Genomic DNA, 55,914 nt, shown 5'->3' on the forward strand with positions numbered 1-55,914 from the left:
CCGGGGGCGGTGCGGGCTCCGGAGTGAAGATATGTCGTAAATACTGGGATATGCGGGTTACCGTTCCCGCATGCTGAACGAGACTCCGCGACGGAGCACGATCCGACTCACGCGCAGAGGGCGCGTCGTCCTGCTGGCGACCGGGGCCGTCGCGGCGGCCACGGCGGTGGTGGTGCCGCTGGCGCTGTCCGGTGACGACCAGGGCGGACCCGAGGTCCTGACCATCCCCGAGGGCTGGCGTTCGGGCCAGATCTACGCCGCCGTCGACACCGCGCTCGGCGTACCGGCCGGCACCACGAAGAAGGCCGTGCCGCAGGCGGGCCTCAAGCTGCCGAGCGACGCGGCGGGCAACCCCGAGGGGTATCTCTTCCCGGCGACCTATCCGCTGGGCGGCAAGGCGACACCGCAGTCCCTGCTCGCATACATGGTCGACACGGCGAACAAGAAGTTCCACGGGCCGAACGCGACGGCGGGCGCCCAGCAGGGCACGGCCAGCCAGTACCAGACCGTCACCATCGCGAGCATCGTCGAAGCCGAGGCGGACAACAGGGAGGACATGGGCAAGGTGGCCCGCGTCATCTACAACCGGCTGAACCACGGCATGCCGTTGCAGATGGACTCCACCCTCAACTACGGCCTCGGCCGCTCCACGCTGACGACCACCGAGAAGGACACCAGGAGCGACAGCCCGTACAACACGTACGCACGCATGGGCCTGCCGCCCTCGCCGATCGGCAACCCCGGCGAGCAGGCGCTGAAGGCCGCCGCCGCTCCGCCCAAGGGCGACTGGCTGTACTTCGTCACCGTCAAACCCGGGGACACCCGCTTCACCGCGGACTACGCGGAGCAGCAGCGCAACGTCGCGGAATTCAACAAGAACAAGGCCGCCGCCGAGGCCGCCAAGACAGGAGAGGCCGACAAGAAGGACGGCTGAGGCCCGTGCGGCCCTCACCCGGGCGGGGCCGCCACCGTCGGCGCGCCCTCAGACCTGCGTGCCGACGCCCCCCGGGACGACGCCCTGCATCCCCCACTCCTCCTGCACCCCCGGCTCCTCCCGCTCCTCGTGGTCGAGCAGCCGCTGGATGTCGCGTACGGCGGCCCGGCCGGCGCGGTTCGCGCCGATGGTGCTGGCCGACGGCCCGTACCCCACGAGATGTACCCGCGGGTCGAGCGCCGCACGGGTCCCCGCCAGCCGGATCCCGCCACCGGGTTCGCGCAGCCGTAGGGGAGCCAGATGGTCGATCGCCGCACGGAAGCCGGTGGCCCAGAGGATCACGTCGGCCGCCACCTCGCGCCCGTCGTCCCAGGCCACACCGGTCGGTGTGATCCGGTCGAACATCGGCAGCCGGTCCAGGACCCCGCTCGCCCGTGCCGCGCGGACCGCGTCGTTCACCGGAAGCCCGGTCACCGACACCACGCTCAGCGGCGCGAGCCCCTGCCGCACCCGTTCCTCGACCAGGGCGACCGCGGCGCGGCCGCGCTCCTCGTCGAAGGGGCCCTCGCGGAAGACGGGCGGCCGCCGCGTCACCCACGTCGTCGCCGCGGCGTACGGCGCTATCTCCATCAGGTGCTGGGTGCCGGAGGCGCCCCCGCCGACCACGACGACCCGCTGCCCGGCGAACGCCTCCGGCCCCGGGTACCGCGCGGTGTGCAGCTGTCGTCCGAGGAAGGAGTCCTGGCCCGGATAGCGCGGCCAGAACGGCCGGTCCCAGGTGCCCGTCGCGTTGATCAGGGCGCGTGTCGCCCACACGCCCCGGGAGGACTCGACGAGCAGCCGCCCGTCCTCGCCCTCGCGCACCCGCCGCACGTCGACGGGCCGCCGCACGCGCAGCCCGAAGGTCCGCTCGTAGCGGTCGAAGTACTCGGCGACGACCTCCGCCGAGGGCCGCGCCGGATCGGCGCCGGTCAGCTCCATGCCGGGCAGCGCGTGCATGCCGTGCACCTTGCCCCACGTGAGGGAGGGCCAGCGGAACTGCCAGGCGCCGCCCGGCCGGGGCGCGTGGTCGAGGACCACGAAGTCCCGGTCCGGGACGAAGCCGACCCGCCGCAGATGGAAGGCGGCGGAGAGCCCCGCCTGTCCGGCGCCGATGACGACCACGTCGACCTGTCGCGCCCCGCCGCCGCCGGAGGCCTCGCCCGTCCCCATTTCGTTCACGTTTCTACCAACGGTGCCGGGGTCCAGGATCTTCCCGCGCCCCGGCACCGTCGCGCGCCGCGGGCTCAGCGCCCGCCGGCCACCAGGAGCGGTGCGCCGGCGCCGGCCGTGACCGGCGCCACCAGCCCGCGCGCCACCAGCTCGGGAATGACGCCCTCCCCGAACCAGTACGCCTCCTCCAGATGCGGATAGCCGGAGAGCACGAAGTGCTCGATGCCGAGCGCGTGATACTCCTCGATCCGGTCGGCGACCTCGGCATGGCTGCCGACGAGCGCCGTTCCCGCGCCGCCGCGCACGAGGCCGACCCCGGCCCACAGGTTGGGCGAGATCTCCAGGCCCTCCCGCTTGCCGCCGTGCAGCGCGAGCATCCGCTGCTGGCCCACCGACTCGCTGCGCCCGAGCGCGGCCTGCGCCGCCGCGACCGTCTCCGGCGAGAGGTCGTCGAGCAGCCGGTCCGCGGTGGTCCACGCGTCGCGCGCCGAGTCACGCGTGATCGTGTGCAGCCGGATCCCGAACCGCACCGTCCGCCCCTCCTTCTCGGCGAGGGAGCGGATCCAGTCGACCTTCTCCTTCACCTGCTCCGGCGGCTCGCCCCACGTCAGGTACACGTCCGTGTGCCGCGCGGCGACCGGCCCGGCCGCGGCCGAGGAACCGCCGAAGAAGATCTGCGGCACGGGCTCGGGCGGCAGCGCCGAGTAGCCCCCGTCGATCCGGTAGTGCTCGCCCGCGAAGTCGTACGGGGCCTGCGCGTTCCCGCCCCACACGCCGCGCACGACGGACAGGAACTCGTCCGTGCGGGCGTACCGGTGGTCGTGGTCGAGGTGATCGCCGTAGCGTCGCTGCTCGGCCGAGTCGCCACCGGTGACGACGTTCAGCAACAGCCGCCCCTGCGTGAGGCGTTGGTAGGTGGACGCCATCTGCGCGGCGAGCACCGGGGAGATCACGCCGGGCCGGAACGCGACGAGGAACTTCAGCCGCCGCGTGTGCTGCGCGAGTGCCACCGTCGTCAGCCAGGCGTCCTCGCACCAGGTGCCGGTGGGGGTGAGAACCGCCTCGAAGCCCAACTGCTCGGCGGCCTTGGCGATCTGGATCAGGTAGTCGAGGCTGGGCGCCCGTACCCCGGCGACCGCCCCTCGCGGAGCGCCGCCGAGCGCGCCGGCGCTGAAGGCGTGCCGGTCGACCAGGGTCCGGCCGTCGCCGCCGGTCGGCAGGAACCAGTGCAGGGACACGGTCATGGTCAGGACTCCTTGCCGTAGGTGCGCGGGGCGGTGGTGGAGGCGGGCAGGTCGCCGTTGAACCGTGTGTCGACGAACTGCGAGAAGTCCACCTGGCGCGGAATCAGCTTCAACTTCGTGAAGGTGTCGGCTATTTGCTGTTCCGAGGCGATGACGCCCTTGTCGATGGCGACGCTCACGCGCGTGCCGTTCGTCCGCTTCACCGCGTCGAGCGCGACGTCGTAGGGCAGTCCGGTGTCCTTCGACCAGACCTTCGCCCACGCGTCGGGGTGCTTGTAGACCCAGTCCTGGGCGCGCCGCAGACGCTCCAGGAAGTCCTTGATGGCGGCGGACTTCTTCTTGTCCGCGAGGGCGGTGGGGGAGGCGACCTGGAAGGCGAGACCGTTGGTCACCCCGTCGCCGTCGGTGAGCACCCGGCCCTGCTTCGCGCGCAGCACCTGTGAGGTGTACGGGTCCCAGACCGCCCACGCGTCGACCTTGCCGCCGGTGAACGCGGCCAGCGCGTCCGCCGGTTGCAGGTACTTGACCTTGACGTCCCCGAGCCCGAGCCCGGCCTTCTTCAGGGAGGCGACCAGCTGGTAGTGCGCGGACGACCCCTGCGCGACCGCGATCGACCTGCCCTTCAGCTCCGACGGCTTCCGCAGCGCGGAGTTCTTCGGTACGAGGATGGTGTCGCCGGTCGCGGTGCCGTGGCTGGCCGACACCACCTTGATCTTCGAGCCGGCGCCCGCCGCGAAGACGGGCGGGGTGTTGCCGACGCCGCCGATGTCGACGGCTTTGGCGTTGACGGCTTCGAGCAGTGGCGGACCGGAGGTGAAGGTGGACCAGCGGATCTTGTAGTCCAGGCCGTCGAGTTCACCGGCGGCCCGCAGCACGGCCTCCGAACCGCCCTTCTGGTCACCGACGTTGAGCGTGAGCGACCCCTTGCCGTCGGTGCCGCCACCGCCCGCGCCGGCGGTGGACGTGGTGGCCGATGAGGCGCCGGAGCAGGCGGCGAGGAGGAGCGCGAGCGGGGTGAGCAGGGCGGGGAGCGGCAGAAGGCGTCGCATGGTGGAAATCCGTTCGGGGAAGAGGGCGTCGGGTGGTGACAGGGCGGGGCGGGGCGGATGGAGAGGGAAAGGTGAAAAGGGGAGGGCTGGGAGGGGCGGGCGGTGGTGGGCGGGCGACGGTGGGCGGTCAGCTCACCGGCTGCTTCACGGCCGCCTGCTGCGCGGATGCCTGCTGCGCAGCTTCCTGCCGGACGGCTTTCCGCTCCGAGGCTTCCTGCTGGACGGCTTCCTGCTCCGGGGCTTCCTGCTGGACGGCTTCCTGCTCCGGGGCTTCCTGCGTCTCGGCCCGCTGCGCGGCCTGCTCGGAGGGAGTGCGCTGGTGGGACCGTGTCCCGCCCTCCCCGCCGTGACCGCCGCCCGGACGGGTGTCGTCCTCGTCGCCGTCGACGCCGAGCCGCCGCAGGAGTTCGGTGCGCAGTTCGGCGAAGCGGGGGTCGGCGATGTCGCGCGGCCGGTCCAGGCCGATCCGGGTCTCGTACGCGATGACGCCGTCGTCCATCACGAGCACCCGGTCGGCGAGGAGCACCGCCTCCTCGACGTCGTGGGTGACCAGCAGGACGGCGCAGCCGCGCCGTTGCCACAGCTCGCCGACCAGGCGCTGTGCGGTGATCCGGGTGAGCGCGTCGAGCGCGCCGAACGGCTCGTCCAGGAGCAGCAGTTCGGGTTCGCGCACCAGCGCGCGGGCGAGTGAGGCGCGCTGGGCCTCGCCGCCGGAGAGGGTCTTCGGCCAGGCGTTCGTGCGATGGGCGAGACCGACCTCCTCCAGGGCTCGCTCGGCGACCTCCCGGCCCGGGGAGCCGGGCAGCCCGAGCAGGACGTTGCGCCACACCCGCTTCCAGGGCATCAGGCGGGGCGCCTGGAAGGCCACGGCCTTGCGGCGCGGCACCAGGACCGTGCCCTCGATGTCGCGGTCGAGCCCGGCCAGGATGCGCAGCAGCGTCGACTTGCCGCACCCGCTCCGTCCGAGCAGGACGACGAACTCCCCTTCCTTGACGTCGAGGTGCAGGTCGTCGATGACGGCGCGGCCGTCGAAGGCGCGGGTGAGCCCCGCGACACGCACCGCCGAGCGGGCGGCCGCGGTGCTGGAGGCGGTGGTGGGGGAGGGGGTCACCGGCCGGTGAACGTCGGTCGCCATTGCAGCAACAGCCTTTCGAGGGTTCGGACGACGAAATCGGCGAGCAGGCCGAGGAACGCGTAGACGATCAGGCAGACGACGATGACGTCGGTCCGCAGGAAGTCCCGCGCCTGCACCATCAGGAAGCCGATGCCGGCGTCGGCGTTGATCTGCTCCGCGAACACGAGCGCGAGCCAGGCGATGCCGAGCGAGTAGCGCAGCCCGGTCATGGCACCGGGGAGCGCCCCCGGCAGCACGACATGACGCACGAGACCCCACCGGCTCAGCCCCAACGACTCGCCCGCCTCGACGAGTTGGGAGTCGACGCCGCGGATCCCCGCGTAGACGTTGAGGTACAGCGGGAACGAGACGCCCAGCGTGATGATGGCGATCTTCGGGGCCTCGCCGATCCCGAACCAGATGATGAACAGCGGGATGAGCCCCACGAAGGGGACCGTACGCAGCATCTGCACGCTCGCGTCGACCAGGTCCTCGCCGATCCGGAACAGCCCCGACACCAGGGCGAGTCCGACGCCGACGACGACGCCGAGGAGCAGCCCGAACGCGACGCGTTGCAGTGAGACGCCCATGGCCGTGGTCAGGGAACCGTCCGCGAACAGGTCCCGGGCGACCCCCGCGATGGTGCCGGGCGAGGCCAGCACCTCCGGCGTCAACACGCCGGTGGCGCTGAGCAGTTGCCACAGTGCGAGCAGGAGCAGGGGGCCCGACGTGCGGCGCAGCCACCGGGGGACGCGGGTGCGGCGGGTGGACGAGGGGACGATCGGCACCAGTTCCAGCTCGGACGCGGCGTCCACAGGGTGGGACGCGGGGGCGGGGGCGGGTGCGCCGGGTGCGCCGGAAGTGTCGCTGGACGGTTTCTGGGGCGGGGCATGACTGATGCTCATGGCACTCCAGGGCAGGGGAGGGCGCCCGCCGGGGGCGGTCGCGGCAGCGTGAGGCGTGCCTCAGCGGCGCGACGGCGCACGTGGGCGCCGCGGCGGGACGTGAGGAGAAAAGCGGGGAGGAGCGGGGAAAAGGGCGTCAGCAGCCGCGGCGACACGCGGCGGAGGCCACCCGCAGCAGGTCGATGTGACCGCGCGTGGTGAGCAGGGCTGAACGCAACATGGGCCAGAACGTAGCCACCTGTCGACGTACCGTCAATGCCGTCTCGCTGGTTGGACCTCTGGTACCAGAGATCGGGACGAGGGGGTCGGCGTGCCGCCCCCGGGGGCCGTCGGTGGGCGACAATGGTGCGTATGTCCGATGCCTTCACGACCCATGTCCTCGACGTCACCACCGGCTCCGCCGAGCGGATCGTCGACCTCACCCGCGACTGCGAGTCCTTCCTGCGCGACGTCGCCCGAGGTCGCGACGGGCTCCTCAACATCTTCGTTCCGCACGCCACCGCGGGGATCGCCGTCATCGAGACGGGTGCGGGCAGCGACGACGACCTCCTCGCCGCCCTGCACTCCCTGCTGCCCGCCGACGACCGCTGGCAGCACCGCCACGGCAGCCCGGGGCACGGCCGCGACCACGTCCTCCCGGCCCTGGTCCCGCCGCACGCGACGCTGCCGGTGATCGGGGGCGGGCTGGAGCTGGGGACCTGGCAGTCGGTGTGCCTGGTGGACACCAACAAGGACAATCCCGACCGTCGGGTCCGGCTGAGTTTCCTGGGCTGAGCCCGGCTTTCCCGGACGGGAACGGACGAGTACGGACGGGAACGGATGGCAACGGACGCGCGGCACACGGTGCGCTCACCGTGTGCCGCGCGTCCGCGTCGCTCAGAAGGTCAGTTTCCAGCTGTCGATGTAGCCGGTGTCCTGGGCCGCGACGTCCTGGACCCGTAGCTTCCACGTCCCGTTGGCGACCTCGCTCGACGCGTTGACCGTGTAGGTGGCGATCACGTTGTCCGCGGAGTCGCTGGAGCTGGAGCTCTTCAGCCGGTACGCGGAGCCGTCGGGTGCGAGGAGGTCGACGACCAGGTCGCCGCGGTAGGTGTGCTTGATGTCGACGCTCGCCTTGAGCGTGGCGGGCGCGTTGCCGGTGCGGCCGGTGACGGAGACCGGCGACGTCACGGCCGCCCCGTTGTCCGGCACGGCCACGTCCGCGGTGTTCTCGAAGACCGTGCCGGAGGGCGGCGGAGTGGTCGCGGCGGACAGGCCCCAGACCGCGTAGGCGATCGCGTCGCTGTTCCGGTCGAGCGCCGTGTCGTTGATGTTGGCCGAGGTGTCGCAGGACGCGTGGTAGCACCGGTCGAAGGCCAGGCCGGACGTGCCGCCCCACTTCTGGGCCTGGGCCGCGGTCTTGATGTAGTCGGCGCCGGAGAAGAGGCCGCCGACGGGTATGCCGGCGTTCTTGAACGGCGCGTGGTCGGAGCGGCCGTCGCCCTCCGTCTCGATCTCGGTCGGCACCGAGATGCCGGCGTAGTAGTCCTTGAACGTCTGCTCGATCGTCGGGTCGTCGTCGTACACGAAGTAGCCGGGGTTCGGCGAGCCGATCATGTCGAAGTTCAGATATCCGGTGATCTTCGCGCGGTCGGCCGCGGCGAGGTGGTTGACGTAGTACGTCGATCCGACCATGCCGAGCTCCTCCGCCCCCCACCAGGCGAAGCGCAGGTGCTTCGACGGCTGGTAGCCGGCCCGCGAGACGGCGAGGGCGGTCTCCAGGGTCGCGGCCGAACCGGAGCCGTTGTCGTTGATCCCCGGACCGGCCGTGACGGAGTCGAGGTGCGCGCCGGTCATCAGGACCTGGCTCGCGTCGCCGCCCGGCCAGTCGGCGATCAGGTTGTAGCCGGTGGCTCCGCCGGAGGTGAACGTCTGGAGCGTGGTGGTGAATCCGGCGGCGTCCAGCTTGGCCTTCACGTAGTCGATGGAGGCCTTGTAACCGGCCCTGCCGTGGGCGCGGTTGCCGCCGTTGGCGGTCGCGATGGACTGGAGCTGCGTGAGGTGCGCCTTGACGTTGGCGAGCGGGATGTCCGGGGCCGCGAGGACGGCGGCGGGCGACGGGGTGGCCGACGACGGGGTGGTGGACGGGGTCGCGGATGCGGGGACGGCGGGGGCGAGGAGGGCGGCGAGTGCGAAGGAGGCCGCTGCTGCCACGGTCGTGCGTCTGGGGAAGGAGAGAGTCATGTGAGGGCTCCGGGTTCCGTACGCGCGAAGGGATCGGGTGGGGAACTGGCCGTGCGCCCCTCCCCGCGGCGGGCGGGAAGGGGCGCGGTGCGTGCCCGATCGTGGACTCTTGACGGCACACCGTCAAGATGGCATGCGGTCAGCCGTGTCCGCTCACCGGACGCGGCCGATATCAGCCCACCAGGGCGTCGGCCGGGGCGATCGAGCCGAGCTTGTCGACCGCCTGGTAGTACGTCCAGGCCAGGGACTTGCAGGAGGCGGCGCTCGCGCCGGAGTAGTTGGCACAGACCCGCTTGAGGTCCTCGTACAGCATGGTGTCGAGACGCGCCTTGTTGGCGGAGAAGGTGCCCGCGGCCTTGTAGTTGCGGTAGCCGAAGTCGTGGCGCGCGCAGGCCGTCTTGAACGGGAAACCGAAGGGGTTGTCCGGCGAGGTGGAGCAGTAGTCCGTGGACCAGTCGAATCCGTAGGCGCTCCAGGCGCCCTGATTCTGGCGCGCGGCGTTCCAGCTGTTGTAGCTGGACGCGCTGGTCTGCGTCCAGGAGCTGAGGACCTGCGGTTTGTCCGCCGGGGCCGCCGAGGCGGGCGAGACGGCCAGGATCGCGGCGGTGAGAGCGGCGGCGGGAACGGCCATCAGGCCGAGGAGTCTGGAGCGCATGACAGTGACCTCCGTGGACGACACGAATGCGAGTGCCCGGGGCGGGCGTTCAGCCCGGGCAGGGACATGATGTCCCGTCAACAGCCGCCCCACTAGAGGGCGTTGGCGTCATGCGCCCCATGCGAACCGGCCGTACCGGTAGGTGGGTGTCCGCAGCCGTCCGCTCCGCGCGCGCAGGGTCCGCCGGACGGCCGGCGGGCCGTGCGCACGGGAATCCGTCCGACCCCTGGTGGGCAATTTCTAACACGTGGTAAATATCTGTGCGTGCCTGCCGCGCGCCATCACCGAGAGGAACGAGTGTGGAGAGCATCACCAAGAACAGGCAGTCGCCCGACGTGCTGCGCGCCATGATCGAGCGCGCTTACGGAGCCGGGCAGGTGCCCGCCGGCGACGGCTGGGCGAGCGAGCTGGGGCACGGCTGGTTCAACGTGGCCTACCGCATCCGCCTGCGCGAGGGCGCCGAGGTCGTCCTGAAGATCGCCCCGCCGCCCGCGGTGGAGGTGATGACCTACGAGCGCGGCGCCATGTCGATCGAGCTGGCCACGCTCGACCTGCTGCGCACCCGCACCACCGTGCCCGTGCCCGCCGTCCACTTCGCCGACCGCAGCCGCGAGCTGTGCGACGCCGACTACTTCTTCATGCCGTACGTCGACGCCGACAACCTCGGCATCGTCTCCGACACCCTTCCCGCGGCCGGGCGCGACGCCCTGATGGAGCAACTGGGCGCGCTCAACCGGGAGATCAACTCCGTCCGGGGCGGGCACTTCGGCCCGCTGGCCGGCCCCGGCCACGCCACCTGGCGGCAGGCGTTCACCACGATGATCGAGGACGTGCTCGTCGACGGCGAGCGCCGTGGCGTCGACATCGGCCGGGCGTACGACACCGTGCGCGCGACCGTCGCCGAACACGCCGACAGCCTCGACGAGGTCACCGAGGCCCGGCTGGTCGAGTGGGACCTGTGGGCCTCCAACGTCATGGTCCGCGACGGCAGGATCGTCTGCGTCATCGACCACGAACGCGCCTTCTACGGAGACCCGTTGATGGAGGCCGGCTTCACCGCCACCCAGCTGGCGGCCTTCGGCGACCCGGCACCGTTCGTGCGCGGCTACGGCCACGGCGCGCTCACGGACACCGAGCGGACACGTCGCCGCCTGTACTGCCTCCACCTGCTGCTGATCATGGTCATCGAGACCGTGTACCGCGGGCACACCGACACCGGGCAGTACGACTGGGCGCGCCTCCGCCTCGACGAGGCCATGGCCCTGCTCGGCCGCCCCGGCGGCCGGTGACCTCCGCGCGGGCCGTCCCCGTCGCCGACCACACGACCCGGCTCGGCACGGACCCGGTGGGCCGGCTGCTGTGGCGCGCCTGCACCCAGACCACCGCCGCGGTCGGCGTGTACGGCGTCTACGCCCTCACCAACGCCTGGTTCGTCGGCCGCGGCGTGGGCGACACGGCCATGGCCGCGGTCAACCTGGCCGCCCCGCTCCTGCTGCTCCTCGGCGCGGTGTCCACCACCGTCGGTGCGGGCGGCGCCTCCCTCATCTCCCGGGCCCTGGGCGCGGGGGACCACCGGGCCGCCGCCCGCGCGGCGGGCACCTGCTTCGCCCTGTTCTGGGCCTGCGCCGCGGCCACCACCGCACTCGGCCTGGTCTTCCTGGACCCGCTGCTCACCCTGCTCGGCGCCACCGGCGAACTGGGCGCGACCGCCCGCCCCTACGCCGTGGTGCTGCTGTGCGGGGCCCTGGTGTCCACCGGTTTCTCCAGCCTGGTGCGGGCCGAGGGCCGGATGGGCTTCTCGACCCTGCTGTGGCTGGTGCCCGTCGCGGTGCAGATCACCCTGGACCCGCTGCTCATCCTCGGATGCGGCATGGGCGTGCGGGGCGCCGCGTTCGGCACGGTCGGCGGCCAGGCGGTGTCCGCGGCGATGAGCCTGTGGTTCTTCTTCGGGCAAAGACGCCGCCCCTACCGCGTCGGCCCGCGCGACCTGCTGCCCCACGGCCCGACCCTGCGGGCGCTGCTGGGCATCGGGCTGCCCTCCTTCCTGGCCGGCACCGGCGTCACCCTCCTGGCCGTCCTCGTCAACGCCACCCTCGCCGCCACCGGATCGGCCACCGCGCTCGCCGCCTACGCCGTCTGCGCCCGCCTCCAGACCTTCGTCCTGATGCCGCACACCGGCATCAGCCAGGGACTCCAGCCCCTCGTCGGCTACAACAGCGCCCGCGGCCTGACCGACCGTGCGCGCAGGGCCCGCGACTACGCGCTCGGCGCGTCCGCGCTGTACGGCCTGCTCACCGCCGCCGTCCTCGCGGTCCTCGCCCGGCCCCTCGCCGGCCTCTTCCTCGACGACGCCGACACCGTCACCGCCGCCGCGCACGCGCTGCCGGTCATCGCGATCGGGCTCACCGTCGCCGGGATCGGCCCACTGGCGGCGGCCTACGCCCAGTCACTGGGCCGCCCGGCGCCCGCGTACCTCCTCACCGTCGGCACCCTGCTGCTGATCAAGGTCCCCCTGATCGCCGCCGTCGGCCGCCTGGGCACCACCGGGGTCTGGGCCGCCCTGGCCGCCGGGGAAGTGGCCACCGCGGTCGTCGCCCTCCTGGTGCTGCGACACCTGCACCGTGCTACGCCGAAGGCTCCTTGAGGAGCTGCTCCAGGTAGGAGCGCAGCACTGCGGCCATGTCCACCTCGTCCGGGCTCGTCAGCCACTGCACCTGCAACCCGTCCATCAGGGCCACGAACCCGGCCGCCGCCACCCGGGGATCCACCCCCGCCCGCAACGCCCCCTGCTCCGCCAGCTCCCCCAGCGCACGGTGCACGTACGCCCGCGTCGTGCGGTAGTGGTCCGTGAAGTACTGGTGCGCCGGATGGTCCCCGGCGAACGCCTCCGCCGCGAGACGCGCGTACAACTCCACGATCCCCGGATGCCGGGCGTTGTGATCGGCCAGATCGACCAGGTGCCGCACCGCCGACCTGGGCGAGTACTCCTTCGGCGCGAGCCGCGCGGTGTCCTCCCGGTCCCGGCGCTCCAGCACCGCCGCCAACAGCGCTTCACGGCTGGGGAAGTAGTAGTGGAGGCCCACGTGGCTGATGCCGGCCCGCTTCGCGATCTCCCGGAGCGAGGCGCCGTGGTAGCCCACATCCGCGTACACCTCGGCAGCCGTCGTCACGATCTGCTCACGGCGAGCGCGCCCCTTCGCGTACCCGCGCGCGGACGCAGGCACGGTGACTTCCGCATCAGACATACCCCCATCATCGCAGCGGCGCCGATGACCGGACGAGCGCGCACGACCGGGCCCGCCCTGCCCGCTCCGGCGGCGCCCGGACGCCTTCGCTACCGTTCCGGTCAGCCGCCACGGGCGCCGCCGCACTCCGGTCGTCCGCCGCCGTCGTCGGCCGGCGCGCCCTGCCCCGCACGACCGAGAGGAACCCGCCATGGACCTTCCGCGCATCTTCACCATCCGCGAGAGCGGCCACCGGATCCACAACCCGCTGACCGCGGCCAAACTCGCCTCCCTCGGGGAGTCGTTGCGCCTCGCCCCCGGCACCCGCGTGCTCGACCTCGCCAGCGGCTCCGGCGAGATGCTGTGCACCTGGGCGCGCGACCTGGGCTTCACCGGCACCGGGGTCGACATCAGCAGCGTCTTCACCGAGCAGGCCCGGGCGCGCGCCGTCGCCCTCGGGGTCGCCGACCGGGTCGCGTTCCTGCACGCGGACGCCGCCGGTCACGTCGCCGAGGAGCCGGTCGACCTGGCCGCCTGCGTCGGCGCCACCTGGATCGGCGACGGCATCGCCGGGACGGTCGAGCTGCTGGAGCGCAGCCTGCGGCCCGGCGGCCTCATGCTGATCGGCGAGCCGTACTGGCGGCGGCTCCCGCCGGACGAGCGGACCGCCCAGGACTGCCACGCCACGTCCGTCGCCGACTTCCGCGAACTCCCGGACCTCATCGAGCGGTTCCAGGAACTCGGGTACGACGTCGTGGAGATGACCCTGTCCGACCAGGACAGCTGGGACCGGTACGCCGCGGCCCAGTGGCTCTCCATGCGCCGCTGGCTCGACGCCCACCCGGACGACGAGACGGCCCCCCGGGTGCGGCAGGAACTCACCGAGGAACCGGCCCGCTACGCGCGCGCCACGCGGGAACATCTCGGCTGGGGCGTCTTCGCCCTCATGAAGCGCTGACCGGCCCGCCCTGCGCTGACCGGCCCGTCCCGCGCGTGCCGGGCCGCCCGCGACCGATCGCCCGGGCCCGCGCCGCCTACTATGGATCGGTTCGGCCGATCCGGTCCCACCTGCGACGCGCGCGCCTCGCCGGGCCGGGGGAGGGACGGACAGGGGAATCGGGTACATGAGGGGGAAGCGTGGCTGAGTGGTCACCCGGGGCGGTGCCGCCCGGGCCGATGCAGATCTCGTCCTGGCAGCAGGCCGAGCTGAACGCGGCCCGCTGGATGCGGCACTGGGGCTACGCGGACGCCACCGCGAGCCCCGGCGGCCCCGACGCCGGCATCGACGTCCGCTCGGCCCGCGCGCTGGGCCAGGTCAAGTACCAGGCCGCCCAGGTCGGGCGCCCGGAGTTGCAGCGCTTCGTCGGGGCGCGGCCCTACGGATCGACCGCACAGCTGATCTTCTTCACCGGCAGCGACTACGCGCCCACCGCCATGGCCTACGCCAAGGAGTGGAACATCGCGCTCTTCCGGTACCGGCTCGACGGGGCGATGACGCCCGCCAACGAGCCGGCCCGCCGCGTGCTGCGCTCCGCCCGCTCCTCCGGCCCCTCCCCGGCCGCCCCCTCCCCGGCCGCGCGGCCCGCGGCCCCGCAGGGCGCGGCCCCGACGTTCTGGGGGCGGAACTGGCGGGTGATCGTGGGGGTCTCGCTGCTGCTGGCGCCCATCGGATCGATCGGGGACGAGAAGACCTACACCGGGCCGCTGATCGTGGACGTCCTCAAGTTCCTCGGGATCCTCGTGGCCCTCTGGGCGATCGGCGGGTATCTGATCGCCACCCGGTTCGGCGTCCGGGTCGCACTGCGGACCCGGCCGCTCCGGGTGGCACTCGACCGTCCGGCGGCGCCCGCGACGGCTCCGCCCGCGCCCGTGCCGCGCCCCCGGCGCGAGTCGGCCGCGTCGGGGGCCCTGGTCGCCGAGGCCGCCGCGCTGCTCCGCGGCGGCAGCAAGCAGCACCACGTGGACAGGATCCTCAAGGAGCGCGGGGTCGGCTTCATGGAGCGGGGCCACGTGCTCACCGAGGCCCGCAAGCTCAACAAGCGGCCCTGAGGGACAGCCGCCCCGGCGCGGGCCGAGCGGGCGAGGTCGGATGCGGCGGGTGGCCGGTCAGTGGGCGAAGCCCCAGTCGAGGATCTTCGCCGCGTCGCCGAAGACCTCCCGGTCCGCGCCGACGATCGCGCCGACCAGCGTGCGGTCGTCCCGCTCGGCGGCGAAGACGAGGGAGTAGCCGGCCTCCGCGCCGCTGCCCGTCTTGATGCCCAGCGCCCCGTCGTAGGTGCTCAGCAGGTCGTTGGTGGTGACCCAGGTGTAGTACCGGGTGCGGCCGTTGGCCGCGGTGGCCTCGGTCTCGAACTTCTCGGTCCCGACGATGTCGGCGAACACGGGTTGCAGCATCGCGCGCTGGCCGAGCTTCGCCAGGTCCCGGGCGGTGCTGCGGTTGTCGCCCTGCGAGATGCCGTCGAACGAGTCGAAGTGCGTGCCGTCCATGCCCAGTTGGCGCGCCTCGGCGTTCATCCGGTTCTCGAAGTCGGCGATCCGCGCGTCGACGGTGTCCCCGGCGCCGAAGCTGTCGGCCAGGGCCATCGCGGCGTCCCCGCCGGACGGGATCAGCATCGCGTACAGCAGCTGACGGGCGGTCAGGGTGTCGCCGGTCTGGAGGTCGGCGGTGCTGGCGCCGTTCTGCTGGACGTAGTCGCGGTACTCCTGCTTCACCGTGATCTGCCGGTCGAGCCACTCGGGGTGCCGGAGCACGACGAGCGCGGTCATGATCTTGGTGGTGCTGGCCATCGACACGCTCTGGTCGGCCTGGGCGCCGGCCCACAGCTCGCGCTCCTGGCTGCCGTCACGGGCGTCCAGCAGATAGGCGCGGGTGAGCGCGGTGTCGGGCACGTCCGGGGTGGCGGCTCTCGTCTCCGGAGCGCTCCGGACCTGTCCGGCGGAGGCGGGCGCGTCGGCGGTCGACCGGTCGTGCTCACCGGCGGCGTGCGTGACGGACGGGGTGTCCGCCTGCGCGAGGCCGCCGGCGGAGATCGGCAGGACCGCGCCGAACAGCGCGACGGTCGCGACCCGGGCTCCGGTGCGGTGCGGCCGGTGGGGGCGGGCGTGGCTGCCCATAGGCATCCCTTCTCCCGGCGCGGGACGCCGGTGCTTCACGAGGAAGATCAGTGCATACCGAACCTACTTGTGGCCCGGTGGGCGGTGTCAAGATCGTCGTGTCGGCACCGGGCCACGGGCCGGACGGTTCTGACGCCCCGTGGAGAAGACGCGCGCGACCCCGGGCGGACCCCGTGCCGCCGCGCCTCCCGAAGGGATCCTGAGAGGATGCGCCTATGAAGACGATCTCCTTCCCCCGGACCGAACTGCGCGCCTCGAACGTCGTTCTGGGGCTGATGCGCATCGCGAACCTCCCCGACGAGGACATCCGCACGCTGTACGGCAGCGCCCGGGACGCGGGCATCAACACCTTCGACCACGCCGACATCTACGGCCCCACGCGCCACGCCTGCGAGGAGCGCTTCGGGCAGGCGGTCAAGCTCACCGCCGCCGAGCGCGAGTCCATCGTCATCCAGAGCAAGGTCGGCATCCGGTCCGGCTACTTCGACTTCTCCAAGGAGCACATCCTGCGGACCGTCGACGAGTCGCTGGCGGCGCTGCGCACCGACTACCTCGACCTGCTCCTGCTGCACCGGCCCGACACCCTCGTGGAGCCCGAGGAGGTCGCCGCGGCCTTCGACGAGCTGCACGCGGCGGGCAAGGTGGTGAACTTCGGCGTCTCCAACCACACGCCCGGCCAGGTCGACCTGCTCAAGACGGCCGTCCGCCAGCCCCTGGTCGCCAACCAGGTCCAGCTGAGCATCACCCACTGCCCGATGATCGCCTCCGGGGTCGCCGCGAACATGGGCGGGCTCGACCAGTCCGTCAGCCGGGACAACGGGCTGCTCGACTACTCCCGGCTGAACGGGATGACCCTCCAGGCCTGGTCGCCGTTCCAGAAGGGCTTCTTCGACGGCGTCTTCATCGGCGACCTCGACGACCACGCCGAACTCAACTCCGTGCTCGACGAGCTGGCCGCCGCGTACGGGGTGACGCCGACCGGGATCGCCGTCGCCTGGATCACCCGGCACCCGGCGAACATGCAGGTGGTCCTCGGCACCACCAACCCGGGCCGGGTGGCCGAGTCGGCGGCCGGCTCCGAGCTGCCGCTCACCCGCGAGGAGTGGTACCGCCTCTTCCGCGCGGCCGGGCACACCCTCCCGTAACCGCGCGGCCGGGCGCGCCCCACCGTCCCGGGCGACCGGTCCGGGCCCGGACCGGGCCCGCTCAGGCCAGGCCGGGCGCGTCCCAGACGGGGAACCACCGGCCGAGGTCCTGCTCGACGCGCAGATCGTCGGTGAGGGCGGCCCGCACCTCCAGTTCCAGGGGGTTGTCCCGCTTCTGCCCCTCCTTCGGGGCGAACGGGTAGAACGTGCCGCGCTTGTAGAGGTAGACGAGCGCGACGGAGCGGCCCTGACCGTCGGTGAAGCCGACCAGCGAGCACAGCAGGTGCGGGCCGAACCCGCTCTCCTCCAGCGACGTGTTCACCGCGTGCAGGTCGTTGACCAGGCCCGCCACGTCGTCCGGCGCGTGCCGCACCGCGAGCCAGGTGTAGCCCATGCCGTCCTGGGTGAACGTCACCGGCCCGTCGAGCAGGTCCGCCATGTCCGCCTGGATGCGGGCGAAGGCCCCGCCCTCGACGGTCGCGAAGCACACGGACCCCGCCCCGGTCGGGGCGAGCGACACCGCCGCCTGCAAGGTGACGGCGGCGGAGGGGAGCGCGAAGAGCTGGTCGAGGTCGGGGCGGACCGGTCGGCTCCGGCCGAGGATGGCGTCGAGGAATCCCATGCGGCGTCCTGGTTCCTTCCCGTGCTGCGGTGGTCGGTGGGCTCCGGCGGCTACGGGCGGCCGAGCTGCGCGGAGATGCGGCCCAGCTGGTCCAGGCGCTGTTCGAGCGTGGGGTGCGAGGCCAGCAGCCGGCTCACGCTCTCCTTGGTGAAGGCGGGGGCGAAGAAGAACGCGTTGAACGGCTCGGCCTTGCGCAGGTCCCGGGTCGGGATCCGCGCCATCTGACCGGTCACCTTGGTCAGCGCCGAGGCGAGGGCGGACGGCCGGCCCGTCAGCAGCGCGGCCGCCCGGTCGGCGGACAGCTCGCGGTAGCGCGACAGCAGCCGGGTGAGCAGGAAGCTGAGGGCGTAGACGACGGCGCTGACCGCGGTGACGATCAGCACGGCGGCGGCCGCGTTGTTGTCGCGGTTGCTGCGGCCCATGCCGCTCCACAGCGCGGACCGGGTGATCAGCCCGGCCAGCACGCCCAGGAACGAGGCGATCGTCATGACCGCCACGTCGCGGTGCGCCACGTGGGACAGCTCGTGCGCCAGGACCCCCTCCAGCTCCTCCGGCTCCAGCCGGCGCAGCAGGCCGGTCGTGGCGCACACCATCGAGTTCTTCCGGTTCCGGCCGGTGGCGAACGCGTTCGGCACGTCGGATTCGGCGATGGCCACGCGGGGCTTCGGCATGTCCGCGAGCGCGCACAGCCGGTCCACCGCGGCGTGCAGCTCCGGCGCCTGCTCGGCGGTGACCTCGCGGGCGCCCATGCTGAAGGCGGCGATGCGGTCGCTGAACCAGAACTGGGCGACGAACAGCGCCCCGGCGAACAGCATGATCACCACCCACGCGCCCTTGAGCAGGACGACCAGCACTCCGACGATCACGACATACAGCAGTCCGATCAGGAACATCGTCGTGACCATGCGCGAGGTCAGCCCACGGTCGGGGGCGAAGCGGGTCTGCGCCATGGTTCCTCCAGGTCTCCGGACCCAATTCTCCCTCTTCGTCGCTGTTGGCGGCATAAACGCGCGGGGGAACCGGGCCCGTGTCGGAGCCGGGCTCGGCCGGGCCCCGGCGCGGCGCCCCGTGCTAGCGTGATCTGTTTCCCGCCGCGCCCTCCTCGGTACGGTCCCCTCAGAGAAAGGCTCCCCGTGAGCGATCCAGCACCCGCCGACTCCACCCCCACGCCCGCGCTGCCGCCCGCGGCGACCTTCGCGGAGCTGGGGCTGCCGGCCGAAGTGCTGCGCACGCTCGACGGACTCGGCGTCAGCGAGCCGTTCCCCATCCAGGCCGCCGCCCTCCCGAACGCGCTCGCGGGCCGTGACGTGCTCGGCCGAGGCCGCACCGGATCGGGCAAGACCCTCGCCTTCGGCCTGGGACTGCTCGCCCGGACCGCGGGCCGCCGGGCCCAGCCCAAGCAGCCGCTCGCGCTCGTCCTGGTGCCCACCAGGGAGCTGGCGCAGCAGGTCGGCGAGGCGCTCACCCCGTACGCCGAGGCGCTGCGGCTGCGCCTGGCCACCGTCGTCGGCGGGGTCTCCATCGGCCGCCAGTCCGCCGCGCTGCGCGAGGGCGCCGAGGTCGTCATCGCGACGCCCGGCCGGCTGCACGACCTGATCCAGCGCAAGGACTGCCGTCTGGACCGGGTGCGCATCACCGTCCTGGACGAGGCCGACCAGATGTGCGACATGGGGTTCCTGCCCCAGGTCACCGAGATCCTGGACCTGGTGCGGCCCGACGGGCAGCGGATGCTGTTCTCGGCGACCCTCGACCGCGACGTCGACCAGCTGGTCAGCCGCTACCTGCACGATCCCGCCGTCCACGAGGTCGACCCGTCGGCCGGGGCGGGGAGCGCGATCGCGCACCACGTCCTGCTCGTGCACGGCCCGGACCGGTACGCCGTCGCCACCGAGATCGCCGCCCGTGACGGCCGGGTCCTGCTCTTCCTCGACACCAGGCATCAGGTCGACCTGCTCACCCGCCACCTGCGGGCCAGCGGGGTGGCCGCCGCCGCCCTGCACAGCGGCAAGGCGCAGCCGCAGCGCACCCGGACCCTGGCACAGTTCAAGGACGGGCAGGTCACCGCCCTGGTCGCGACGAACGTCGCGGCCCGCGGCCTGCACATCGACGACCTCGACCTGGTGGTCAACGTGTCGCCGGCCACCGACCCCAAGGACTATCTGCACCGCGCGGGCCGCACCGCCCGGGCCGGCCGCACCGGTACGGTCGTCAGCCTGGTCCTCTCCGGCGAGCGCCGGGAGACGGGGAAGGTCATCGCGGAGGCCGGGATCCACCCCACGACCACCAAGGTGCGCTCCGGCGAGGCCGAGCTGAGCCGGATCACCGGCGCCCGCAAGCCCTCCGGCGTCCCGCTCGACGGCGGGCCCGCCGCGGCCCGGCCCAAGAACCACAACGCTCCGTTCCGGGGCCTGGGCAGCAGCAAGGACCAGAGCGCCACCGGGTCCGGTGCGGGGTCCGGCTCCGGCGGCAGGTCCCGCAGGTCCGGTGAGGCCCGCAAGCTCGCGGAGGCCCGCCGGGCGGCCCGGGTGCGGCGCGGCGGCTGACCCCGCGATCGCGCGGGCCGGGGCCTCAGCCCAGGCGCTTGAGCAGTTCCGTGGCGAGCGGCGCCGACGAGGCCGGGTTCTGGCCCGTCACGAGGGTGCGGTCGGTGACCACCTTCGGCGCCCACGCGTCGCCCGCGAGGACCCGCACGCCGGCCTCGGTGAGCCGGTCCTGGAGGAGCCACTTCGCCCGGTCGGCGAGACCGGCCTGCGTCTCCTCCTCGTTGGTGAACGCGGCGACCTCGTAGCCGGCGAACGCGTTCGAGCCGTCCTCCCGCGTCGCCGCGAGCAGCGCCGCCGGGCCGTGGCAGACGACGCCGAGCGGCTTGCCGGAGTCGAGGGCGCGGGTCAGCAGCGCCCCGGACGCGGCGTCGACGGCGAGGTCCTCCATGGGGCCGTGGCCCCCCGGGTAGAACACGGCGGCGTAGTCGTCGAGGTCGACCTCCTCCAGCTTCAGCGGGGAGCGCAGCTCCGTCATCGATTCGAGCGTGTGCGCGATCCGGTCGGCGTTCTCCTGGCCGCCGTTCATCTCCGGCGCCAGGCTGCCCTGGTCGACGGTGGGCACGACGCCGCCCGGCGTGGCGACGACGACCTCGTGGCCTGCGGCGCGGAACGCCTCGTAGGGGGCGGCGGCCTCCTCGGCCCAGAAGCCGGTGGGGTGCAGGGTGCCGTCGGCGAGGGTCCAGTGGTCGGCGCCGGTGACGACGAAAAGAATCTTCGACATGGGGGGTCAGCTCCGTGTTCCGCGAGGGGGCGAGCAGGGTCCTCCCGACCGTAGGTCCGACCGGCCTCCCGAAGCCACTCGGGCGCGCGGACGGAACGGCCCGCAGCGGTGCGGACAGGCCGTCCTAGGGGCGCGCCACGGCCCCGGCCCCCAGCAGCCGGGCGAGCACCAGCATCGTCTCCAGGCGGCCCTGGCCGCTCGGCTGGGCGTCGCGGGTGACGGCGGCGATCTGCCGCAGGCGGTAGCGGACCGTCTGTTCGTGCACGTACAGGCGCCGCGCGGTCACCACGGCGTTGTCGCCGCTGTCGAGATAGGCGAACAGGGTGCGCAGCAGCGGGCCCCGGCGGCGCTCGGGCAGGTCGAGGAGCGGACCGAGGGTCCCGGCCGCCGCCGCGTCGAGCAGGTCGCCGGCCCGGGACGCGGCCAGGGTCGCCAGGTGGTCGGCGCAGCGCAGCGGCCGCCCGGCGGGCAGCACCCCGCTGCGGACCAGGTCGACGGCGTGCAGCGCCCAGCGCAGCGAGTCCGCGGCCCGGCCCACCGGCACCAGGGGACCGAGCGCGGCGCCCCGCGTGCGCACCAGCGGGAACCCGGCGCGCTCGCCGGGCACGATCAGGTACGGGGCGTCGGGCGCGTCCTGCACCAGCACCTCGTCGGGCAGCGCCGCCGCGTGCGGCACCGTGCCCGGCGGCAGGGCGAGCACGGCGACGGCGGCGGGCAGCGGCCAGGCCGCCGCCTCGGCCAGCGCGGCCAGCGCCGCGGTGTCGACGGCGTGGTCCGCGACCAGCGCGTCCCGCAGCCGCGCCCGGCGCCCGTGGAGCGCCGAGCGCGGCCCGTCCTCCTGCGCGAAGCCGTCCAGCGCGGACTCGGTCGCCGTACGGATCAGCACGAACGTCGTCTCGATCAGGCATTCGAGGGTCGATTCCGGCCAGTGGAACTGGTACGCGGCCCTGATCAGCCGTCTGCGGGCCACCTGACCCGCGACACCCAGGGCCGCGCCCAGCAGCTCCACCGGCTGGCCGGACCGGCAGTGCTGGGCGCCGATCCGTTCGTAGAAGGCCGTGAGGTCCGCCTGCGGGGCGGCGCCGCCGGGCCCCGGCGTACCGAGCGCCGCGAGGAACAGGTGCACGGTCCGGTCGACGACCCGGTGCACCGAGAGGTCCCGGGTGCGGTCGAACGCGGCGGCGTAGGCCGGGAGCCGGGCCGCGACCTCGTGCTCCATCTCCGCGACGGCGGCCGGCACGTACCGGCCGAGCAGACGGCGTACCTCGTGCGGGGGCGGCGCCGAGGGGAACGGCTGCGCCAGAGCGGTGGTCATGGGGGTTCTCCAGCAGAGGCGGGGATCCTGGGGGGAATCTGTAGGGGTTCTGCGGGGGCACGCCATGGTGGGGCCCCCGCGCCCAGGGCGCCAGACGTAACCTCCCGCCGCGCCGAAGACTGTCACCCACCTGACAGTTCCGCCGGCCCCCATGCTCACCGTCCCCTAGGAAACCGGCGCGGGCCCGCTGACCCCCAGTCCCGTGCGCGGCGCGAGCGCCAGCACCCCGACCTTGCCGATGTGCCGGCCGCTCTGCACCAGGCGGGCGGCCTCCGCCGTCTCCTCCAGCGGGTACGTCACCGACAGCGCGGGCCGCAGCCGGCCCAGCTCCACCAGCCGCTGCATGGCGGCGAGTTCGTCGAGGTTCACGCCGTGGCTGCCGATCACGCGCTTGAGCCGCATCCACAGGTAGCGGTTGTCGAACTCGTGCTGGTAGCCGGTCGTCGAGCCGCAGGTCACCACGGTGCCGCCGCGCCCGACCACGTACACGGACACCCCGAAGGTGGCCCGGCCGACGTGCTCGAAGACGATGTGCGGGTCCTCGCCGACCGCCTTGCGGATCAGCGCGCCGAGCCGTCGGCCGGGGACGGACGGGTCCTCGGGCATCCGGCCGTCGAGGCCGATCTCGCGCCGGTCGATCACGACGTGGCAGCCGAACTCCCGGGCCGCGCGCGCCTTCTCCTCGCTGCCGACGACACCGACGGCGATACCGCCGCCGGCGCGCACGAGCTGCGCGGCGTACGCGCCGAGGCCGCCGGCCGCGCCCCAGATGAGGACGACGTCGCCCTGCTTCATCCGGGCCCCCCGCTCGCCGACGAGCATCCGGTAGGCGGTGCCCGCGCACAGCGGGTTGCTGGCGGCCTCCTCCCACGTCAGGTGGGCCGGCTTGGGCAGGAGCTGGTTGGCGCGGGCCACGCAGTAGTGGGCGAGCCCGCCGAAGTTCGTCTCGAAGCCCCAGGCGAGCTGGGAGGCGCCGCGCATGCCGTCGGCATGCGTCGCCGGGTCCTCGTCGTCGACGTACACGGGCGAGACGACCACCCGGTCGCCGGTCCGCCAGCGCCGCACCCCGGCGCCCGCGCGCACCACCACGCCGGACGCGTCCGACCCGATGACGTGCTGCCGGACGTCGTGCCGTGCGGCCCAGCCGCCGTCGCGGCCGAACCTGCGCAGGAAGGTGAAGGTGGGCAGCGGCTCGAACATCGCGGACCATACGGTGTTGTGGTTGATGCCGCTGGCCAGCACGGCCACCAGCACCTCGTCCGGGGCGAGTTCGGGCATCGGGACCCGGCCGACGTGGATCGACTTGCGGACGTCCTTGTCGTCGACGCCGGTGAACGTGCCGACGTCCTCGGCCCGCAGGTGCGCGGCCTGGTAGGTGTCGGGCACCGGTAACCGGTCGAGGACGTCGGGCGGCGCGTCGGCCAGCACCGCCTCGGCGAGGGGATCGTGTTCCATGGCGTTCCTTCCGGACGTGGGGATGGGGGAGCGGTCAGCCGCCGGTGAGTCCCAGCCCGGCGGCGAGCGTCGGCCACGACGTCTCGAACTCGCCCTGCCAGGACGACCAGGCGTGCGTGCCGCCCTGGTACAGATGGGTCTGCGCGGGCACGCCCAGCTCGGCGAGGCGCGCGGTGAACTTCTTCGCCTGACCCCACAACGTGCCCTCCAGCACGGCGCCTTCGAGGTTCCCGAAGTCGTCGCTGGGGATGCCGCTGCCCTGCGAGAGGTACAGCCGGGTGCCCCGGAGGCGGTCGGCGAGGGCGTACGGGTTGTGGGCCGTCCAGTTCGCGCGTTGCAGGAGCGCGCTGCCCCACAGGGCGCCGGGCAGTTGCAGCTCCCGGGCCACGATCGCGCCGACGACGGTGACCATGCCGAGCGCGGTCGTGTCGAGGACGCCGCTGTACGAGGCGGCCGCGGCGAACGTGCCGGGCCGACGCGCCGCGAACGCCAGCGCGCCGTACCCGCCGGTGGACACCCCGGCGACGGCCCGCCGCGCACCCGCGTGGAACGCGCCGCGCAGCAGCTCCATGACCTCGTCCACCTGGAACGTCTCGTAGTCCGGTGAACGCCGCCCGAAGTTCCACCAGTCGGTGGGGATCCCGGTCGGCCCGGAGGACGGCATGACGGTGATGACGTCCTGGTCGGCGAGGAAGGACGAGACGTCCGTCTCCCGCGTCCACGACGTGTAGTCGTCGTGCGCCCCCTGCAACAGATAGAGGACGGGCCGTTCCCGGTCGGGCGCGCTCGCGTAGGAGGCGGGCAGCAGGACCCGCACCGGGACGTCGGCGCCCACGGCGGGGGACCGGACGGTCAGGTCGACGGTCCGGCCGTCGAGCCAGGTCTGCCCGACGATCGCGGCCCCGTCGGCGGCCCGCACCCCCTGCCCGACGGCCGGGACCGGCGCCCCCTGCGCCGTCGACGCGCCGAGCGCGCCACCGGTGGTCAGGAGGGCGACGGTCGCCACGAGCGCGGTCGTGCGGAGGCGGGCCGGTCTGCGGGGTCGGCGCATGAGGACTCCAGGTCGAAGGGGGGACGGTTCAGTCGGCGGCGAGATCGCGGGCCAGGGCGGCGGCCAGCTCGTCGACCACCGGCGGATCGAGCAGGGCCAGGTGATGGCCCGACAGCGGGGTGACGGTGAGATCGGCGCAGTGCGCGTCCCAGCCCAGCGCGGCGTCGTCCCGCTCGTAGCGGGCGTCGCGCACCGTGTGCGGCGCGGGCAGCGTCGCCCGGTACAGCAGCGTGCGGCCGCCGTAGGGGCGTGGCGTGTGCCGTTCGCCGCTGCGCAGGTCGAGGTAGGAGGCGCGCTGGTGCGCCAGCACGGCGGCGGGCAGGTCGACGGCCTGTTCCAGGAGCTTGAGGACCAGCTCGACCTGAGCGGTGTCGTCGAGCGCCCCCAACGCGTCGTAGGGCAGGGTCAGTTCGGCGCCGTAGGTCGCGGCGACGTACGCGGCGAAGTCCGCGAAGCGGCGCCGCGCCTCGGCGGCGGGGCCGGAGCCGGGCGGCCCCGGGAGCGGCAGCACCGCGTCGATCAGGACGAGCGCCGGGACAGGCCCGTGCGGGGACAGCAGCCGCGCCGCCTCCTGGGCGACGAGACCGCCGTACGACCAGCCGCCCACCACCCAGGGGCCCGCGGGCCGGAGCGCGCGGACGCGGGCGGCGAACGCGGCGGCCCGCGCCGGGACGTCGTCGGGCCGCTCGACCCGGTCGAAGCCGAACACCGGGCGCCGCCCGTCGAGCCGCGCGGCGAGCCGCCCGTACACGTCGCTCGCACCGCCCGCCGCGTGGCACAGGAACAGCGGGGCGCCGGGTCCGTCGCCCGGGAACGTGCGCAGCGGGCCCGGGGTGCCGCGGTGCTCGGCGGGGGCGGGCGGCGCCGGAAGCGGTGGCGCCGCACCGGGCGCGCCGGCCAGCAGCTCCGCGACGCCCCGCAGCGTTCCCCGCCGCAGCAGGGCGCCCGGCTCCACCGGCACCGCGAACTCCCGCTCCACCGCGGTCCGGACGCGCACGGCGGTGAGGGAGTCCAGGCCCAGCTCGGTGAGCGGCACGTCCGGGTCGAGCCGGTCGGGGCCGAACCCCATCACGCCCGCGACCAGCACCCGCAGCCGGTCCAGCGGCGTGGCGCCGACCGGCTCGGGGTCCGGGTCGGGCACCGGCTCCGGGGGCGGCTCGCCGAACCAGAACCGGCGATGCCGCCAGCGCGGCGACGGCACGTCGACGATCCGCCCGCCGGGATGCAGCGTCTCGCGCGCCGCCGGCACCGGCACCCCGTGCACCAGCAGCGACGCCAGCGACGTACGGAACGTCCGCGCGTCGTCGGTGTCGCGGCGCAGGGTCGGCACGACCAGCGCGTCCGGCGCCCCCGCCGCCTCCAGGGTGCGGGCCAGCGGATACGCCTGTGTGGCGTGCGGGGCGACTTCGACGAAGACCCGGTGCCCGTCGTCGGCCGCCGCGCGCACCGCCTGCGCGAACCGCACCGGCCGCCGCAGGTTGCGCCGCCAGTACGCCGTGTCGCAGGGGTCCTCGGCCCGCGGGTCGTCCAGGACGGTCGAGTAGCGGCGGCACACCGGCGGACCGCAGGGCACCGCGCCCAGCTCCGCCGTGAACGCGTCGAGCAGCGGCTCCACGTCCGGCGAGTGCCCGGCGGCTCGCACCGGCAGCGCCCGGGCGAAGCCGCCCCCGGCGGTCACCCGCGCCACGAGCGCCGCCACGTCGTCGGCGGCACCGGTGACGACGCACTGCGCGGGCGAGGCGTGCACCGCGATGTGCACCGACGGCCACGCCGCCGCGGCGGCGGCCACGTCGGCGGACGGCAGGTCGACCACGGCCATCGCGCCGCCGCGCAGCGTCGCCAGCAGCCGGGACCGGACGGCGACGACGCGCGCCCCCGTCACCGGATCGAGGGCCCGCGCGGCGACGGCGGCCGCGATCTCGCCCAGGGAGTGGCCGATCACCGCCGCGGGTTCGACCCCGTAGGACCACCACAGGTCGGCGAGCGCGACCTGGAGCCCGTACAGGACCGGCATCACGACGGCGGGCGACGACAGGTCGGCGCCGGGTTCCGTCGCGGCGCGCAGGGAGACCCCGGTGTGCTCGCGCAGGAGCGGTTCGAGCCGGTCGACGGCTGCCGCGAACTCCGGTTCGCTGGCGAGGAGCCGGCGGCCCATGCCGGGCCACTGGGCGCCGTAGCCGGAGAACACCCACACCGGGCCCGGGGCGCCCGCGCGCAGCGGCGGCCCCCCGCCCGTCACCAGGTGGGCGTCCGGGGCCCCGGCGGCGAGGCGGTGCAGGGCGGTCGCCGCGCCGGCCCGGTCGCGGGCCACGACGGCGGCGCGGATCCGGCCCCGGCCGGTGCGGCCCGCCAGGGTCCTGCCGACGTCGGCGAGGCGGGGCGGCGCGCCGGGAGAGTCGAGCCAGTCGGCCAGCTCGCCCGCCTGGGCGCGCAGCCGGGACCGGGTCGGGGCGTCGAGCAGCAGCACCGACGGCCGCTCCGCGGGCTCCGCCGCGGCCGGGCGCGGGGCGCGGTGCTCGGCGAGCGCCACGTGCGCGTTCGTGCCGCTGAAGCCGAACGCCGACACGCCCGCCGTCGCCGTGCCCGAGTAGCGGGGCCACGGCTCCGGCTCGGCGACGACCCGCAGGCCGAGCCCGTCGAGGTCCAGGTGCGGGCCGGGCGCGGTGAAGTGCAGCTGCGGCGGCAGTTCGTCGTGGTGCAGGGCGAGCACCGTCTTGATGAGCCCGGCGATCCCGGCCGCGGCCTCCAGGTGGCCGAGGTTCGTCTTCACCGAGCCCAGCAGCAGCGGCTGCCGGGGGGAGCGGCCCCGGCCGAGCGCCGCCCCGAGCGCGGCGGCCTCGACCGGGTCGCCGAGCGGGGTGCCGGTGCCGTGCGCCTCGACGTAGTCGACGGACCCGCCCGCGGCGCCGTGCACCTGGGCCAGGAGGGCGCGCTGCGCGGCGCCGTTCGGCGCGGTCAGACCGTTCGAGCGGCCGTCGCTGTTCACCCCGGTCCCGGTGATCACGGCGAGGACGCGGTCGCCGTCCCGCCGGGCGTCCGCGAGCCGCTTGAGGACGACGACCCCGCAGCCCTCGCCGCGCACCATGCCGTCGGCGGCCGCGTCGAACGCCTTGCAGCGGCCGTCCGCCGCCAGCGCGCCCGCCCGCTGGAAGCCGAGCGTCACGGCCGGCGACAGCAGCACGTTCACCCCGGCCGCGAGCGCCACGTCCGACGAGCCGTCCGCGAGGCTGCGCACCGCGTGGTCGACGGCCACCAGCGACGAGGAGCAGGCCGTGTCCACGGCCAGCGAGGGGCCCCGCAGGTCCAGCAGGTACGAGAGGCGGCCCGCCGTCACGCTCAGCGCGCCGCCCGACGCGGTCCACGGCGTCACCGCCTCCGGCCGGGCCGCCGTCAGGTGCGCGTACTCCGTGCCGCTGACCCCGACGAACACGCCGGTCCTGGTCCCCGCGAGCGACGGCGCGGGCAGCGCCGCGTGGTCGAGGGCCTCCCGCGCCACCTCCAGGAGCAGCCGCTGCTGCGGATCGAGGGCCAGCGCCTCGTCCACACCGATCCCGAAGAACTCGGCGTCGAACGCGGCCAGCCGGTCGCCGCCGTCGCCGCCGTCGCCGAGGAAGCCGCCGTGCCGGGACAGCTCCGCGGGCAGCCGGGAACCCGGCGGCACGAAGGGCTCCCAGCGTCCCGCGGGCACCGTGGTCACGGCGTCGCGCTCCTCGGTGAGCAGCCGCCAGTACGCGGCCGGGGAGTCCGCTCCGCCGGGGAAGCGGCAGCCGACACCGATCACGGCGACCGGCGCACCCGCGGGGTCGGCGACCGCGTCGGCCCGCGGCGGTTCCCCGGGCTCCTCCGTCAGCGCCGCCACCAGCGCGGCCGGTGTCGGCGCCTCCCACAGCAGGGTCGCGGGCAGCCGCCTTCCCACGGCCTCCCCGAGCAGCGCCGTGAGCGCGACGGCGTCCCGGGAGGTGAGGCCCAGTTCGGCGAGCGGCCGGTCGTCCGCCACCTCCCCGGGCGCCACCCCGTACCAGGCGCCGAGCCGGGTGACCAGCAGCTCGCGGATCCGCTCGGCGCCGCTCACCGCGCCGCCTCCGCGGCGAACGGCCGCAGCTCCCCGGCCAGGAACCGCGCCCGGCAGGCCGCCCGCGCCACCTTCCCGCTCGACGTGCGCGGCACCGCGCCCGCGGGGACGAGCACCAGCGCGGCCAGGCGCAGGCCGTGCCCGGCCGCGACCGCGCCGCGCGCCGCCCCGACCGCCTCCCGCACCGCCGGGCCGTCCGGCTCGGCACCCCGCCGCGTCTCGGCGACGACCACCAGCTCCTCGCCCCCGTCGGCCCCGTCGCGCTCGTCGGCCCCGGCGGGGCCCGGCACGAGGAAGGCCGCGAGCCGGTCCCTGCGCACCAGCTCCACCGCCTGCTGCACGGTGTCCTCCACGTCCTGCGGGTAGTGGTTGCGGCCGTCGACGACGATGAGGTCCTTCAGGCGGCCCGTCACCAGCAGCCGCCCCTCGTGCAGCGCCCCCAGATCGCCCGTGCGCAGCCACCCGCCGCGGAACGTCGCGGCCGTGCGTCCGGGCTGCTTCCAGTAGCCCGCGCCGACGTTCGGCCCGCGCACCGTGATCTCCCCGACCCGGTCCGCGCCGAGGTCCGCGTCCGTGCCCGGATCCGTGATCCGCACCTCCTGGCCGGCCGGGCGGCCGCAGTCGGCCAGCCGCGCGGTGCCGCCCGGCTCGATCCGGCCGGCCGCGAGCGCCGCCGCGTCGCACTCCACCGGCCGCGACGGCGCGGCGGGGTCGGCCGCCGTCACGAACACGGTCGCCTCCGCCAGCCCGTACGCCGGGCACACCGCCCGCGGCGCGAGGCCCGCCGCGGCGAAGGCCGTGCGGAACCGCTCCAGGGTCGCGGGCCGCACCGGCTCGCTGCCGTTGAGCAGCGCCGCGACCCGGTCGAGCCGCAGCCCGGCCACCTCGTCGGCGGCGACGCGCGCGACGCAGTAGTCGTAGGCGAAGTTGGGCGCGGCGCCGATCGTCCCCGGGTAGCCGCCGAGCAGCCGCAGCCAGCGGACCGGCCGCTCCAGGAACGCCACCGGGTCCAGCAGCACCGAGGCGAACCCCGCGTACACGGGCGCCGCGACGCTCAGCACCAGCCCCATGTCGTGGAAGAGCGGCAGCCAGCCGACCGTCGTGGTGCGCCCCGGCGCCGCCCCGAACGCGGTCACCGCCTGACGCGCGTTGGCGGCGATGTTCGCGTGCGTCACCATCACCCCCGAGGGGCTGCGCGTGGAGCCCGACGTGTACTGGAGATACGCCACGTCGGCACGCTCGGGACGCGGCAGCTCGGCCGCCGGCGGCGCCGCGCCCGGCTCCCGGACGTCGAGCACCGGGATCCGGGGGCCGACGAAGGCCTCCACCGGCGTCCGCGACGGACCGTCCGTGAGGACGCACGCCGGTTCGCAGTCCTCCAGCACGGCCGCCAACCGTCCCGCGTGGCCCGGCAGTTCGGGTCCGAAGAGCGGCACCGCGACGACCCCCGCGTACAGGCAGCCCAGGAACGCCACCGCGTAGTCGAGGCCCTGCGGCAGCAGCAGCGCCACCCGGTCCGCCGGGCGCACCGTCCGCGTCAGCAGACCCGCGACCGCGCGGGCCCGCTCGTCCAGGGAGCGCCAGCCCAGCGTGCGGTGCACACCGGGGGAGTCCGGCTCGGGGAAGTCGACCTGGGTGAACGCCCGGCGGGCCGCGCGCTCCGCCGCCCAGTGCCGCAGCCGGTCGGTGAGCAGCGGCGCGTCCTCGGGCGGCGGGCCGGCCGGGTCGGCCGGGTCGGCGGCGGTCGGGTCGGTCGTCGGGGAGGTCATGACGGCAACTCCACGGAGGTGACGGACGGTGGGGCGAAGGCCCAAGATTCCGCTTCGGCGCGGGCGGCAGAAAGACGAGCCGGTGACAGTTCGCGCGGCCCCGGATGTCAGCCGCATGACAAGCGACCCGCCGTGAATGGGCATCCCGCGCAGCAGTGCGACGGCCCGTCCCGACCCGACAATCCTCCTGTCCGACAGGCCCGGCGGAAGGGGAGCGGCCCATGCACCGGGGACGGCTGTCGGCGCTCCTCGTCCTGCTGTCCCTGGCCGGATTCCTCACCACGCTGGACAACACCGTCATCAACGTGGCACTGCCCACCGTGCAGGCCGACCTCGCGCTCGGCGTCACCGACCTGGAATGGGTCGCCACCGGCTACGTCCTGTCCTTCGGGGCGCTGCTGCTGGCCGGCGGCCGCCTGACCGACCTCGTCGGCCGCCGCCCGGTGCTCGCGGCCGGCCTCGCCGTGTTCACCCTCGCCTCCGCCGCGGCGGCCCTCGCGGGCAGCGGCGGCACGCTCGTCGCGGCCCGCGCCGTGCAGGGCGCCGGGGCCGCGCTCGTCATCCCGGCGTCCCTCGCGGTCGTCGCCGCCGACCTGCCCGCCCGGCGCCGCGCCACCGCCGTGGGACTGTGGACGGCCTCGCTCGCCGTCGCCCTCGCGCTCGGCCCGGTCATCGGCGGCTTCGTCACCGAACACTGGGGCTGGCACTGGGTGTTCCTGCTCAACGTGCCGTCCGGGGTGCTCGCCCTGCTGCTCGTGCCCGCCGTCCCGGCCGCCCGCGAGCGCCGCGCGGCGCGGCTGCCCGCCCTCCTGGACCTGCCCGGCGTCGCCCTCTCCGCGCTCGCCCTGTTCCTGTTCACCTACGCCCTCGTGCGGGGCGGCGAGCACACCTTCTCCACGCCGCCGGTCCCGCTGTGCCTGGGGCTGGCGGCGGCGAGCGCGGCGGCCTTCCTGCTGGTCGAGACGCGCACCTTCCTCCCCCTGGTCGACCTGCGGATGCTGCGTGACCGGTACCTCGTCGGCGGGGTCGCCGCGCAGGTGCTGTGGGGCATCGGGGTCAACGGCGTCTTCTTCTTCACCGCCCTCTACCTCCAGCAGGTGCTCGGGTTCTCCCCGGTGAAGGCGGGCCTCGCGTTCCTGCCGCTGGCCGGGGCGCTGCTGCTGTGCACGCCGTTCGCGGAGCGGGCGGCCCGCCTGCTCGGCGCGCACCGGTCCATCGCCGCCGGTCTCGCCCTGGTCGCCGCGGGCCTGCTCCTCGTCTCCCGCACCGGCGCCCACGCCTCGTACGCACAGCTCCAGCCGGGACTGCTGCTGATCGGGGTCGGCTCGGCGTTCACCACGCCACTCACCGTCCGCTCCGTCGCCGCCGTCCCCGCGACCCGTACCGGCATGGCGTCCGGACTGGTCAGCGCCGCGCGGGAGACCAGCGGCGTGTTCGGTGTCGTCCTGGTCGGCATCGTGCTCACCCGCACCGAACGCGACGCGCTGCGCGGCGGCGCCGACCCGCGCACCGCGTTCCTCGACGGCTACGACACCGGACTGCGGCTGGCCGCCGGATGCGTCCTGTTCGGCGCGCTGGTCACCCTCGTCGCGCTCCGCCGTCCGGGCCGCCACCGGAGGCGTCGCCGCCGCGGCGGGGCCGGGCCGGCCCGTCGCGGACGAGCGTGACGAACCCGTCGGGCCCGCGCACCGCGATCCGTCCGGTGCGCAGCCAGCCGCCCGGCAGCACGTCCTCGACCCCGCCGACGCGGACCCTGCTGACCTGCGGGCCGCGCAGCAGCAGCTCACCCGCGTGCCCCGGCAGCGCGTCCGCCGACAGGGCGCCCTCCACCGCGATCCGCACCCGGGTGCCCGGCAGCGCGAGCCCCGCCGTGCCCGAACGGGCGTCCGCCGTCGGCGGGTTCGCCAGCGCGACCCCGCACGCCGCGGCCGGTCCGAACCCCTCGACGAGCCGCGCGCCGCACGCCTCCCGCACCCGCTGCCCGGTCTCCGCGTCCAGCGGGGCGGTGAGCACCGCGCGGACCGTGCCGAGCGCCTCCCGCTCGTGCGCGGGCCGGCCGAGGAGCCCGGCCAGGGCGGCGGGCGGCGCCGCGAGCACGGTCGGCGCGGTCCGGCGCGCGGCCCGCAGCACCGTCGCCGGAGCCGGATCCGTCACCAGCACCGCGCGGGCCCCCACGAGCGGCGCCGCCAGTGTCACCAGGACGAGCCCCTGGAGCGTCCACAGCGGCGCCAGCGACAGCAGCCGACCCCGGCGCCGCGACAACTCCGGATACCAGCAGGCGAGTTGGTGCGCGGCGGCGACCAGATGCCGGTGGCACAGCGCGATCGGGGCGCCCGTACGCCCGTACCGCACCACCGCGATGTCGTCGGGCTCCGGCCCGCGCGCCCAGGGCCGCTCCCACGCGGCCGGGAGCCGCTCGGCGCCCCGGCGGGCGAGGTCCCGCCAGCGGACCACGACCGGGCTCGGCTGACGCTTCACGCGCGGGCGGGCCGCCGCATCGCCGGGCGCGCTCCGCGACGGGGGCCGGGGCCGCGCGACGTCCACCGTCACCAGCAGCTCGCAGCCCCAGGCGCCCGCGACCTCGGCGCCCATGTCGTGCGGGACCACGACGGCCAGCGGACCCGCCCGGCCCGCGACGGCGGCCTCCGCCGCCCGGTGGTCCGCCGGGTCCCACGGCACCAGCACCGCCCCGACACGCCACACCGCCTGGGACAGCACGACCAGCTCCGGACAGTCCGGCAACAGCGCCAGCACCCAGGTGCCGCGCCGCACCCCCAGCCGCTCCAGCGCGCCCGCGACCCGCACCACGGAGCGGCGCAGCGCACGGAAACCGGTCCAGCGGCCGTCGTGGGACAGCGCCGTGCGGGCCCCGAACCGGCGGGCCGCGTCGTCCAGCAGCGCGGGCAGCGGCACCGCGGGCACCGTCAGGGACGACGGCACCCCCTCCGCGTAGAACCGCAGACCCGGCTCGCCCTCGGGGCGTCGCGCGAACACGTCCGTCATGCACGGATCGTGCCGCAGCCCGGGCGGTCCCCTCTTGTGCGCGGGCCCCGCATATGCGGGAGCGGCCCTGTCAGCCGGCTGACAAGACCGCTCCCCGTGCCCCGCGCTAGCCGGCCTTGTGCGACCCTTCCTGGAGCCGGACCCGACGGCGCATCTTCGGCGGCCACTTGCGGGTGTCGCGCGGCTCCACGTACGGCTCCTGGCCCTCCGGCAGCCCGCCGGAGATCGCGCGCTGCCGCGCCAGCTCCGCGTCGAACTCCAGGCCGAGCAGGATCGCCAGGTTCGACAGCCACAGCCAGACCAGGAAGATGATGACGCCCGCCAGGGCGCCGTACGTCTTGTTGTACGAGCTGAACCCGGCCACGTACAGGGCGAACGCGCCCGACGCCAGCAGCCACAGCAGCACCGCGACGACGCTGCCCGGGCTCAGCCAGCGGAAGCCGGGGCCCCGGACGTTGGGCGCGCGCCAGAACAGCAGCGCCACCATCAGCATCACCAGGATCAGCAGGACCGGCCACTTCGCGATGTTCCAGGTGGTGACCGCAGCGCCCCCGGCGCCGATCGCCTCGCCGGCCCGCCGCGCGAGCGGCCCCGTGAACACGACGATCGTCGCGCTGAGGGACAGCAGCACCATCAGCGCGATCGTCAGGGCCAGCCGCAGCGGCGTCACCTTCCACACCGGGCGGCCCTCGGGCAGGTCGTACACGGCGTTGGCGGTGCGGATGAACGCCCCGACGTAACCGGACGCCGACCACACCGCCGCCACCAGGCTCACCACCGCGACGATGCCGCTCGTGCCGCCCGCGCCCTGGAGCTCCACCACGGCGTTGCCCAGCAGGTCGCGCACCGGGCCCGGCGCGAGATGGCGCAGGTTGCCGAGCACGCTCTTCGTCGCCGTCTCGCCGATGACACCGAGCCCGGAGATCAGCACCAGCAGCGCCGGGAACACCGACAGCACCCCGTAGTAGGTGAGGGCCGCCGCCTTGTCGGGGAGGTCGTCGTCCAGGAACTCCTTGGCCGTGCGGCGCACCACGACCCACCACGAACGGGCGGGCAGGTCCGTCGGGTCGTCCGGCTCCCGGGACGCCCGGGGCTCCTCGGGCTCCTCGGGTTCCCGGTCCTCCCGGGGTTCCCGAGACCCCTGGGGTTCCTGGGCCTCCGACCGGTCCTCCCACGCCTCGTCGCTGTTCCGCTCACGGGTCATGGCGCCTCCTGAAGAGCTGCTGGCTGCCGGTCCGCCCTCCGGGTGCCCGCGACGGCGCCGCCCACGCGTCGGCCGGGCCGCGAGCCGTGGGCGGGGGCGCCGGTGTCGCGGACCGGGGCGCGGCCCGGCGCGTCGCGGGGGAGCGGGGCCCAACGCCCCTGCGCACGGCCCCGGTTCACCGCCGCGCCCGCGCCGCCGCCGTCAGGGCCGCCGGTGGACGCCCAGACCGGTCCGGCCCGGTGCCAGGTCCGGCCGCAGCACCAGCTCCTCGTCGTACGCGCCGCCCGACTCGGCGTGATAGGCGAGCGGTTCCTCGTCGGGCAGCGCGCGCAGCCGCTCGCCCAGCGCCGCCGACGTGCGGGCGTGGTCCGCCGCGTCGTACCGGTCGGCGCCGTACGCCACGAACGGCGCGAGCGGCGCCATCCCCGTGTACCAGAACGTGCCGTGCAGCAGCGGGAACAGCACCTCCTCCGCGGGCCCGTGGATCCCGCGCGGCCCGAAGCCGGACGGGCGGGCGCCCACCGAGGTGACCACCAGCGCCCGCTTCCCGGCGAGGCCGCCGTCGCCGTAGCGCCGGGTGCGCCCGTCCGGCCCCTTCACCCCGAACCCCAGCCCCTGCACCAGGACCCGGTCGAACCAGCCCTTGAGGATGGCCGGCGGCCCGAACCACCACAGCGGGAAGTGCAGGACCACCATGTCGGCCCGCTCCAGCTTCTCGATCTCACCGCGGATGTCGGCGCTCAACGCGCCCCTGGCGTACGCGCGTTCCTGCGCGGCCCCGACGAACAGCCGTCCCCCGTCGTCCGGCGGCCCGCCGACGTCGTCGGCGTCGAGCACCGCCTTCCACTTCATGGCGTACAGATCGGAGACCTCGTAGGAGTGTCCGAGCCCGTCGAGGGTGCGCAGCGCGTCGGTCATCAGGGAGCCGTTGAGGGAGCGGGGTTCGGGATGGGCGAAGATCCAGAGCACGTTCATGCCTCCGATCGTGCGGGCCCGCCCCGGCCCCGCGTCAGTGACGGCGTGGCCAGGAACCGGACGGATCCGGCCAGGCGGCGCGCCGCCCGCGCCCGGTCACGGCCGGTCCCGCCCCTGTCCGTCGCCGTCCCGGTGCTCCCCGTCGGCCCGGGGCCGGACCACCTGCCGTTCGAGTTCCCGGCGGACGGCCGCGGGCAGCGAGCCGGAGCGCGGATAGTCGACGAGGAGTTCCGCCAGCCGGTCCACGGGGGTGCCGGTGCGGGAGGAGACCTCGCGCAGGGTGTCCAGGGCCTCGTCGGGCGTCATCCGCCCCATCGTGAGCAGCACGCCGACGGCCTGGTCGATCCCGGCGTGCGAGGAGACCGAGTGACGGAGCTGTTCGACCTCGGCCTCCATCCGCGCGACGAGCGGCTCCGGCACGTCGGTGCCGTCGGCGGACGGGGACTCGGCGTCGTGGGCGTCGGGTTGCACAGCGCTACCTCCGGGGAGCAGGGCAGTCGGCGTGCTCCGTTCCAGCAGGAAGAATAGGACGGCGGGCCGCCGCGTCGCCACGGAACTCCCGCACGGGTGCGCGGCACGCTTCGTTTTCCGGACAGCCCCGACCTGCGCCCTTTCGTTTGCCGTGCCGTGCGCAGGGCATCGACTCAGCAGAGTTGTGTTCGTGCCGTGAACGGCACGACGGCACAGCGCCCTTGGACCCACGGCGCGGGACGGGATCAGGAACGGAGGCGGACCGCACGGTGACGCGTCAGGACGACCGTTGTCCGAAGATCGCCGGGTTGCAGGACGAGATGCGTCAGCTGCAACAGGCCATCGTCTCCCACAGCGTGGTCGACCACGCGATCGGTGTGGTCATCTCGCTCGGCGGGCTCACCCCCGACCAGGGCTGGGACGTCCTCAAGGAGGTCTCGCAGCACACGAACACCAAACTGCGCGAGATCGCCGGCCAGGTGATCGCCTGGACGTGCGGGGGAGAGCTGCCCGACGACACCCGGCAGGCCCTCGACACGGCGCTGCTGCGGGCGCGCGACCCCGGCGCGGGCCGGGAGCCGGCCGGCTGACCGGCGCGGCTCAGTCCAACTGCCGCCGCATCAGCGTCAGATCGAGCCACCGGCCGAACTTCCGGCCGACCTCGCGCACCGTCCCCGCGTGCGTGAAGCCGTGCCGCTCGTGCAGCCGGACCGACGCGGTGTTCTCCGCCTCGATCCCGGCGATCATGACGTGCAGCCCCGCGGCCCGCGCCGACGCGACCAGCGCGCCGAGCAGCCCGGAGCCGATCCCGCCCCCGTGCCGCCCCTCGGCGACGTACACCGAGTTCTCCACCGTGTGCCGGAACCCCGAATAGTCCTTCCAGGGGCCGTAGACCCCGAACCCGACGACCTCCCCCGCGCTGTCGGCCACGTACGCCGACCCGCGCGCCAGATGCGCGCCGAGCCAGGCGGCGCCCTCCTCGCGGGTCTGGGGCGTGTCCGTCCACAGGGCCGTGCCGTGCTCGATGGCGTGGTTGCGGATGCCGAGGACGGCGTCCAGATCGGTGGCGTGCGCGGCACGGACCTTCACGGACCCCGGCCGCGTCTCATATCGTGGATCCATGTCCAATATGATAGATCCCCTGGTGGAGCGGATCGGCGCCCGCATCCGCGCGGAGCGCGACCGGCGCGACTGGACCCTCGCGGAGCTGGCCGACGCCTCGGGCGTCTCCCGCGCCATGATCCACCGCATCGAGCGCGGCGAGAGCAACCCGACCGCCGTGGTGCTCGGCAAGCTCTCCGCCGCGTTCCGGCTGAGCGTGGCCACCCTCCTCGACCCGGACGGCGCCGCGGAGGCCGAGCGCGTGCGCCGCGCCGCCGCCGCACCGCACTGGCACGACCCCGAGACGGGGTACGCGCGACGGCAGATCTCGGGCCCCGGCTTCCCCGCCGAGGTGGCCGAGGTGCGGCTGCCCGCCGGGGCCCGGGTGCCGTACCCCGCGGCCGCGTTCGCCTTCCACCGGCAGATCATCTGGGTCCTCGACGGACGGCTCACCTTCCACGAGGGCGCGACCGTGCACGAACTGGCCGCGGGCGACACCGTCGAGCTGGGCGCACCGGCCCCCTGCGTCTTCGCCAACACCACGCGGAGCGAGTGCCGCTACGCGGTCGTGCTGGTCCGGGGCGACGCGCCGTGAGCCTGTCCCGCGCCGGGGTCGCGCTGCTCGGCTGCACCGCGGGCGTCGCGATCGCCAACAACTACGCCGTCCAGCCCGCCCTCGGCGACGTCGCCCGCGCCACCGGCACCCCGACGGCCGCCATCGGCCTCGTCACCACGGCCGCCCTCACCGGCTGCATCGCGGGCTTCGCCCTCCTGCTGCCGCTCGCCGACCGGGCGGCGCCGCGCCGGCTCGTCGCCGGACAGCTCCTGCTCCTCACCGCCGGGCTGCTGCTCGCCGCGAGCGCGCACGGCCTGGCGACCCTGCTCGTCGCCTACGTCGTCGTGGGCGCGGGAGCGAGCGTCAGCGCCGCGGCGTCGACGATCGCGGGGCGCGGCGTGCCCGCGCGGCGCCGCGGCGCGGCCGTGGGGCTCGTCGCCGCCGGGATGTCCGCCGGGATCCTGCTCAGCCGCCTCGTCGGCGGAGCGCTCACCGCGCTGGTCGGCTGGCGCGGGATGCTGCTCGTCCTCACCGCGCCGGTGCTGCTCTGCGCGGCCGGCGCGTGGTGGCGGCTGCCGCGCGAGCGGCCCGCACCGGCGGCCGGGTACCTGGCGACGCTCGCCGCCCTGCCCGCACTGCTGCGCGGCCGGCGCACCCTGCGCCGGGCCGTCGTCCAGGGCTGCCTGTGGTACTTCGCCTTCAGCCTGGTCTGGGTGGCGCTCACGATCCGGCTCGCGCAGCCCCCGTACGGGCTCGACGCGGCCGCCATCGGGCTGTACAGCCTCGCCGGCGCGCTGGGGTTCGCCGCGCTGCCGGTGGCCGGGCGGCTCGGGGACCGGTACTCGCCGCGCGCGGTGATCTGCGTGAGCATGGGCGTGGCCGCGGCCGGTGCGGGGCTGCTGTGCGCGGGGCTCGGCCGGCCGCCGCTCACCGGGGCCGGGCTCGCGCTGCTCGACGCGGGCTGCTTCACGGCGCAGGCCGCCAACCAGACCCGGATCCTCGGGATCGACCCGCAGCGCGGCGGGAGCCTCAGCGGGGTCTATCTGCTGCTGTACTTCTGCGCCGGCGCGGCGGGCTCCGCCGTCGCCGCGCCCCTGATCGCCCAGGGCGGGTGGGGCCGGGCGTCGGGGGTGGTGCTGGGGGCGCTGGTGCTGGCCGGTGTGCTCGCCGCCGTGCAGCGGGAACCGGCCCGCGGGCCGTCCCGCGCCGTGGCCCGCGCCCCTGGAGCGGGTGCCGCCCGGCCCAGGGGGACGACGGGCGCGGGTCAGTCCTGAGCGCGGCGGGCCGCGTCCTCGGCGTGCTTCTTCTTGATGCGGACGTTCTCCTTGCGGACGTCGGCCTGGGTGGCGCGCTCCTGCTGGAGCCACTCGGGGTTCTCGGCCCTGAGGGCCTCGATCTGCTCGGTGGTGAGGGCCTCGGTGACACCGCCGCGGGCCAGACCCGCGATGGAGACGCCCAGCTTCTGCGCGACGACCGGGCGCGGGTGCGGGCCGTCGGCGCGCAGCGCGACGAGCCACTGCGGCGGGTCGGTCAGCAGCGCGGCCAGTTCGGCGCGCGAGACGACGCCGTCCCGGAACTCGGCGGGCGTGGCATCGAGGTACACACCCAGCTTCTTCGCCGCCGTGGCGGGCTTCATGGTCTGGGCGGTCTGGTGCGAACTCATGAGGTCAAGGGTATCGAGCCCGGCGGTGGGGCCCGACCACGGCGGGTAGCCTGGCGGCGTGACAGGCACGGAAGAAACCCCCGCACAGCCCGCGTCCCCCGGGTTCAGGCTCGCGTACGTCCCCGGGGCGACCCCCGCCAAGTGGGTGCGGATCTGGCGCGAGCGGCTGCCCGGCGTCCCGCTGGAGCTGGTGCCCGTGTCCGCCGCCGAGGTGTCCGACGTGCTGCGCGACGGTGCCGCCGACGCGGGTCTGGTGCGGCTGCCCGTGGACCGTACGTTCTTCAGCGCCATCCCCCTGTACACGGAGACGACCGTCGTGATCGTCCCCAAGGACCACGCCGTGACCGCCGTCGAGGAGGTCACCCTCGCCGATCTGGCGGACGAGATCGTGCAGCATCCGCTCGACGACGTCCTGGACTGGGCGGAGCGGCCGCCGGGGCGGCCCGCCTTCGAGCGGCCCGCCACCACCGCCGACGCCGTCGAGCTGGTCGCCGCGGGCGTCGGCCTGGTCGTCGTGCCGCAGTCCCTGGCGCGGCTGCACCACCGCCGCGACCTCACCTACCGCACGGTCACGGACGCGCCGGGCTCCGACGTCGCGCTCGCCTGGCCGCAGGAGCGGACCACCGACGAGGTCGAGGACCTCATCGGCATCGTGCGCGGGCGCACCGTGAACAGCTCCCGGGGCCGCGCCAAGGAAGCCGACGAGCGCCCCGCCAAGAAGAAGCCCGCCACCCCCGGCAAGGGCGGCGCGGGCCGCCCGCAGCAGAAGACGGCGGGCGGCGGGCGTCGGCAGGGCGCCAGGCCCCAGGGCGGGAAGGCGCAGGGCGGGAAGGCGCAGGGCGGAAAGGCGCAGGGCGGCAAGCGGGGCAAGCCGCGCAAGCGCTCGTAGGCCTCGCAGGCGTCGAAGCAGCCACCGGCGGCCCGGGCGGCCCGGGCACGGGTCTGCCCGGGGTGCCCGGGGTCAGTTGCGGGCCCCGGCCCGCAGCCCGTCCATCACCAGATCGAGCAGCCGGCCCGCGCGCGCCTGCCAGTCGCCGTGCGGGTCGATCTGCCACAGGCCCGCGATCGCCAGCATGAAGTCGTCGGCGCTCACCCCGGGCCGGATCGTGCCCGCCTCCTCGTTCGCGGCGAGCAGCAGCGTGACCGCGTCCGTCAGCCGGCCGTGCGCGATGCTCTTGAACGCCCCGGGGGCGGTCGTCGCCTCCCGCAGCGCGTCCGCGAGCCCCGCCTTCGCCATCGCGTACTGGGCGAGCCGGTCCATCCACTCGCGCAGCGCCACCGCGGGCGGCCGGGCCGACAGCAGCTGGGCCGCGGTGTCGGCGACCTGGCGCACCTCGTACCGGTACACCTCGAGGACCAGCGCCTCGCGGCTGGGGAAGTTGCGGTAGAACGTCCCCTGCCCGACCCCGGCCCGCTTCGCGATCGCGCTGAGCGGCGCGTCGGCCGCCCGGGTCAGTTCGGCGAGGGCCACCTCCAGGATGCGCTCGCGGTTGCGCTGGGCGTCCGAGCGCAGCGGTGCCCGCCTGTCCGGGTGCACGCGTCCTCCTCGGGTAGTGGCGCGGAAACGTCCTTGCTGGGCGGACAGTTGTCCACTACGGTCGATGACCGTAGACCGGACATGTGTCCACTTAGGCTCACCATAGTCCCTGCGACGCGCCCCCACACCGAGGCGTCCCACCCAGACGTACGTCCACCGCCGCCCCCTCCTGCGTACAGCGCCGATTCTCCTCGCACCAGAGCAACGCACCTGCGAAAGAAGGCTGTTCATGGCTCCGGCCGACAACTCCGCGTCCAGCACGATCACCCTGCACGTCAACGGGGGGAAGCACACCCTGCCCGTCGACCACCGCACCACCCTGCTCGACGCCCTGCGCGAGCGGCTCGATCTCACCGGCACCAAGAAGGGCTGCGACCAGGGACAGTGCGGCGCCTGCACGGTCCTCGTGGACGGGCGCCGCGCGGTCTCCTGTCTCCAGCTCGCCGTCGCCGCCGAAGGACGCGAGATCACCACCATCGAGGGCGTCGCCGAGGGCGACCGGCTGCACCCGGTGCAGCAGGCGTTCCTCGAACTCGACGGCTACCAGTGCGGCTACTGCACCCCCGGCCAGATCTGCTCGGCGCTCGCCGTCCTCGACGAGCACGCGGCGGGCTGGCCCAGCGCGGCCACCGGCGACGTACGGCCCGAGGCCGGACCGCCACCCCTGACCCCCGAGGAGATCCGGGAACGGATGAGCGGCAACCTGTGCCGCTGCGGCGCCTACGGCTCGATCGTGCGCGCCGTCGAGCAGGCCGCGCGGACCACGGCGGCGCAGCCGGTCACCGAGGCGAAGGAGCAGCTGGCATGAGGGAGTTCGGCTACGAGCGGGTGCTCGACGTGTCCGGCGCCGTGGCGGTGCTCGGCGCCGACCCCGAGGCGCGCTTCCTCGGCGGCGGCACCAACCTCGTCGACCTGATGAAGGCCGGGATCGAACGCCCCGCCCGCCTGGTCGACGTACGGGAACTGCCGCTGAACCGGATCGAGTCCACCCCCGACGGCGGCCTGCGGATCGGCGCCACGGTCACCAACAGCGACCTCGCCGCCCACCCCGAGGTGCGCCGCCGCTACCCCGCGCTCAGCCAGGCCGTCCTGGCCGGCGCCTCCGGACAGCTGCGGAACATGGCGACCGTCGGCGGCAATCTCCTCCAGCGCACCCGCTGCGGCTACTTCACCGACGTCAGCAAGCCGTGCAACAAGCGGGTGCCGGGCAGCGGCTGCCCCGCCGTCGGGGGCGAGCACCGCAACGCCGCCGTCCTCGGCGCCAGCGAGCACTGCGTGGCCGTCCACCCCTCGGACATGGGCGTCGCGCTCGCCGCCTTCGACGCGGTCGTCACGTACGAGACCGCGGAGGGCACCGGCGAGCTGGCGCTCGCCGACTTCTACCTCGCCGTCGGGGACACGCCGCACCTGGAGACCGCCCTGCCGGCCGGGGCGCTCATCACGGGGGTCGTCCTGCCGCCCGCGCCCGTCGCCGCCCGCTCCCGCTACCGCAAGGTCCGCGAACGGGCCTCGTACGCCTTCGCCATCGGCTCGGTCGCCGCCGCCCTCGACGTGCGGGACGGCGTGGTGCACGACGTGCGGCTGGCGTTCGGCGCCGTCGCCTCCCGGCCGTGGCGCGCCCGCGCCGCCGAGCGGGCGCTGCGCGGCGGACCCGCGACCGGCGAGGCGTTCGCCGCGGCGGCCGACGCCGAACTCGCCGCGGCGGACCCGCTGGAGCAGAACGCGTACAAGCTCCCCCTGATGCGCAACCTCGTCGTGGCGGTCCTCACCGAACTCGCCGATCCCACCGACCCCGGCGCGCGCGCCGATTCCGACCAGGAGGCCGGCCGATGACCACCACAGCGACGACCACCGGGCAGCGCTCGGTCGGAGCCGCGCGCACCCGGATCGAGGGCCTGGAGAAGGTCACCGGCACTGCCCGGTACGCGAGCGAGCTGCCCTTCACCGAGCTCGCCCACGGCTGGCTGGTGCTGTCGACCGTGGCGCGCGGCCGGATCCGCGGGATCGGCGACGAGGAGGTCCGGGCCATGCCCGGCGTCCTCGCCGTCCTGAGCCACCGGAACGCGCCGCGGGTGTCGGTCGACTACGTCGGCCAGCTCGGCGCCCCCGACCCGATCCTCGGCGTCTTCCAGGACGACCGGGTGCCGCACGCGGGCTGGCCCGTCGCGCTCGTCGTCGCCGAGACGTCCGAGCAGGCCAGGGAGGCCGCCGAGGCGCTCACCGTCTCCTACGACACCGAGCCGCACGACAGCGTCTTCCGCGCCGACCACCCGGCGGCCTACACACCCGAGGCCCAGACGGAGACCAAGGGCGACCTGGAGGTCGAACTCGCCGCGTCCGCCGTCGTCCTCGACGCCACCTACACCACCCCCGAACAGCACCACAGCGCCATGGAACCGCACGCCTGCACCGCCCGCTGGGAGGACGGCCGACTGGAGGTCGTCGACTCCAACCAGGGCAGCATGTGGGTCGCCGACGAACTCGCCAAGCTGTTCTCGCTCGACCTGTCGGCCGTCCGCGTCCGCTCCGAGCACGTCGGCGGCGCCTTCGGCTCCAAGGGCGTACGCGCCCACCACGTCGCCGCCGTGATGGCCGCCACTCAGCTCCAGCGCCCGGTCCGGGTGTCCATGACGCGCCGTCAGGTCTTCGCGGCCACCGGCTACCGCAGCCCCACCGCGCAGCGCGTGCGGCTCGGCGCCGCGCCCGACGGGCGGCTGCGCGCGCTGGCCCACGAGGCGACCAGCATGACCTCGACGGTGAAGGAGTTCATCGAGTCGAGCGCCGGGTACGCCCGCGCGATGTACGCGGCCGACGCCCACCACACCGTGCACCGGGTCGTGCCCGTGGACGTGCCGACGCCGACGTTCATGCGGGCGCCCGGCGAGGTCCCCGGCTCCTTCGCCGTGGAGTGCGCGCTCGACGAACTCGCCGAGCGGCTCGACATGGACCCGCTCGCGCTGCGCCGGCGCAACGAACCCTCGGTGGGTCCCGTCTCGGGCCTGCCGTTCAGCAGCCGCAACCTGCTGGCCTGCTTCGACGAGGGCGCCCGCCGCTTCGGCTGGGCGCAGCGCGACCCGCGGCCCCGGGTGCGCCGCGAGGGCGGGCTGCTGATCGGCACGGGCGTGTCCGCGTCGACGTTCCCGTCCGGGGTCGCCCCGTCCACGGCGTCGGTGACCGCCGAACAGGACGGCACCTTCACCGTCCGGATCACCGCGTCCGACGTCGGCACCGGCGCGCGCACGGCCCTGTCGTCGATCGCCGCCGACGAGCTGGACGTGCCGCACGACCGCGTCCACGTCCGCATCGCCGACAGCGACTTCGGGCCCGCCTGGGTCTCCGGCGGCTCGATGGGCACCCGCTCCTGGGGCTGGGCCGTCATGGCCGCCGCCCGCGAGCTGCGCGAGACCCTGCCGCTCGCCCCGGGGGAGATCCCGGAGGGCGGCGTCACGGTCCGCACGGACACCGCGGGGCTCGTCGCCGAACTGGCGCAGAAGGAACGGCACTCGTTCGGCGCGCAGTTCGCCGAGGTCGCCGTCGACATCGCCACCGGCGAGGTGCGGGTGCGCCGGCTCCTCGGCGTCTTCGCGGCGGGCCGGATCATCAACCCGCTGACCGCGCGCAGCCAGTTGACCGGCGGCATGACCTGGGGCATCTCCATGGCGCTGCACGAGGAGGCGGTCCGCGACGCGGTGTCCGGCGGGCACGTCGGCGCCGACTTCGCGGGCTACCACTTCTCGGCCAACGCCGACATCCCCGCCATCGAGGCCGACTGGGTCCCGGACCCGGACCCGACCGACCCCGTCGGCATCAAGGGCATCGGCGAGATCGGCATCGTCGGCACCGCCGCCGCGATCGCCAACGCGGTGTGGCACGCCACCGGCGTCCGCCACCGCGATCTGCCGCTGCGCCCCGACCGGATCCTGGCCGGCGAGGCCCGCAGGGCGGCCGGCGGGGCCGCGCACGAGGAAGGGCCGCATGCTTGACCTGGCCGCCGAACTGACCGAATGGGTCGCCCAGGGACGGGAGTTCGCCGTCGCCACCGTCGTCTCGGTGAGCGGCAGCGCACCCCGTCCGCCGGGCGCGGCCCTCGCCGTCGACACCGCGGGCGAGGTCATCGGCTCGGTCTCCGGGGGCTGCGTCGAGGGCGCCGTCTACGAACTGTGCGAGCAGGCCCTCGCGGACGGCACGCCGGTCCGCGAGAGCTTCGGGTACAGCGACGACGACGCGTTCGCCGTCGGCCTGTCCTGCGGCGGTGTCGTCGAGGTGCACGTGGTTCCCGTACGCGCCGGCTCCGCGTCCCGCACGACGGTGGAGGCCGCCCTCGCGCTCGCGGCGCGCGGCGAGGCGGTGGCCCTGGCCCGGGTCCTGGACGGGCCCGCGCCGCTGGTCGACGGCGGCGGGCTGCTGCTGGTGCGGCCCGACGGCTCGGCGCAGGGCGGGCTCGGCTCCGCCGACGACGCCGGACTCGCCGCGCAGGCCCGGGCCCTGCTGGACCTCGGGCGCACGGCCGTCTGCGCGGTCCCGGAGAGTTCGGCGCGCTGCGGCGCCGACGTCACGCTGTTCGTCGAGTCGAGCGTGCCGCCCGCGCGGATGATCGTGTTCGGCGCGGTGGACTTCGCCGGGGCGCTGGTGCGCGTGGGCAAGCTGCTCGGGTTCCACGTGACCCTGTGCGACGCGCGGCCGGTGTTCGCCACACCGGCCCGCTTCCCGGAGGCCGACGAGGTCGTCGTGGAGTGGCCCGACCGCTATCTGCGGGCCACGCCGACCGACGAGCGGACCGTGCTGTGCGTCCTCACGCACGACGCCAAGTTCGACGTGCCGCTCCTGGAGGTGGCGCTGCGGCTGCCCGCCGCCTACGTGGGCGCGATGGGCTCCCGGCGCACGCACGAGGACCGCGCGCAGCGGCTGCGCGAGGCGGGCGTGAGCGCGCGCGAGCTGTCCCGGCTGCGCTCACCGATCGGCCTCGACCTCGGCGGCCGCACGCCGGAGGAGACGGCACTGTCCATCGGCGCGGAGATCGTGGCGGTGCGGCGCGGCGGCAGCGGGGCCCCGCTGGTCGCGGGGCGGGGGTCCATCCACGCGGGGTGAGCGCCTTGCGGGCCGGGGCGCTGCGCGGCGCCCCGGCCCGCTTCCCCTTCGGCGGGCGGGCCGGTCAGGCGCCCACGGTGCCGTCGACGCCCTCGCGCAGGAAGTCGGCGTGCCCGTTGTGCCGGCCGTACTCCAGCAGCACGTGCACCATCACCATGCGCAGCGACACGTCCTCGCCCCAGCGCGGCTGATGCCCGGTCAGGTCCAGGGACGGCGCGTCCCGCTCGATCCGCCGCGACGTCTCCACCTCGGCCCGCCACGCGCCGAACGCCTCGGCGCGGGTCGACGCGCTCGCGTCGTACGCCGCCTGGAAGTCGACCTCCCGCGACCAGACCATCGGCGCGTCCCCGTCCTCGAACACCCGGCGGAACCAGGCGCGTTCCACCTCGGCCATGTGCCGCACCAGGCCGAGCAGCGACAGGGTGGACGGCGGCATCGACCGCTGCCGCAGTTCGTCGTCGGTCAGGCCCTCGCACTTCATGGCGAGCGTCGCGCGGTGGTAGTCGAGGAAGGCGCGCAGGGTCTCGCGCTCCGTGCCGAGGTGCGGCGGGCCTACCCGGGTGTCGGTGGTCATCCGGCGACCGTACCGGGTGGGCCGGACACGGCGGCGCGGGGGTCGCGGCCCCGGGTGCGCGCCGGTGGCGGGCCGGTGGCGGGCTGGTACCTTGCGCGTGATCCCGGCTCACGACCCAGGGGGGCGACGGCGATGCTGGTGGCGGAGGCGGCGCGGGCGCGGCGCGCGGCGCGGGCGGTCGCCTCGGGGCTCGGCCTGCGGGCCGACGACGCGGTCGTGCTCCAGAACTCCAACCGGCTCACCCTGCGGCTGCTGCCCGCCGACGTCGTGGCACGGGTGGCTCCGGCGGCGGATCCGGGCGCCGGGTCCGAGATCGACCTGGCCCGGCGGCTGGTGCGGGCCGGCGCCCCGGTGGCGGCCCCCGACCCCCGGGTGCCCCCGGCCGTCCACGAGCGGGACGGCTTCGCGGTGACCCTGTGGACCCACCACGCGTCCGCGCCCGCCGCGCGGGTGCCGCCCGCCGACTACGCGGACGCGCTGCGACGGCTGCACGCGGGGATGCGCCGGCTCGGCGACGTCCCCGCGCCGCACGTCACCGAGCGGGTCGCGCACGCCCGGCGCCTCGTGGCGGACCCCGCCCGCACCCCCGCGCTCGCCGCCGCGGACCGGAGGCTGCTCGGCGACACCCTGGACGCCCGGTGCCGGGCGGTCACCGGGCGCGGCGCCGCCGAGCAGCTGCTGCACGGCGAGCCGCACCCCGGCAACCTCCTCGCCGCCCGGCACGGGCCGCTCTTCATCGACCTGGAGACGGTGTGCCGGGGGCCCGTCGAGTTCGACCTCGCCCACGCCCCCGACACCGCCGCCGCGCACTGCCCGGACGCCGATCTCGGCCTGTTGCGCGACTGCCGCGTCCTGGTCCTCGCGATCGCCACGACCTGGCGCTGGGACCGGGACGACCACCTGCCGGACGGGCGCGGGCTGGGCACGGAGTGGCTCGCCCGGATCCGGGCCGAGGAGACCCGCCGGTGACCGCGCGTCCCGTCCCGTCCCGGCCGACTGGGACGGAACGGGACGGGAGGCAACGCCCCTTCTAACGGGCGAAGTTGGCGGCGATGCGCTGCTGGATGTAATCGGCGGCCGTGATCGGCGGGTAGCGCCGCTCGGGCCCCTCGATCACCGCGTCCCGGTCGGCCTGCGCGAAGAACGCGATGCTGTACCGCGCCGACCGGTCCTCGCCGGGCCCCGGCGACCGCACCCGGTGGAAGTTGGACGGCAGCCGGTCGTCGCTCCACCGCATCAGCATGTCCCCGATGTTGCAGGTGATCACGGCGTCGGCCGGCTCCACCGGCGTCCACTCCTGGGCCTCGGCCTCTTTGCCGGGGCACACCTGGAGCCCGCCCTGCCCGTCGCGCTGGAACAGCAGCGTCAGGCAGTCGAAGTCCGTGTGCGCGCCCGCCCGCCACACGTCGGCGGGGATCTCGGCGTCCTCGGGGACGGCGAAGTAGTGCAGCATCCGCAGCGCCGACTGGTACTGCGCGCTCGCCGGGTCGTGGGCCCGCGCGAAGAATCCCTCGGGCAGCCCCAGCCGGTCCGCGAAGCAGCCAAGGACGCGCATCGCGAGGTCCCGGCACCGCGCCTCGAAGGCGAGGGTGCGGGAGCGGAACCCGGGGAGCGCGTCGTCCGGCCACAGGCCGGCCATGTGCGGCCGGGTCACCTGGTACGACTCCTTCTGGTCCGGTGTGCCCACCGACGGCCTGACCTGGGTCATCGACTCCCAGCCGGAGTTGAGCCCCTTCTTCAGCCCGTGCCGCGCCTTGACGGCGTCGGGCAGGGCGAAGAACGCCGCCGCGTCGGCGAACGCCCCGTCCACGAGGGGCTGTTCGATGCCGTGGTTCACCAGCTGGAAGAAGCCGATGTCGGTCGCGGCCGCCCACAGCTCCTCGGTGATCGCGGCCCGGCGGGCGTCGAAGTCGGTGAGGTCGATCCGGCGGATCTCGCGGTCGGAGGTCTCCGTCCCGGCGCCGCCCATCCGGGACTCCCTGGCCAACTCGGCCAGCCGGTAGGTGGTGTCGTGCGTCGTGGTGCGGTGTGTCGTGGTGCTGTGTGTCGTGATGTCGTGTGTCGTGGTGTCGTTCATCGCGCCGTGGCTCCTGAGGAGTGAGGTCCCACGGGATGCAGTCACCGCCCCTGCGATCCCCACCGCGGACGCACAGAGGTCCGCGGGCACGGTCACGACGGACCCCGTCCGGGCCCGGCGCCGTGGGCTGGCACGGTCCCCGGTGCCCCGGGGCCGTACGCGATGCCCCCACTCTGCCGGGCCCGTGTTTCGTCCGGGGACCGTGCGGTTACGGGGCCGTGAAGGTGAGCCCGCGGGCCAACTCCCGTGCGGGCAGCCGCGCGTGCTCCCCGTCCTCGACCAGCACCTCGCCGCCGACCAGCACGGCCGCGACGGTCCTGGTCCCCGCGCAGGTCAGCAGGGTGGACCCGGGGTCGCGGACGGGGAGGCAGGCGTAGTCGCGGTCGAAGCGGTGCAGCACCAGGTCCGCCTGCATGCCGGCCCGCACCCCGTCGGGCCGCTCCTCCAGGCCGAGGACCCGGTTGGCGCCGTTCGCGGCCAGGGCGAACATCTCGGGGAACCCCAGCAGGTCGGCCTTGCGGTGCGCGGCCCGTTGCAGATACGCGCCGATGCGCAGCGCCTCCAGCATGTCCTGGGTGTCGTTGCTCGCCGCCCCGTCCACCCCGAGCCCGACCGACAGCCCCGCCGCCAGCATCTCCGGCACCGGGGCGATGCCGGATCCGAGCCGCATGTTGGAGAGCGGGTTGTACGAGACGCCGACGCCGTGCCGGGCCAGCGCGGTCCGGCCCGCCGCGTCCAGCTCCACGCAGTGCACGGCCAGCAGCCGCTCCCACAGGAACCCGGCCCGCTCCAGGTACTCGACGGCGCCCGTCCCCGCGTGCTCCCGGCACATCGTGTCGTCCGTCGTCGTCTCCAACAGGTGCAGGGAGACCGGCAGGTCACGCTCCTCGGCGAAGCCGCGCACCGCCGCCATGCCCTCCGGCGTCAGACAGCGCGGATTGGGCACGGCCACCCCGACCGCCACCCGGCTGCCGCGCGCGGCCCCGATCAGCTCGTCGGTGTGCGCCAGCGCCTCCTTCAGCGGCTGCATCAGACGCGGGTCGAACCCCCACGTGCGGCTGCCGTCCGCCCGGTCGGCGACCCCGCGGCACAGCACGGCCCGCACCCCGCTGTCGCGCAGCGCCCGCAGCACGGCGTCGTGCACCTCGGGGGAGGGGTGCGGCCACATGTGCTCGACGAGCGTGGTCGTCCCGCTGCGCAGCGCCTCGGCCGCGGCGGCGGCAGCCGTCCAGTACGCCCGCTCCGGCGTCAGCCGCACCGCCTCCTCGCCGACGGCGCTCAGCCACGACAGCAGCGGCAGGCCCTCGCCGATGCCGCGCAGCCCGGCCTGGAAGAGGTGCGTGTGCGTGTTGACGAGCCCCGGGGTCAGATGCGCCCCTGACCCGTCCAGCACGCGCTCCCCGTGCGGCAGCGCTCCTGTCGGTACGAGGGCGTGGACGCGGCCGTCGACGAGGTGGACGTCCGTTCCGGCGTGCCAGGCGCCGCCGCTGAGGACGGTGACGTCGGTGATCGTGTCGGGGTTCATCGCGCGGAGTCCTTCCGGGGGCGGCGCGGGCGGCCGGGGATGTGGTGGAACAGCAGGTTGAGGAGGAAGGCCACGATGCCGGTGACGGCGATGCCGCTGTCCAGGACCGTGCGCGCGTACGTCGGCAGCGGCGCGTAGAAGTCCGGGGCGCCGACCGGGATCATGCCGAGTCCGAACGCGAGCGCCACGGTCAGCAGGTTCCGGGAGTCGGTGAGGTCGGCCCGGGACACGATCCGCAGTCCGACCGCGCCGACCGTGCCGAACATGACGAGCGACACCCCGCCCAGCACCGCGCCGGGCACGGCGGCGACGGCCGCGCCGAGCACCGGCACGAACGCGAGGACGACCATCAGCGCCCCGGACAGGGCCACGACGTGCCTGCTGCGCACCCGTGTCACGCTCACCAGGCCCACCGACTGCCCGAACGTCACGATCGGGAAGGAGGCGAGCGCGCCCGAGACCATCGTGGCCGCGCCGTCCGCGCGCAGCGCCCGCACCACGGTCGGCGCGTCGTCGCCGCGGCCCACGATCTGTCCGACGGCGAGGGTGTCGCCGACCGACTCGACCATGTTGACCAGCTGCACCACGAGCATCGCGGCGATGGCCGGGACCACGAAGGTGGGCGCCCCGAACGCGGCCGGCTCGGGGACCGTGACGGCGGCCGCCCCGGTCACCCCGGAACCGTCGAACAGGCCCAGCGGCACGGCCAGCGCGGTGCCGGCGGCCATCGCGACCAGCACCGAGAACCGGGCGACGGCGGGCGGCGCGAGCCGCTCGACGAGCACGACCAGGACGACGGTCGCGGCGGCCAGCGCGAGCCCCTTCCCGCCGCCCTCGCCGCCGCTCACCAGACCGGCCGCGGACGGCACCAGCGAGAACCCGATGACGGCGATGACCGTCCCCGTCACCAGGGGCGGGAACAGATGCAGGCAGCGTCCGAACCAGGGCGCGACCGCCAGCGTCACCAGACCCGACACGAGCGTCGCCCCGAACACGGCGGCGAGCCCGTGCTCCCGCCCGATGAGCACCGCCGGGGTGATGGCGGTGAACGTGGAGCCCATGACCAGGGGCAGCCGCGCCCCGGCGAACCCCTTGAGGCCCAGCGACTGGAGCAGCGTGGCGAGCCCGCTCACCAGGAGGTTCGCGGCGATGAGGAGCCGGATCCGGTCCTCGGGCAGGTGCAGCGCGGTGCCGACGAGCAGCGGCATCGTGGCCATGCCCGCGTACGCGACCAGCAGGTGCTGGAGGCTCAGCGGGACCAGCCGCCGCAGCGGCGGCCGCACGTCCACGGGGTGCGGTCCCGGTGCGGACGCGTCGGCGTGGGTGCCGTCGGCAGCGATTTCGGCACCGGCACCGGCACCGGCACCGGCACCGGCGTCGGGATGGGCAGGGGCGCCGGGATGGGCAGGGGCGCCGGACGGTGTGGCGGCGCGCGTGGGGACAGCCATCGTTCCTCCCTGAGAACTCGGTGGAAGACGGCTGGTTCGCGTCCGGTGCGGGGAACGGCCCGGCGCACACCGGCCGTTGCAGCCATGACCGGTGTGCGGGTGACGGTAGGCAGCGGGTGTTTCCGGTGCGTTGCCGCGAGGAAACCGCCGCCGACCGTGCGCCGCGCACCCGATGCCGATTGGTCCAGACCCATTGACGAAAGGTCTGGACCTCTTTAGCGTGCGTCGTGCTCGCGACATCCAGACATCCCCGCCCCTGTCCGGCGTTCAGCGATCCCACGGGAGCCCCCATGCCCTTCCGTCCCCGCCGTCCCCGCACCCCCCGCCTGCTCGCCGCCGCCCTCACCGCGGCGGCGACCGTCACCACCCTCCTCGTCGCCGCGCCGGCCGCGCCCGCCGCCGACACCTGCGCGACGAAGCCGAGGCCGTCCGGGAAGGTCCTCCAGGGCTACTGGGAGAACTGGGACGGCGCCGCCAACGGCGTCCACCCGCCCTTCGGCTGGACGCCCATCACCGACCCCGCGATCGGCCAGCACGGCTACAACGTCATCAACGCCGCCTTCCCCGTGATCCGCTCCGACGGCACGGCCCTGTGGGAGAACGGCATGGACACCGGCGTGAAGGTCGCGACGCCCGCCGAGATGTGCCAGGCCAAGGCGGCGGGCCGGACGATCCTCATGTCGATCGGCGGCGCGACGGCCGGCATCGACCTCAACTCCACGGCGGTCGCCGACCGGTTCGTCGACACGATCGTGCCGATCCTGAAGCGGTACAACTTCGACGGCATCGACATCGACATCGAGACCGGCCTCACCGGCAGCGGCTCCATCTCCCAGCTGTCCACGTCCCAGTCGAACCTCATCCGGATCATCGACGGCGTGCTGGCGCGGATGCCCGCCGGGTTCGGCCTGACCATGGCCCCCGAGACCGCCTACGTCACCGGCGGCAGCGTCACCTACGGCTCCATCTGGGGCGCGTACCTCCCCGTCATCAAGAAGTACGCGGACAACGGCCGCCTGTGGTGGCTCAACATGCAGTACTACAACGGGTCCATGTACGGCTGCTCCGGCGACTCGTACGCCGCGGGCACGGTCGCGGGCTTCACCGCCCAGACGACCTGCCTGAACAAGGGGCTCGTCATCCAGGGCACGACCATCAAGGTCCCCTACGACAAGCAGGTGCCGGGCCTTCCCGCCCAGGCGGGCGCCGGTGGCGGCTATATGACGCCCAGTCAGGTCACGCAGGCGTGGAACACGTACGGCGGCGCGCTGAAGGGCCTGATGACCTGGTCGATCAACTGGGACGGGTCGAAGGGGTGGACCTTCGGGAACAACGTGAAGGGGCTCCTCTAGCCCGTACGCGGTGCGGGTCCCGCTACTTCTCCACCTGCGGGGACGGGGCGGAGGCCGGCGGCTCGATGCCGGTGCGCACCTGGATCCACAGGCCCACGATCGCCGCGGTCTGCGCCACCACGAACGCCATGCCGGTCTGGGCCGCCCCCAGCCGGTAGACGGAGAACAGCGGGCTCCAGAACGTCGCCCAGGACGGGCGCTGGCGGCGCAGCGTCCGCCCGTCCATCAGGATGCCGGTGACCGTCAGGGTGATGGTCAGCAGGCCGGTCATGCCCCAGCGGTAGGCCGGCTCCGGCTGGTCGAAGGCGTGGCACAGGAACTGGTCGACCAGCATCGCCGAGGTGTACGCCGCCACCAGGGGCAGCACCTTGACCGGCCCGCGCCTGCCCGGCAGTTCCCGCCAGAAGAAGCCCAGCAGGAACCCGCCGGCCGTCCAGGGCAGCACACAGAACAGCACGTTGTACACGAGCCACAACGGGCCGAACCAGCCCTGGAGCTGGCTCACCCACCACGAGCCGCCGTAGTTCAGGTAGAGCTGGTAGACGAGCACGGGCAGCCCGAGCACGGTCGCCAGCGCGGCCGACTGGAGACCGTTCTGCCACGGGGTGGCGCCCGGGCCGACGCTCATCGCCACGTCGACCGGCGTGACCCCCTCGGGCATGGCCCAGCCGCCGGACGCGGCCGGCTGCCCGGACTGGCCCGCGGTCAGCGACAGGGCCGTGGGACTGGGCGGCGGCCACCGCGACAGATCGCGCAGATCGCCTTCCAGGCTCTCCCGCTTGAGGGTGTACGTGGACGCGGGCATGTCGGCCGTGACCCGGTAGGCGGCGTCCATCTTGCGGCCCTCCTGCTCCAGCGCGTGATAGCGCAGGGCCACCGCGTGCAGGTCGGCCCGCGCCGACTCGCCGGCGACGGCGGTCACCTCGGCCAGCGTCCGCGCGGTGAGCGCGGTGGCGGGCCCCGGCACCGTCAGCGGCCAGTCGAGCAGCGTCCGGCGGCGGTTGGCACGGATGAGGCCGAGGAAGACCGCCGTCGTCAGCAGCGGGATCAGCGCCGACGGCACGCCCACGAAGCTGTCCGGCCAGTCCTGGAGCGCTATGCCGCCCAGGAGGGCGACGAGCACCCGCACCGAGGTGTCGATCCGGGCGGCCGGGGGCAGCGCGCGCAGCACCGGGACCGCCGCGAGGAGGATCACCAGCCACCACATGTACCGGATGGTGTCGAAGAAGTACGAGGGGAAGTTGAGCGCGTCGAAGCTCAGGCTCGTGTCGGTGTTCTCGACGAGCCAGTTCAGCTGCCGCCGGGTGTCGAGGGTCTGCTTGACGTACATCCCCGTGATCAGCGCGGCGGCCGCCGCCCCCAGGAGGAACGGGGGGATCAGGTGCACGCGCCGCACGGGCCGCCCCCGCAGCTCCCGCCACCCGCGCAGGGCGAGCGCGAGGACCCCCGAGCAGGTCAGCCAGACGAGACCGGCGCCGACGGACAGCGACATCCGCTCGCCGGGAGCGTCGGCCCGGACGAGGGCGGCCGCCACGGGGACCGCCGCGAGCGCGCCCACCGGCAGCCGGCGGCGCCGGACGGGATACCCGGCGATCCCCAGCCAGGCGACGGCCCCGCCGAACGCCGCCCAGCCGATCACCAGCCAGGACTGGTACGAGAACCACCCCGTGTCCGACAGGAAGTCACCCCGGTCGTTCAGCGCCCAGGCCAGCCCGAAGTCGAGCCCGTTGAACACGCCCAGGACCGCCTGGAGGGTGACGGCGGCGGACAGCACCCCGATGTGCGGCGGGACGAACCCGCGCCGCCGGGCGAGGAACCGGCAGACGCCGTACGCCAGCGGGATCAGCAGCAGACACGCGGTGTGGGCGCCCTGGATGAACAGCATCTGCGGGTACTCGCCCCAGTGCGCCGTCGCGCGTGCGCGCCAGGGCGCGGACAGGAGGATCTCGGGCGGCGGCCCCTTGTCGGCCCGCACCGACGACCAGATGTACTCCGTGTCGGTGGACAGCCGGTCCGGGGTCGGACGGGCGGCGAGCAGGTCGTTCCCGTCGCGTACGAGCGTCACGCGCCAGGTCGCCGAGCGCAGCGCGGGCGGCGGGCTCAGGAGCAGCCGGTACCCGCCGCCGTCCAGCGTGATGTCCCACGGGCCGGTGAGCCGGCCCGACTCGTCGCCGACCGTCAGCCGGACGGTGTCCGTGACCGTGATGGTCTTCGCCCCGGCGACGACGACCGGGAGGCCGTCGCGCTCCTCCTTGTCGCGCGGCACGGTCCCGTCGCCGTCCGCGACGAGGCAGCGCATGGCCTCGCGATAGCGGCCGGACCGGGGGGAGAAGAGCAGCCCGGAGGCGCGCCGCCAGGACCGCGGCACCTTCACCGTCGTCTCGACGACCACGACCGCGTCGGCGTACCCGTGCTGGAACAGCTCGACGCGCGAGGACACCGGGGAGCCGCGCAGCGCCGCCGGATCGCAGGGACCGGCGCCGTCGGCGGTCGCGGGCGGCGCGCCCAGGAGCAGCAGCACCGCCGCGGCCACGACCGATGACCAGAACCACCCGCGCGCACGTGCCCCCGCCCGGACCATCCGCCCCCCAGTGACGTCCACGGAGCGGGCATCGTACTACCGGTCGCGGCCTTGGCGGAGTGCCCAGGACCGCATCTTCCACGGACCGCCCCGCCGGGTGTCAGGCGGTGACGGCCTCGCCCGTCGGGCCGTCGCCGTCCGGGTCCGCGGACGCCGGGCCGAGCGGCCTGCCCTCCCACAGCAGGCACCGCCAGCCGGTCGCGGGGGAGCCGTCGAGGACGACGACGCCGGTGTTGGCGAGCGGGTGGGACGCCGAGTGGGCGACGTCGACATTGCTGGCGCGGGCCGCGACCCAGGTGCGGATGGCGGCGCCGTGGCTGACCATCGCCACCGCTGCCGCGCCGGAACCGGCCGCCTCCGCGACGACGGCGTCGAAGCGGCCCAGGGCCTGC

The 55,914-nt window shown here is 74.8% G+C and carries 49 protein-coding genes and 1 pseudogene (1 of these 50 cut by a window edge); 19 read left to right on the top strand and 31 right to left on the bottom strand.

Going from position 1 to position 55,914, the window contains the following annotated elements:
* Nucleotides 1-70 precede the first annotated feature (70 nt).
* Nucleotides 71-934 (top strand): endolytic transglycosylase MltG, encoded by an 864-nt coding sequence (mltG, locus tag ACIP5K_RS24495; protein WP_401412643.1) that lies wholly within the window; start codon nt 71-73, stop codon nt 932-934.
* 48 nt (nt 935-982) lie between these two features.
* On the opposite strand, the gene ACIP5K_RS24500 is transcribed toward mltG, so the two are convergent.
* The 6 genes and pseudogenes from ACIP5K_RS24500 to ACIP5K_RS24525 form a co-directional block, all read right to left on the bottom strand.
* On the bottom strand, nt 983-2,146 hold the full coding sequence (locus ACIP5K_RS24500) for an NAD(P)-binding domain-containing protein (RefSeq protein ID WP_401412645.1): 1,164 nt from the start codon (nt 2,144-2,146) through the stop codon (nt 983-985).
* A gap of 74 nt (nt 2,147-2,220) precedes the next feature.
* The gene (locus ACIP5K_RS24505; protein WP_401412647.1) at nt 2,221-3,390 is read right to left on the bottom strand and encodes an LLM class flavin-dependent oxidoreductase; all 1,170 of its coding nucleotides are present in this window, start codon (nt 3,388-3,390) and stop codon (nt 2,221-2,223) included.
* A 2-nt stretch (nt 3,391-3,392) separates the two neighbouring features.
* Complete coding sequence (locus tag ACIP5K_RS24510) at nt 3,393-4,439, bottom strand: ABC transporter substrate-binding protein (protein WP_401412648.1); 1,047 nt, start codon at nt 4,437-4,439, stop codon at nt 3,393-3,395.
* A 382-nt stretch (nt 4,440-4,821) separates the two neighbouring features.
* A pseudogene (locus ACIP5K_RS24515) lies at nt 4,822-5,574 on the bottom strand (ABC transporter ATP-binding protein); the annotation flags it as partial.
* Complete coding sequence (locus tag ACIP5K_RS24520; protein ID WP_401412649.1) at nt 5,547-6,458, bottom strand: ABC transporter permease; 912 nt, start codon at nt 6,456-6,458, stop codon at nt 5,547-5,549. The pseudogene ACIP5K_RS24515 and the gene ACIP5K_RS24520, both read right to left, overlap by 28 nt.
* Before the next feature lie 136 nt (nt 6,459-6,594).
* Complete coding sequence (locus tag ACIP5K_RS24525; RefSeq protein ID WP_349817350.1) at nt 6,595-6,678, bottom strand: putative leader peptide; 84 nt, start codon at nt 6,676-6,678, stop codon at nt 6,595-6,597.
* A gap of 131 nt (nt 6,679-6,809) precedes the next feature.
* On the opposite strand from ACIP5K_RS24525, the gene ACIP5K_RS24530 reads away from it, so the two are divergent.
* The gene (locus ACIP5K_RS24530; protein WP_401412651.1) at nt 6,810-7,232 is read left to right on the top strand and encodes a YjbQ family protein; all 423 of its coding nucleotides are present in this window, start codon (nt 6,810-6,812) and stop codon (nt 7,230-7,232) included.
* Between the two features lie 102 nt (nt 7,233-7,334).
* Here ACIP5K_RS24530 and ACIP5K_RS24535 read toward each other — a convergent pair whose 3' ends face one another.
* Nucleotides 7,335-8,681 (bottom strand): M28 family peptidase, encoded by a 1,347-nt coding sequence (locus ACIP5K_RS24535; protein ID WP_401412653.1) that lies wholly within the window; start codon nt 8,679-8,681, stop codon nt 7,335-7,337.
* A gap of 172 nt (nt 8,682-8,853) precedes the next feature.
* Complete coding sequence (locus tag ACIP5K_RS24540; protein ID WP_401412655.1) at nt 8,854-9,336, bottom strand: phospholipase; 483 nt, start codon at nt 9,334-9,336, stop codon at nt 8,854-8,856.
* Nucleotides 9,337-9,635: 299 nt separating this feature from the next.
* On the opposite strand from ACIP5K_RS24540, the gene ACIP5K_RS24545 reads away from it, so the two are divergent.
* Complete coding sequence (locus tag ACIP5K_RS24545) at nt 9,636-10,625, top strand: phosphotransferase family protein (RefSeq protein WP_401412656.1); 990 nt, start codon at nt 9,636-9,638, stop codon at nt 10,623-10,625.
* Nucleotides 10,622-11,980 (top strand): MATE family efflux transporter, encoded by a 1,359-nt coding sequence (locus tag ACIP5K_RS24550; protein ID WP_401412658.1) that lies wholly within the window; start codon nt 10,622-10,624, stop codon nt 11,978-11,980. Before ACIP5K_RS24545 ends, ACIP5K_RS24550 begins: the two co-directional genes overlap by 4 nt.
* Here ACIP5K_RS24550 and ACIP5K_RS24555 read toward each other — a convergent pair.
* Nucleotides 11,961-12,581 carry a TetR/AcrR family transcriptional regulator gene (locus ACIP5K_RS24555; RefSeq protein WP_401412659.1) on the bottom strand — a complete coding sequence of 207 codons (621 nt, stop codon included), beginning with the start codon at nt 12,579-12,581 and terminating at the stop codon, nt 11,961-11,963. The two genes, ACIP5K_RS24550 and ACIP5K_RS24555, sit on opposite strands and share 20 nt — an antisense overlap.
* Nucleotides 12,582-12,771: 190 nt before the next feature.
* Between ACIP5K_RS24555 and ACIP5K_RS24560 the strand changes: the two genes are divergently transcribed.
* Together ACIP5K_RS24560 and ACIP5K_RS24565 are read left to right on the top strand one after the other, a co-directional pair.
* Nucleotides 12,772-13,518, top strand: a complete 747-nt coding sequence (locus tag ACIP5K_RS24560; RefSeq protein ID WP_401412661.1) for an SAM-dependent methyltransferase — start codon at nt 12,772-12,774, stop codon at nt 13,516-13,518.
* A gap of 179 nt (nt 13,519-13,697) precedes the next feature.
* Nucleotides 13,698-14,609 (top strand): restriction endonuclease, encoded by a 912-nt coding sequence (locus tag ACIP5K_RS24565; protein WP_401412663.1) that lies wholly within the window; start codon nt 13,698-13,700, stop codon nt 14,607-14,609.
* A 57-nt stretch (nt 14,610-14,666) separates the two neighbouring features.
* Here the strand turns inward: ACIP5K_RS24565 and ACIP5K_RS24570 are convergent, their stop codons facing one another.
* Entirely contained in the window at nt 14,667-15,674 is a 1,008-nt protein-coding gene (locus ACIP5K_RS24570) for a D-alanyl-D-alanine carboxypeptidase family protein (protein WP_401412664.1), read from the bottom strand.
* A gap of 215 nt (nt 15,675-15,889) precedes the next feature.
* Here ACIP5K_RS24570 and ACIP5K_RS24575 point away from each other — a divergent pair, with 215 nt between their 5' ends.
* A complete protein-coding gene (locus tag ACIP5K_RS24575) occupies nt 15,890-16,819 on the top strand; it encodes an aldo/keto reductase family oxidoreductase (RefSeq protein ID WP_401412665.1) in 930 nt (309 codons plus the stop codon).
* Nucleotides 16,820-16,880: 61 nt separating this feature from the next.
* On the opposite strand, the gene ACIP5K_RS24580 is transcribed toward ACIP5K_RS24575, so the two are convergent.
* Both ACIP5K_RS24580 and htpX read right to left on the bottom strand, forming a co-directional pair.
* Nucleotides 16,881-17,441: a hypothetical protein gene (locus ACIP5K_RS24580; protein WP_401412667.1), complete on the bottom strand. Its 561-nt coding sequence runs from the start codon at nt 17,439-17,441 to the stop codon at nt 16,881-16,883.
* A gap of 50 nt (nt 17,442-17,491) precedes the next feature.
* On the bottom strand, nt 17,492-18,391 hold the full coding sequence (gene htpX, locus ACIP5K_RS24585) for a zinc metalloprotease HtpX (protein WP_401412669.1): 900 nt from the start codon (nt 18,389-18,391) through the stop codon (nt 17,492-17,494).
* A gap of 183 nt (nt 18,392-18,574) precedes the next feature.
* Between htpX and ACIP5K_RS24590 the strand changes: the two genes are divergently transcribed.
* Complete coding sequence (locus ACIP5K_RS24590) at nt 18,575-19,984, top strand: DEAD/DEAH box helicase (protein ID WP_401412671.1); 1,410 nt, start codon at nt 18,575-18,577, stop codon at nt 19,982-19,984.
* A 25-nt stretch (nt 19,985-20,009) separates the two neighbouring features.
* Here ACIP5K_RS24590 and ACIP5K_RS24595 read toward each other — a convergent pair whose 3' ends face one another.
* From ACIP5K_RS24595 to ACIP5K_RS24620, 6 genes are all read right to left on the bottom strand, one after another.
* Nucleotides 20,010-20,705, bottom strand: coding sequence for a type 1 glutamine amidotransferase domain-containing protein (locus ACIP5K_RS24595; protein ID WP_401412673.1), 696 nt, complete (start codon nt 20,703-20,705; stop codon nt 20,010-20,012).
* A 124-nt stretch (nt 20,706-20,829) separates the two neighbouring features.
* Nucleotides 20,830-22,020, bottom strand: a complete 1,191-nt coding sequence (locus ACIP5K_RS24600) for a helix-turn-helix domain-containing protein (RefSeq protein ID WP_401412674.1) — start codon at nt 22,018-22,020, stop codon at nt 20,830-20,832.
* 165 nt (nt 22,021-22,185) lie between these two features.
* Entirely contained in the window at nt 22,186-23,475 is a 1,290-nt protein-coding gene (gene ccrA, locus ACIP5K_RS24605) for a crotonyl-CoA carboxylase/reductase (protein ID WP_401412676.1), read from the bottom strand.
* 34 nt (nt 23,476-23,509) lie between these two features.
* Nucleotides 23,510-24,526: an alpha/beta hydrolase gene (locus tag ACIP5K_RS24610; protein ID WP_401412677.1), complete on the bottom strand. Its 1,017-nt coding sequence runs from the start codon at nt 24,524-24,526 to the stop codon at nt 23,510-23,512.
* 28 nt (nt 24,527-24,554) lie between these two features.
* A complete protein-coding gene (locus ACIP5K_RS24615; protein WP_401412679.1) occupies nt 24,555-28,598 on the bottom strand; it encodes a beta-ketoacyl synthase N-terminal-like domain-containing protein in 4,044 nt (1,347 codons plus the stop codon).
* Complete coding sequence (locus ACIP5K_RS24620) at nt 28,595-30,367, bottom strand: fatty acyl-AMP ligase (protein WP_401412681.1); 1,773 nt, start codon at nt 30,365-30,367, stop codon at nt 28,595-28,597. The genes ACIP5K_RS24615 and ACIP5K_RS24620 overlap by 4 nt, the downstream gene beginning before the upstream one ends.
* 221 nt (nt 30,368-30,588) lie before the next feature.
* On the opposite strand from ACIP5K_RS24620, the gene ACIP5K_RS24625 reads away from it, so the two are divergent.
* Nucleotides 30,589-32,034 carry an MFS transporter gene (locus ACIP5K_RS24625; RefSeq protein WP_401412683.1) on the top strand — a complete coding sequence of 482 codons (1,446 nt, stop codon included), beginning with the start codon at nt 30,589-30,591 and terminating at the stop codon, nt 32,032-32,034.
* On the opposite strand, the gene ACIP5K_RS24630 is transcribed toward ACIP5K_RS24625, so the two are convergent.
* The 4 genes from ACIP5K_RS24630 to ACIP5K_RS24645 all read right to left on the bottom strand — a co-directional run bounded on the left by ACIP5K_RS24630 (nt 31,946) and on the right by ACIP5K_RS24645 (nt 36,020).
* Nucleotides 31,946-33,370, bottom strand: coding sequence for an AMP-binding protein (locus tag ACIP5K_RS24630; protein WP_401412685.1), 1,425 nt, complete (start codon nt 33,368-33,370; stop codon nt 31,946-31,948). The genes ACIP5K_RS24625 and ACIP5K_RS24630 overlap by 89 nt on opposite strands.
* A 106-nt stretch (nt 33,371-33,476) precedes the next feature.
* The gene (locus ACIP5K_RS24635; RefSeq protein ID WP_401412686.1) at nt 33,477-34,574 is read right to left on the bottom strand and encodes a YihY/virulence factor BrkB family protein; all 1,098 of its coding nucleotides are present in this window, start codon (nt 34,572-34,574) and stop codon (nt 33,477-33,479) included.
* A 201-nt stretch (nt 34,575-34,775) separates the two neighbouring features.
* Complete coding sequence (locus tag ACIP5K_RS24640) at nt 34,776-35,549, bottom strand: NAD(P)H-dependent oxidoreductase (protein WP_401412688.1); 774 nt, start codon at nt 35,547-35,549, stop codon at nt 34,776-34,778.
* A 96-nt stretch (nt 35,550-35,645) separates the two neighbouring features.
* Entirely contained in the window at nt 35,646-36,020 is a 375-nt protein-coding gene (locus tag ACIP5K_RS24645; RefSeq protein WP_401412690.1) for an ANTAR domain-containing protein, read from the bottom strand.
* 269 nt (nt 36,021-36,289) lie between these two features.
* On the opposite strand from ACIP5K_RS24645, the gene ACIP5K_RS24650 reads away from it, so the two are divergent.
* The gene (locus tag ACIP5K_RS24650; RefSeq protein ID WP_401412692.1) at nt 36,290-36,610 is read left to right on the top strand and encodes an ANTAR domain-containing protein; all 321 of its coding nucleotides are present in this window, start codon (nt 36,290-36,292) and stop codon (nt 36,608-36,610) included.
* Between the two features lie 10 nt (nt 36,611-36,620).
* Here ACIP5K_RS24650 and ACIP5K_RS24655 read toward each other — a convergent pair whose 3' ends face one another.
* The gene (locus ACIP5K_RS24655) at nt 36,621-37,142 is read right to left on the bottom strand and encodes a GNAT family N-acetyltransferase (protein WP_401412694.1); all 522 of its coding nucleotides are present in this window, start codon (nt 37,140-37,142) and stop codon (nt 36,621-36,623) included.
* Between ACIP5K_RS24655 and ACIP5K_RS24660 the strand changes: the two genes are divergently transcribed.
* Together ACIP5K_RS24660 and ACIP5K_RS24665 are read left to right on the top strand one after the other, a co-directional pair.
* A complete protein-coding gene (locus ACIP5K_RS24660; protein ID WP_401412696.1) occupies nt 37,141-37,716 on the top strand; it encodes a helix-turn-helix domain-containing protein in 576 nt (191 codons plus the stop codon). The two genes, ACIP5K_RS24655 and ACIP5K_RS24660, sit on opposite strands and share 2 nt — an antisense overlap.
* Nucleotides 37,713-38,951 (top strand): MFS transporter, encoded by a 1,239-nt coding sequence (locus ACIP5K_RS24665; protein WP_401412698.1) that lies wholly within the window; start codon nt 37,713-37,715, stop codon nt 38,949-38,951. The genes ACIP5K_RS24660 and ACIP5K_RS24665 overlap by 4 nt, the downstream gene beginning before the upstream one ends.
* On the opposite strand, the gene ACIP5K_RS24670 is transcribed toward ACIP5K_RS24665, so the two are convergent.
* A complete protein-coding gene (locus tag ACIP5K_RS24670; protein ID WP_401412700.1) occupies nt 38,942-39,340 on the bottom strand; it encodes a DUF5997 family protein in 399 nt (132 codons plus the stop codon). The two genes, ACIP5K_RS24665 and ACIP5K_RS24670, sit on opposite strands and share 10 nt — an antisense overlap.
* A gap of 58 nt (nt 39,341-39,398) precedes the next feature.
* Between ACIP5K_RS24670 and ACIP5K_RS24675 the strand changes: the two genes are divergently transcribed.
* Nucleotides 39,399-40,229, top strand: a complete 831-nt coding sequence (locus tag ACIP5K_RS24675) for a LysR substrate-binding domain-containing protein (protein WP_401412702.1) — start codon at nt 39,399-39,401, stop codon at nt 40,227-40,229.
* 72 nt (nt 40,230-40,301) lie between these two features.
* Here ACIP5K_RS24675 and ACIP5K_RS24680 read toward each other — a convergent pair whose 3' ends face one another.
* A complete protein-coding gene (locus ACIP5K_RS24680; protein ID WP_401412704.1) occupies nt 40,302-40,877 on the bottom strand; it encodes a TetR/AcrR family transcriptional regulator in 576 nt (191 codons plus the stop codon).
* Between the two features lie 229 nt (nt 40,878-41,106).
* Here ACIP5K_RS24680 and ACIP5K_RS24685 point away from each other — a divergent pair, with 229 nt between their 5' ends.
* The 4 genes from ACIP5K_RS24685 to ACIP5K_RS24700 are packed head-to-tail and all read left to right on the top strand — an operon-like array spanning nt 41,107 to nt 45,965.
* On the top strand, nt 41,107-41,685 hold the full coding sequence (locus ACIP5K_RS24685) for a (2Fe-2S)-binding protein (RefSeq protein WP_401412706.1): 579 nt from the start codon (nt 41,107-41,109) through the stop codon (nt 41,683-41,685).
* Complete coding sequence (locus tag ACIP5K_RS24690; RefSeq protein ID WP_401412708.1) at nt 41,682-42,710, top strand: FAD binding domain-containing protein; 1,029 nt, start codon at nt 41,682-41,684, stop codon at nt 42,708-42,710. Before ACIP5K_RS24685 ends, ACIP5K_RS24690 begins: the two co-directional genes overlap by 4 nt.
* Nucleotides 42,707-44,860 carry a xanthine dehydrogenase family protein molybdopterin-binding subunit gene (locus ACIP5K_RS24695; protein WP_401412710.1) on the top strand — a complete coding sequence of 718 codons (2,154 nt, stop codon included), beginning with the start codon at nt 42,707-42,709 and terminating at the stop codon, nt 44,858-44,860. The genes ACIP5K_RS24690 and ACIP5K_RS24695 overlap by 4 nt, the downstream gene beginning before the upstream one ends.
* A complete protein-coding gene (locus tag ACIP5K_RS24700) occupies nt 44,853-45,965 on the top strand; it encodes an XdhC family protein (RefSeq protein WP_401412712.1) in 1,113 nt (370 codons plus the stop codon). The genes ACIP5K_RS24695 and ACIP5K_RS24700 overlap by 8 nt, the downstream gene beginning before the upstream one ends.
* A 64-nt stretch (nt 45,966-46,029) precedes the next feature.
* On the opposite strand, the gene ACIP5K_RS24705 is transcribed toward ACIP5K_RS24700, so the two are convergent.
* Nucleotides 46,030-46,539: a DinB family protein gene (locus ACIP5K_RS24705; RefSeq protein ID WP_401412714.1), complete on the bottom strand. Its 510-nt coding sequence runs from the start codon at nt 46,537-46,539 to the stop codon at nt 46,030-46,032.
* A gap of 132 nt (nt 46,540-46,671) precedes the next feature.
* On the opposite strand from ACIP5K_RS24705, the gene ACIP5K_RS24710 reads away from it, so the two are divergent.
* Nucleotides 46,672-47,508, top strand: a complete 837-nt coding sequence (locus tag ACIP5K_RS24710; RefSeq protein WP_401412717.1) for a phosphotransferase — start codon at nt 46,672-46,674, stop codon at nt 47,506-47,508.
* Between the two features lie 61 nt (nt 47,509-47,569).
* Here ACIP5K_RS24710 and ACIP5K_RS24715 read toward each other — a convergent pair whose 3' ends face one another.
* From ACIP5K_RS24715 to ACIP5K_RS24725, 3 genes are all read right to left on the bottom strand, one after another.
* Nucleotides 47,570-48,616, bottom strand: a complete 1,047-nt coding sequence (locus tag ACIP5K_RS24715; protein WP_401412719.1) for an isopenicillin N synthase family dioxygenase — start codon at nt 48,614-48,616, stop codon at nt 47,570-47,572.
* Between the two features lie 208 nt (nt 48,617-48,824).
* Entirely contained in the window at nt 48,825-50,141 is a 1,317-nt protein-coding gene (locus ACIP5K_RS24720; RefSeq protein ID WP_401412721.1) for an amidohydrolase family protein, read from the bottom strand.
* The gene (locus ACIP5K_RS24725) at nt 50,138-51,589 is read right to left on the bottom strand and encodes a uracil-xanthine permease family protein (RefSeq protein WP_401412723.1); all 1,452 of its coding nucleotides are present in this window, start codon (nt 51,587-51,589) and stop codon (nt 50,138-50,140) included. The genes ACIP5K_RS24720 and ACIP5K_RS24725 overlap by 4 nt, the downstream gene beginning before the upstream one ends.
* Nucleotides 51,590-51,879: 290 nt before the next feature.
* Between ACIP5K_RS24725 and ACIP5K_RS24730 the strand changes: the two genes are divergently transcribed.
* Nucleotides 51,880-52,941, top strand: coding sequence for a chitinase (locus ACIP5K_RS24730; RefSeq protein ID WP_401412725.1), 1,062 nt, complete (start codon nt 51,880-51,882; stop codon nt 52,939-52,941).
* A 22-nt stretch (nt 52,942-52,963) separates the two neighbouring features.
* Here ACIP5K_RS24730 and ACIP5K_RS24735 read toward each other — a convergent pair whose 3' ends face one another.
* Complete coding sequence (locus ACIP5K_RS24735) at nt 52,964-55,543, bottom strand: DUF6185 family protein (protein ID WP_401412727.1); 2,580 nt, start codon at nt 55,541-55,543, stop codon at nt 52,964-52,966.
* A 79-nt stretch (nt 55,544-55,622) separates the two neighbouring features.
* Nucleotides 55,623-55,914 carry the 3' portion of a histidine phosphatase family protein gene (locus ACIP5K_RS24740; RefSeq protein WP_401412729.1) on the bottom strand. It continues 368 nt past the right edge of the window, so 292 of the gene's 660 nt are visible here — the last part of the coding sequence; its start codon lies off the right edge, out of view; it ends in the stop codon at nt 55,623-55,625.

The sequence above is a fragment of the Streptomyces sp. NPDC088785 genome, assembly GCF_044750685.1.
In the GTDB taxonomy this organism is placed as follows: domain Bacteria; phylum Actinomycetota; class Actinomycetes; order Streptomycetales; family Streptomycetaceae; genus Streptomyces.

Coding starts and splice junctions, on each gene's coding strand:
- mltG (WP_401412643.1), top strand. CDS start 71: ATGCTGAACGAGACTCCGCGACGGAGCACGATCCGACTCACGCGCAGA.
- ACIP5K_RS24500 (WP_401412645.1), bottom strand. CDS start 2,146: ATGGGGACGGGCGAGGCCTCCGGCGGCGGCGGGGCGCGACAGGTCGAC.
- ACIP5K_RS24505 (WP_401412647.1), bottom strand. CDS start 3,390: ATGACCGTGTCCCTGCACTGGTTCCTGCCGACCGGCGGCGACGGCCGG.
- ACIP5K_RS24510 (WP_401412648.1), bottom strand. CDS start 4,439: ATGCGACGCCTTCTGCCGCTCCCCGCCCTGCTCACCCCGCTCGCGCTC.
- ACIP5K_RS24520 (WP_401412649.1), bottom strand. CDS start 6,458: ATGAGCATCAGTCATGCCCCGCCCCAGAAACCGTCCAGCGACACTTCC.
- ACIP5K_RS24525 (WP_349817350.1), bottom strand. CDS start 6,678: ATGTTGCGTTCAGCCCTGCTCACCACGCGCGGTCACATCGACCTGCTG.
- ACIP5K_RS24530 (WP_401412651.1), top strand. CDS start 6,810: ATGTCCGATGCCTTCACGACCCATGTCCTCGACGTCACCACCGGCTCC.
- ACIP5K_RS24535 (WP_401412653.1), bottom strand. CDS start 8,681: ATGACTCTCTCCTTCCCCAGACGCACGACCGTGGCAGCAGCGGCCTCC.
- ACIP5K_RS24540 (WP_401412655.1), bottom strand. CDS start 9,336: ATGCGCTCCAGACTCCTCGGCCTGATGGCCGTTCCCGCCGCCGCTCTC.
- ACIP5K_RS24555 (WP_401412659.1), bottom strand. CDS start 12,581: ATGTCTGATGCGGAAGTCACCGTGCCTGCGTCCGCGCGCGGGTACGCG.
- ACIP5K_RS24560 (WP_401412661.1), top strand. CDS start 12,772: ATGGACCTTCCGCGCATCTTCACCATCCGCGAGAGCGGCCACCGGATC.
- ACIP5K_RS24570 (WP_401412664.1), bottom strand. CDS start 15,674: ATGGGCAGCCACGCCCGCCCCCACCGGCCGCACCGCACCGGAGCCCGG.
- ACIP5K_RS24575 (WP_401412665.1), top strand. CDS start 15,890: ATGAAGACGATCTCCTTCCCCCGGACCGAACTGCGCGCCTCGAACGTC.
- ACIP5K_RS24580 (WP_401412667.1), bottom strand. CDS start 17,441: ATGGGATTCCTCGACGCCATCCTCGGCCGGAGCCGACCGGTCCGCCCC.
- htpX (WP_401412669.1), bottom strand. CDS start 18,391: ATGGCGCAGACCCGCTTCGCCCCCGACCGTGGGCTGACCTCGCGCATG.
- ACIP5K_RS24595 (WP_401412673.1), bottom strand. CDS start 20,705: ATGTCGAAGATTCTTTTCGTCGTCACCGGCGCCGACCACTGGACCCTC.
- ACIP5K_RS24600 (WP_401412674.1), bottom strand. CDS start 22,020: ATGACCACCGCTCTGGCGCAGCCGTTCCCCTCGGCGCCGCCCCCGCAC.
- ccrA (WP_401412676.1), bottom strand. CDS start 23,475: ATGGAACACGATCCCCTCGCCGAGGCGGTGCTGGCCGACGCGCCGCCC.
- ACIP5K_RS24610 (WP_401412677.1), bottom strand. CDS start 24,526: ATGCGCCGACCCCGCAGACCGGCCCGCCTCCGCACGACCGCGCTCGTG.
- ACIP5K_RS24620 (WP_401412681.1), bottom strand. CDS start 30,367: ATGACCTCCCCGACGACCGACCCGACCGCCGCCGACCCGGCCGACCCG.
- ACIP5K_RS24625 (WP_401412683.1), top strand. CDS start 30,589: ATGCACCGGGGACGGCTGTCGGCGCTCCTCGTCCTGCTGTCCCTGGCC.
- ACIP5K_RS24630 (WP_401412685.1), bottom strand. CDS start 33,370: ATGACGGACGTGTTCGCGCGACGCCCCGAGGGCGAGCCGGGTCTGCGG.
- ACIP5K_RS24635 (WP_401412686.1), bottom strand. CDS start 34,574: ATGACCCGTGAGCGGAACAGCGACGAGGCGTGGGAGGACCGGTCGGAG.
- ACIP5K_RS24640 (WP_401412688.1), bottom strand. CDS start 35,549: ATGAACGTGCTCTGGATCTTCGCCCATCCCGAACCCCGCTCCCTCAAC.
- ACIP5K_RS24660 (WP_401412696.1), top strand. CDS start 37,141: ATGTCCAATATGATAGATCCCCTGGTGGAGCGGATCGGCGCCCGCATC.
- ACIP5K_RS24655 (WP_401412694.1), bottom strand. CDS start 37,142: ATGGATCCACGATATGAGACGCGGCCGGGGTCCGTGAAGGTCCGTGCC.
- ACIP5K_RS24670 (WP_401412700.1), bottom strand. CDS start 39,340: ATGAGTTCGCACCAGACCGCCCAGACCATGAAGCCCGCCACGGCGGCG.
- ACIP5K_RS24685 (WP_401412706.1), top strand. CDS start 41,107: ATGGCTCCGGCCGACAACTCCGCGTCCAGCACGATCACCCTGCACGTC.
- ACIP5K_RS24690 (WP_401412708.1), top strand. CDS start 41,682: ATGAGGGAGTTCGGCTACGAGCGGGTGCTCGACGTGTCCGGCGCCGTG.
- ACIP5K_RS24695 (WP_401412710.1), top strand. CDS start 42,707: ATGACCACCACAGCGACGACCACCGGGCAGCGCTCGGTCGGAGCCGCG.
- ACIP5K_RS24700 (WP_401412712.1), top strand. CDS start 44,853: ATGCTTGACCTGGCCGCCGAACTGACCGAATGGGTCGCCCAGGGACGG.
- ACIP5K_RS24705 (WP_401412714.1), bottom strand. CDS start 46,539: ATGACCACCGACACCCGGGTAGGCCCGCCGCACCTCGGCACGGAGCGC.
- ACIP5K_RS24710 (WP_401412717.1), top strand. CDS start 46,672: ATGCTGGTGGCGGAGGCGGCGCGGGCGCGGCGCGCGGCGCGGGCGGTC.
- ACIP5K_RS24715 (WP_401412719.1), bottom strand. CDS start 48,616: ATGAACGACACCACGACACACGACATCACGACACACAGCACCACGACA.
- ACIP5K_RS24720 (WP_401412721.1), bottom strand. CDS start 50,141: ATGAACCCCGACACGATCACCGACGTCACCGTCCTCAGCGGCGGCGCC.
- ACIP5K_RS24725 (WP_401412723.1), bottom strand. CDS start 51,589: ATGGCTGTCCCCACGCGCGCCGCCACACCGTCCGGCGCCCCTGCCCAT.
- ACIP5K_RS24730 (WP_401412725.1), top strand. CDS start 51,880: ATGCCCTTCCGTCCCCGCCGTCCCCGCACCCCCCGCCTGCTCGCCGCC.